The 48,027-nt window shown below is 61.3% G+C and carries 54 protein-coding genes and 4 tRNA genes (1 of these 58 running past the window's edge); 15 read left to right on the top strand and 43 right to left on the bottom strand.

Annotation, left to right across the window (positions count from 1 at the left end; translation table 11 throughout):
* Window positions 1-28: 28 nt before the first annotated feature.
* The 6 genes from KF821_07750 to KF821_07725 all read right to left on the bottom strand — a co-directional run bounded on the left by KF821_07750 (window position 29) and on the right by KF821_07725 (window position 4,096).
* Window positions 29-100: transfer RNA gene (locus tag KF821_07750), tRNA-Thr, on the bottom strand.
* A 291-nt stretch (window positions 101-391) separates the two neighbouring features.
* Window positions 392-474 (bottom strand) — tRNA-Tyr (locus KF821_07745).
* Window positions 475-527: 53 nt separating this feature from the next.
* Window positions 528-599 (bottom strand) — tRNA-Thr (locus tag KF821_07740).
* 145 nt (window positions 600-744) lie between these two features.
* Window positions 745-1,500, bottom strand: a complete 756-nt coding sequence (gene rlmB / locus KF821_07735) for a 23S rRNA (guanosine(2251)-2'-O)-methyltransferase RlmB (protein MBX3005702.1) — start codon at window positions 1,498-1,500, stop codon at window positions 745-747.
* 1 nt (window position 1,501) lies between these two features.
* Complete coding sequence (cysS, locus tag KF821_07730; protein ID MBX3005701.1) at window positions 1,502-2,995, bottom strand: cysteine--tRNA ligase; 1,494 nt, start codon at window positions 2,993-2,995, stop codon at window positions 1,502-1,504.
* 15 nt (window positions 2,996-3,010) lie between these two features.
* Window positions 3,011-4,096, bottom strand: a complete 1,086-nt coding sequence (locus KF821_07725) for a TRAM domain-containing protein (GenBank protein MBX3005700.1) — start codon at window positions 4,094-4,096, stop codon at window positions 3,011-3,013.
* 301 nt (window positions 4,097-4,397) lie between these two features.
* Here KF821_07725 and KF821_07720 point away from each other — a divergent pair, with 301 nt between their 5' ends.
* Together KF821_07720 and KF821_07715 are read left to right on the top strand one after the other, a co-directional pair.
* Window positions 4,398-5,225 (top strand): tetratricopeptide repeat protein, encoded by an 828-nt coding sequence (locus KF821_07720; protein MBX3005699.1) that lies wholly within the window; start codon window positions 4,398-4,400, stop codon window positions 5,223-5,225.
* 2 nt (window positions 5,226-5,227) lie between these two features.
* Window positions 5,228-6,445 carry a site-2 protease family protein gene (locus KF821_07715; protein ID MBX3005698.1) on the top strand — a complete coding sequence of 406 codons (1,218 nt, stop codon included), beginning with the start codon at window positions 5,228-5,230 and terminating at the stop codon, window positions 6,443-6,445.
* A gap of 2 nt (window positions 6,446-6,447) precedes the next feature.
* On the opposite strand, the gene KF821_07710 is transcribed toward KF821_07715, so the two are convergent.
* Window positions 6,448-7,365, bottom strand: coding sequence for a LysM peptidoglycan-binding domain-containing protein (locus KF821_07710; protein ID MBX3005697.1), 918 nt, complete (start codon window positions 7,363-7,365; stop codon window positions 6,448-6,450).
* Between the two features lie 63 nt (window positions 7,366-7,428).
* Here KF821_07710 and KF821_07705 point away from each other — a divergent pair, with 63 nt between their 5' ends.
* Both KF821_07705 and KF821_07700 read left to right on the top strand, forming a co-directional pair.
* Window positions 7,429-9,114, top strand: coding sequence for a tetratricopeptide repeat protein (locus tag KF821_07705; protein ID MBX3005696.1), 1,686 nt, complete (start codon window positions 7,429-7,431; stop codon window positions 9,112-9,114).
* Window positions 9,115-9,175: 61 nt separating this feature from the next.
* On the top strand, window positions 9,176-9,463 hold the full coding sequence (locus KF821_07700; protein ID MBX3005695.1) for a zinc ribbon domain-containing protein: 288 nt from the start codon (window positions 9,176-9,178) through the stop codon (window positions 9,461-9,463).
* A gap of 41 nt (window positions 9,464-9,504) precedes the next feature.
* On the opposite strand, the gene KF821_07695 is transcribed toward KF821_07700, so the two are convergent.
* The 21 genes from KF821_07695 to KF821_07595 form a co-directional block, all read right to left on the bottom strand.
* Entirely contained in the window at window positions 9,505-9,876 is a 372-nt protein-coding gene (locus KF821_07695; GenBank protein MBX3005694.1) for a DUF2089 domain-containing protein, read from the bottom strand.
* A 19-nt stretch (window positions 9,877-9,895) separates the two neighbouring features.
* Window positions 9,896-10,735, bottom strand: a complete 840-nt coding sequence (locus KF821_07690; GenBank protein ID MBX3005693.1) for an inositol monophosphatase — start codon at window positions 10,733-10,735, stop codon at window positions 9,896-9,898.
* A 10-nt stretch (window positions 10,736-10,745) separates the two neighbouring features.
* On the bottom strand, window positions 10,746-12,485 hold the full coding sequence (gene ptsP, locus KF821_07685) for a phosphoenolpyruvate--protein phosphotransferase (protein MBX3005692.1): 1,740 nt from the start codon (window positions 12,483-12,485) through the stop codon (window positions 10,746-10,748).
* A 30-nt stretch (window positions 12,486-12,515) separates the two neighbouring features.
* Window positions 12,516-13,928: a 2-oxo acid dehydrogenase subunit E2 gene (locus KF821_07680; GenBank protein ID MBX3005691.1), complete on the bottom strand. Its 1,413-nt coding sequence runs from the start codon at window positions 13,926-13,928 to the stop codon at window positions 12,516-12,518.
* Entirely contained in the window at window positions 13,928-14,932 is a 1,005-nt protein-coding gene (locus KF821_07675) for an alpha-ketoacid dehydrogenase subunit beta (protein ID MBX3005690.1), read from the bottom strand. The genes KF821_07680 and KF821_07675 overlap by 1 nt, the downstream gene beginning before the upstream one ends.
* The gene (locus KF821_07670; protein MBX3005689.1) at window positions 14,925-15,917 is read right to left on the bottom strand and encodes a thiamine pyrophosphate-dependent dehydrogenase E1 component subunit alpha; all 993 of its coding nucleotides are present in this window, start codon (window positions 15,915-15,917) and stop codon (window positions 14,925-14,927) included. Before KF821_07670 ends, KF821_07675 begins: the two co-directional genes overlap by 8 nt.
* Window positions 15,918-15,930: 13 nt before the next feature.
* Window positions 15,931-16,620 (bottom strand): class II aldolase/adducin family protein, encoded by a 690-nt coding sequence (locus KF821_07665; GenBank protein ID MBX3005688.1) that lies wholly within the window; start codon window positions 16,618-16,620, stop codon window positions 15,931-15,933.
* Between the two features lies 1 nt (window position 16,621).
* Window positions 16,622-17,932, bottom strand: a complete 1,311-nt coding sequence (locus tag KF821_07660; GenBank protein ID MBX3005687.1) for a hypothetical protein — start codon at window positions 17,930-17,932, stop codon at window positions 16,622-16,624.
* 4 nt (window positions 17,933-17,936) lie between these two features.
* A complete protein-coding gene (locus tag KF821_07655; protein ID MBX3005686.1) occupies window positions 17,937-18,302 on the bottom strand; it encodes a PTS glucitol/sorbitol transporter subunit IIA in 366 nt (121 codons plus the stop codon).
* 18 nt (window positions 18,303-18,320) lie between these two features.
* Window positions 18,321-18,701 (bottom strand): hypothetical protein, encoded by a 381-nt coding sequence (locus KF821_07650; GenBank protein ID MBX3005685.1) that lies wholly within the window; start codon window positions 18,699-18,701, stop codon window positions 18,321-18,323.
* An 88-nt stretch (window positions 18,702-18,789) separates the two neighbouring features.
* On the bottom strand, window positions 18,790-19,323 hold the full coding sequence (locus KF821_07645) for a PTS glucitol/sorbitol transporter subunit IIB (GenBank protein ID MBX3005684.1): 534 nt from the start codon (window positions 19,321-19,323) through the stop codon (window positions 18,790-18,792).
* Window positions 19,324-19,345: 22 nt separating this feature from the next.
* Complete coding sequence (locus tag KF821_07640; protein ID MBX3005683.1) at window positions 19,346-19,885, bottom strand: PTS glucitol/sorbitol transporter subunit IIC; 540 nt, start codon at window positions 19,883-19,885, stop codon at window positions 19,346-19,348.
* Window positions 19,886-19,980: 95 nt separating this feature from the next.
* Entirely contained in the window at window positions 19,981-20,403 is a 423-nt protein-coding gene (locus KF821_07635) for a hypothetical protein (GenBank protein ID MBX3005682.1), read from the bottom strand.
* Window positions 20,403-20,678 (bottom strand): HPr family phosphocarrier protein, encoded by a 276-nt coding sequence (locus KF821_07630; GenBank protein MBX3005681.1) that lies wholly within the window; start codon window positions 20,676-20,678, stop codon window positions 20,403-20,405. Before KF821_07630 ends, KF821_07635 begins: the two co-directional genes overlap by 1 nt.
* A gap of 21 nt (window positions 20,679-20,699) precedes the next feature.
* Window positions 20,700-21,668 (bottom strand): sugar-binding transcriptional regulator, encoded by a 969-nt coding sequence (locus KF821_07625; GenBank protein ID MBX3005680.1) that lies wholly within the window; start codon window positions 21,666-21,668, stop codon window positions 20,700-20,702.
* Between the two features lie 247 nt (window positions 21,669-21,915).
* A complete protein-coding gene (locus tag KF821_07620; protein MBX3005679.1) occupies window positions 21,916-23,175 on the bottom strand; it encodes an amino acid ABC transporter substrate-binding protein in 1,260 nt (419 codons plus the stop codon).
* On the bottom strand, window positions 23,172-24,116 hold the full coding sequence (locus tag KF821_07615) for a branched-chain amino acid ABC transporter permease (GenBank protein MBX3005678.1): 945 nt from the start codon (window positions 24,114-24,116) through the stop codon (window positions 23,172-23,174). Before KF821_07615 ends, KF821_07620 begins: the two co-directional genes overlap by 4 nt.
* Window positions 24,109-25,002 carry a branched-chain amino acid ABC transporter permease gene (locus KF821_07610; GenBank protein ID MBX3005677.1) on the bottom strand — a complete coding sequence of 298 codons (894 nt, stop codon included), beginning with the start codon at window positions 25,000-25,002 and terminating at the stop codon, window positions 24,109-24,111. The genes KF821_07615 and KF821_07610 overlap by 8 nt, the downstream gene beginning before the upstream one ends.
* Window positions 25,003-25,017: 15 nt before the next feature.
* Window positions 25,018-25,725 (bottom strand): ABC transporter ATP-binding protein, encoded by a 708-nt coding sequence (locus tag KF821_07605; GenBank protein MBX3005676.1) that lies wholly within the window; start codon window positions 25,723-25,725, stop codon window positions 25,018-25,020.
* A complete protein-coding gene (locus KF821_07600) occupies window positions 25,718-26,446 on the bottom strand; it encodes an ABC transporter ATP-binding protein (GenBank protein ID MBX3005675.1) in 729 nt (242 codons plus the stop codon). Before KF821_07600 ends, KF821_07605 begins: the two co-directional genes overlap by 8 nt.
* Window positions 26,447-26,689: 243 nt before the next feature.
* A tRNA-Asn gene (locus tag KF821_07595) sits at window positions 26,690-26,761 on the bottom strand.
* 121 nt (window positions 26,762-26,882) lie between these two features.
* Between KF821_07595 and KF821_07590 the strand changes: the two genes are divergently transcribed.
* The 4 genes from KF821_07590 (at window position 26,883) to KF821_07575 (ending at window position 29,915) form a co-directional block, all read left to right on the top strand.
* Window positions 26,883-27,716, top strand: coding sequence for a DUF4388 domain-containing protein (locus KF821_07590; protein MBX3005674.1), 834 nt, complete (start codon window positions 26,883-26,885; stop codon window positions 27,714-27,716).
* A 3-nt stretch (window positions 27,717-27,719) separates the two neighbouring features.
* Window positions 27,720-28,268: an ATP/GTP-binding protein gene (locus KF821_07585; GenBank protein ID MBX3005673.1), complete on the top strand. Its 549-nt coding sequence runs from the start codon at window positions 27,720-27,722 to the stop codon at window positions 28,266-28,268.
* Window positions 28,269-28,375: 107 nt separating this feature from the next.
* A complete protein-coding gene (locus tag KF821_07580; protein MBX3005672.1) occupies window positions 28,376-28,738 on the top strand; it encodes a response regulator in 363 nt (120 codons plus the stop codon).
* Window positions 28,739-28,805: 67 nt separating this feature from the next.
* On the top strand, window positions 28,806-29,915 hold the full coding sequence (locus KF821_07575; protein ID MBX3005671.1) for a hypothetical protein: 1,110 nt from the start codon (window positions 28,806-28,808) through the stop codon (window positions 29,913-29,915).
* Between the two features lie 29 nt (window positions 29,916-29,944).
* Here KF821_07575 and KF821_07570 read toward each other — a convergent pair whose 3' ends face one another.
* From KF821_07570 to KF821_07520, 11 genes are all read right to left on the bottom strand, one after another.
* Complete coding sequence (locus KF821_07570) at window positions 29,945-30,808, bottom strand: metal ABC transporter permease (protein ID MBX3005670.1); 864 nt, start codon at window positions 30,806-30,808, stop codon at window positions 29,945-29,947.
* Window positions 30,801-31,634, bottom strand: a complete 834-nt coding sequence (locus tag KF821_07565; protein MBX3005669.1) for a metal ABC transporter ATP-binding protein — start codon at window positions 31,632-31,634, stop codon at window positions 30,801-30,803. The genes KF821_07570 and KF821_07565 overlap by 8 nt, the downstream gene beginning before the upstream one ends.
* 62 nt (window positions 31,635-31,696) lie before the next feature.
* Window positions 31,697-32,152, bottom strand: a complete 456-nt coding sequence (locus tag KF821_07560) for a transcriptional repressor (GenBank protein ID MBX3005668.1) — start codon at window positions 32,150-32,152, stop codon at window positions 31,697-31,699.
* Window positions 32,153-32,168: 16 nt separating this feature from the next.
* Window positions 32,169-33,524 carry an Ig-like domain-containing protein gene (locus KF821_07555; GenBank protein MBX3005667.1) on the bottom strand — a complete coding sequence of 452 codons (1,356 nt, stop codon included), beginning with the start codon at window positions 33,522-33,524 and terminating at the stop codon, window positions 32,169-32,171.
* Window positions 33,521-34,258, bottom strand: coding sequence for a TIGR03943 family protein (locus tag KF821_07550; GenBank protein ID MBX3005666.1), 738 nt, complete (start codon window positions 34,256-34,258; stop codon window positions 33,521-33,523). Before KF821_07550 ends, KF821_07555 begins: the two co-directional genes overlap by 4 nt.
* A 2-nt stretch (window positions 34,259-34,260) precedes the next feature.
* A complete protein-coding gene (locus KF821_07545) occupies window positions 34,261-35,268 on the bottom strand; it encodes a permease (protein MBX3005665.1) in 1,008 nt (335 codons plus the stop codon).
* Between the two features lie 73 nt (window positions 35,269-35,341).
* A complete protein-coding gene (locus KF821_07540) occupies window positions 35,342-35,893 on the bottom strand; it encodes a hypothetical protein (GenBank protein ID MBX3005664.1) in 552 nt (183 codons plus the stop codon).
* On the bottom strand, window positions 35,890-36,207 hold the full coding sequence (locus KF821_07535; GenBank protein ID MBX3005663.1) for an RNHCP domain-containing protein: 318 nt from the start codon (window positions 36,205-36,207) through the stop codon (window positions 35,890-35,892). Before KF821_07535 ends, KF821_07540 begins: the two co-directional genes overlap by 4 nt.
* Window positions 36,200-37,267, bottom strand: coding sequence for an A/G-specific adenine glycosylase (gene mutY / locus KF821_07530; protein MBX3005662.1), 1,068 nt, complete (start codon window positions 37,265-37,267; stop codon window positions 36,200-36,202). Before mutY ends, KF821_07535 begins: the two co-directional genes overlap by 8 nt.
* 27 nt (window positions 37,268-37,294) lie before the next feature.
* A complete protein-coding gene (locus KF821_07525) occupies window positions 37,295-37,600 on the bottom strand; it encodes a hypothetical protein (GenBank protein MBX3005661.1) in 306 nt (101 codons plus the stop codon).
* A gap of 1 nt (window position 37,601) precedes the next feature.
* Window positions 37,602-38,228, bottom strand: a complete 627-nt coding sequence (locus KF821_07520; protein MBX3005660.1) for an MBL fold metallo-hydrolase — start codon at window positions 38,226-38,228, stop codon at window positions 37,602-37,604.
* Between the two features lie 109 nt (window positions 38,229-38,337).
* On the opposite strand from KF821_07520, the gene KF821_07515 reads away from it, so the two are divergent.
* From KF821_07515 to KF821_07490, 6 genes are read left to right on the top strand one after another with little or no spacing between them, the layout of a single operon-like run.
* Window positions 38,338-39,087 carry a hypothetical protein gene (locus KF821_07515; protein ID MBX3005659.1) on the top strand — a complete coding sequence of 250 codons (750 nt, stop codon included), beginning with the start codon at window positions 38,338-38,340 and terminating at the stop codon, window positions 39,085-39,087.
* Between the two features lie 5 nt (window positions 39,088-39,092).
* Window positions 39,093-40,115: a glycosyltransferase family 4 protein gene (locus KF821_07510; protein MBX3005658.1), complete on the top strand. Its 1,023-nt coding sequence runs from the start codon at window positions 39,093-39,095 to the stop codon at window positions 40,113-40,115.
* Window positions 40,108-40,251, top strand: a complete 144-nt coding sequence (locus tag KF821_07505) for a hypothetical protein (GenBank protein ID MBX3005657.1) — start codon at window positions 40,108-40,110, stop codon at window positions 40,249-40,251. The genes KF821_07510 and KF821_07505 overlap by 8 nt, the downstream gene beginning before the upstream one ends.
* Window positions 40,248-41,342, top strand: coding sequence for a glycosyltransferase family 4 protein (locus KF821_07500; GenBank protein ID MBX3005656.1), 1,095 nt, complete (start codon window positions 40,248-40,250; stop codon window positions 41,340-41,342). Before KF821_07505 ends, KF821_07500 begins: the two co-directional genes overlap by 4 nt.
* On the top strand, window positions 41,342-42,505 hold the full coding sequence (locus KF821_07495; GenBank protein MBX3005655.1) for a glycosyltransferase family 4 protein: 1,164 nt from the start codon (window positions 41,342-41,344) through the stop codon (window positions 42,503-42,505). The genes KF821_07500 and KF821_07495 overlap by 1 nt, the downstream gene beginning before the upstream one ends.
* 44 nt (window positions 42,506-42,549) lie before the next feature.
* The gene (locus KF821_07490) at window positions 42,550-43,053 is read left to right on the top strand and encodes a hypothetical protein (GenBank protein ID MBX3005654.1); all 504 of its coding nucleotides are present in this window, start codon (window positions 42,550-42,552) and stop codon (window positions 43,051-43,053) included.
* Between the two features lie 37 nt (window positions 43,054-43,090).
* Here the strand turns inward: KF821_07490 and KF821_07485 are convergent, their stop codons facing one another.
* Genes KF821_07485 through KF821_07475 form a run of 3 tightly spaced genes read right to left on the bottom strand, consistent with a single transcriptional unit; the run spans window position 43,091 to window position 46,321 of the window.
* Window positions 43,091-43,300, bottom strand: coding sequence for a ChaB family protein (locus KF821_07485; GenBank protein ID MBX3005653.1), 210 nt, complete (start codon window positions 43,298-43,300; stop codon window positions 43,091-43,093).
* Between the two features lie 60 nt (window positions 43,301-43,360).
* On the bottom strand, window positions 43,361-44,761 hold the full coding sequence (gene lpdA / locus KF821_07480; protein ID MBX3005652.1) for a dihydrolipoyl dehydrogenase: 1,401 nt from the start codon (window positions 44,759-44,761) through the stop codon (window positions 43,361-43,363).
* A gap of 21 nt (window positions 44,762-44,782) precedes the next feature.
* Complete coding sequence (locus KF821_07475; GenBank protein ID MBX3005651.1) at window positions 44,783-46,321, bottom strand: 2-oxo acid dehydrogenase subunit E2; 1,539 nt, start codon at window positions 46,319-46,321, stop codon at window positions 44,783-44,785.
* Between the two features lie 65 nt (window positions 46,322-46,386).
* Here KF821_07475 and KF821_07470 point away from each other — a divergent pair, with 65 nt between their 5' ends.
* Window positions 46,387-47,415 carry an aminotransferase class I/II-fold pyridoxal phosphate-dependent enzyme gene (locus KF821_07470; GenBank protein ID MBX3005650.1) on the top strand — a complete coding sequence of 343 codons (1,029 nt, stop codon included), beginning with the start codon at window positions 46,387-46,389 and terminating at the stop codon, window positions 47,413-47,415.
* Between the two features lie 237 nt (window positions 47,416-47,652).
* Here KF821_07470 and KF821_07465 read toward each other — a convergent pair whose 3' ends face one another.
* Window positions 47,653-48,027, bottom strand: partial view of a 4Fe-4S dicluster domain-containing protein gene (locus tag KF821_07465; protein MBX3005649.1) — the end only. The gene runs 1,629 nt beyond the window's last position; the window shows 375 of its 2,004 coding nt (coding positions 1,630-2,004); the start codon falls outside the window, past its right edge — the gene reads right to left on this strand; it ends in the stop codon at window positions 47,653-47,655.

The following is a 48,027-nucleotide window of genomic DNA, read 5'->3' as shown; positions in this document are numbered from 1 at the left end:
TATCCTGCAATTATTCTTTTTACTTCAGAGCCCTCAATGGGGATTGAACCCATGACCTCATTCTTACCAAGAATGCGCTCTACCACTGAGCTATGAGGGCTAGCGAGCGGCTGCGCCGCTCGCTTTTGGCAATTGCTTCGCAATTGCCACGCGCTACCGCGGGCTACTCAGTATTTTGAGCGGCTGCACGGTTCGCTTTGGCTTTGCTTTCGCAATTGCCACGCGCTACCGCGGGCTACTCAGTATTTTCGAGCGGCTGCGCCGCTCGCTTTTGGCAATTGCTTCGCAATTGCCACGCGCTACCGCAGGCTGCTCAGTATTTTTGAGCGGCTGCACGGTTCGCCTTGGCTTTGCTTTCGCAATTGCCACGCGCTACCGCGGGCTGCTCTTGTGGGCAGAGAGGGATTCGAACCCCCGAAGGCGTACGCCATCTGATTTACAGTCAGACCCCGTTGGCCACTTGGGTATCTGCCCATGTTTCCGTGCAACGCTAGCATCTTGCCAGCAGGGTGCTTGCGTTGCACGGAAGCCGACGACGGGAATCGAACCCATAACCTACCGCTTACAAGGCGGTTGCTCTGCCGTTGAGCTACGTCGGCGTGATATGTAGTTGTTAAACTCAACCGCGCGCAGGCGCGCAGAGCTTACCAAAAATCACCCTCAAAACCTGCCGAGAGCGCTTGGCAAGAGCGTAAGTTTATCCGCGTTGGCAATCAGAGTCAATGCCTGAGTGTATTTTGCTGGTTAGCCGGTGGCTCCAGCGGTAAAGCCGCGCGCCTGCCACACCAGGTACAACGCCACCGAGCCGGCTACGGCTGCATTCAGCGATTCCACCTGGCCCCGCATCGGCAATTGCAGCAACGCATCACAGGTTTCGCGCACCAAACGGCGCATGCCTTCCCCCTCGCTGCCCACCACCAACGCGATCGGCATATCCAGCTTAAGCCGCCCCAAGGGTTGGGCCTGCGCACCCCCATCCAGACCGATCACCCAGATGTTCTCCTGCTTAAGCTCATCAATGGCCTGTGCAAGATTGTGCTGGGCGATGAGCAAGTGCTCACTGGCCCCCGAGGATGCATTGACCACTGCCGGAGTAACGGTGGCAGTACGTCGCTGCGGAATGATGACGCCATGGACGCCCACGGCTTCGGCGCTGCGCAACAAGGTGCCTAGGTTTTGCGGGTCTTGCAGCGTATCAAGCAGCAAGAAAAAGGGGGGCTCCCCGGCTTGCTGTGGCCTCTGCAGCAATTGGCCAAGATGAGCGTAGGCATACTCCTCTACCTGCAGGGCCACCCCCTGATGATGACCTTCTACCAGGCCATCCAGCTCATGGCGGCGCAGTTTGCGCACCGGCAACTTGGCGACCCGCGCCAACTGCTCGATCTCGCCTAGGCGCGTGCTGGGCTGTAGACCCTCGGCCAAGGCCAGCGCATAAATGCGCCGGCGCCCTGCCCGTAGGGTTTCATAGACGGCATTGCGCCCATACAGCCATTCCTTCACACTACACCCAACGCCAGGCACTGCCGCCGACGCTATCCTCTACGATCACTCCCAGCGTCGCCAGGCGGTCGCGGATCGTATCGCTAAGCTGCCACTGTTTCTGGGCGCGCAGCTGGACGCGTGCCTCCAGCAGCGCAGCGATCAGATTGGCCGGCTGGGGCTCGGCGGCTTGCAACTCGGCTGCGATCGCTGGGTCTACCGCGGCGATCTCGCTTTGCAGCGCGGCCACCAATTCTACGAACGGTGCCGCATCCACTTCGCGCTGGGCGCGCGCCAGGCGCAAGCCCAGCACGCCGCTAAGCTCGCGCAGCACGGCCTGCGCCGGGGCAAGCTGGGCCTCATTGGCATCCGCGTCGCGCGTCTGGTTGATCACGCGCACCAGGTCGAACAAGACCGCCAGCGCCGCCGCGGAGTTAAAGTCATCATCCATAGCCGCCACAAACTTTTCGCTGGCGGCCTGCGCTTCGGCTTGCAGCGTGCTTTCGATCTCCGCCGCCGCACCGCGCGCGCCCGGCAGCGGCGGGTTGAGCCCGCTGCGCAGGCGCTCCAGGCCGCGGCCGGCACTTTCCACCACTTCATCGCTATAGGTGAGTGGACGGCGATAGCTGGTGTTCAAGATCATCATGCGCAGCACATCAGGCTCGTGCTCGCTGACAAAATCTTCGATGGTGATCAGGTTGCCCAGCGATTTAGACATCTTCTCGCCAGAGAGCTGCATCATGCCGTTGTGCATCCAATAGCGCGCAAACGGCTTGCCGCTCAAACTTTCGCTTTGGGCGATCTCGTTTTCGTGATGCGGAAAGATCAGGTCATTGCCGCCACCATGAATATCGATCTGCTCCCCCAAATGGTGGAAGACCATCGCCGAGCACTCGATATGCCAGCCTGGGCGCCCCGGCCCCCACGGGCTATCCCAGGCGGGCTCGCCGGGCTTGGCCGCCTTCCACAGTGCAAAATCCATGGGGTGCTCTTTGCGTTCATCTACATTGATGCGCGCACCGGCGTTCATATCTTCCAGCTTGCGATGCGAGAGCTTGCCGTACTCTTCGTCGCTGTCGACGCGATAGTACACGTCGCCTTCGGCGGGATACGCGTGGCCCGATGCGATCAGGCCGGCGACCATGTCAATGATCGCGGGGATCTCTTCCGTGGCACGCGGGTACACCGTGGCCGGCAGCACATTCAACTGGCGCAAGTGCTCGGCGTATTGTTCAATGTAACGCTCGGCCAGGTGCAAGGGGTCCTCCCCGGCATCATTGGCGCGGATGATGATCTTGTCGTCCACATCGGTATAGTTCATCGCATGGCGCACCTGGTAGCCGCGATACTCAAGGTAACGGCGCACGATGTCAAAGACCAAGCTCGACATGGCGTGCCCGATGTGCGCATTGGCGTACACGGTAGGCCCGCAGACGTACATGCTGACCTGGTTAGGCTGGAGGGTTTCAAACGTCTCGGTTTGGCGGGTGAGTGTGTTGTAGATGCGTAGGGTCATAACTGAGTTACCGGGTCACTTTTGTAATTTGCGGCGGTTGCTGCGCGCCGGAGCTTCGGGTTTGGCGAATACCATGCGGCCTGCAGCCGTCTGCAGCACCTTGGTCACCGAGGCCTGCACAGTGTTGCCCAGGTAGTCGCTGCCATCCTGGATCACCACCATCGTGCCGTCATCCAAATAGCCCACCCCTTGGCGCGGCTCGCGCCCGGCCTGGATCACCTTGACGGTCAACTCTTCGCCAGGCAGAAACACTGCCTTGACGGCATTGGCCAGCTCGTTGATGTTTAGGATCGTCACTCCCTGCAGCTCGGCCACACGGTTGAGGTTGAAATCATTGGTCAGCACGGGCACATGCATCTGGCGCGCCAGGATCACTAGCTTGTCATCTACATTGCGCGTGCCCTCTACATCTACATCACTAATGCGCACGCCCAGCTTGGCATCTTTCTGCAGAGCAGCCACAACCTCAAGGCCGCGGCGGCCACGCTGGCGGCGCAGCTTGTCGCCTGAATCGGCGATGTGCTGCAGCTCGTTGAGCACGAAGCGCGGGATCAGCAGCGCGCCGGGCACAAACCCGGTACGGGCAATATCCACGATGCGGCCGTCAATGATCACGCTGGTATCCATTAGGATGGTGGCCGCATTGGCGCCCTCGGCCCGCGGGCGGCTATCCGCCGTGCCGCGCCCTGAAAAATTCATGAACGAGAGAATATCGTTCTGGCGTGAGATAAACACGGTCACACCAAAATAGCTGATCAAGACCGCGAAAACGATCGGCAAGATCTGGCTAAAGGGCCGTGGCAACAGCGAGAGCGGGAAGGCCAGCAAGCCGGCGATCACCAGACTGATGATCAGCCCAAACAGGCCCGCCAGCAAGGCCCGCGACGAGATTTGCGCCAACACCCGGCGCACGGCCCGCAACGGATGCACGGTGATGTACGGCGTTAGCACCAACCCCACCAGCGCGCCGACCAAGCCAAAGATGCGCGCGAACCATTGCGGGTCCTCGCCCGACAGGTTGGCCAACTCCACGCCGCCATATACGCCCAAGGTGCCGAAGATCAGCATCCCTATCAAGCGCAGAACAAACTGGATACTCATGCAACTCCTATCCTTGCCTAACGCAAACAGCGCTCACCTGGAGCGCTCTTGCCAACCCATGGCAGCAGGGGTAGCCGCCGGCCGGTTTTCAGTTGCCGTTTCTCAATGCTGTTTCGGTAGAGCCAAAATGAGTGCAGGTTGCCGGCCCAGGGTTAACCCGAGGCAAATAAGTGCGAAGAATCAATCGAATGGATGAAACAGCACAGGTATATTAGCATGCCGCTCTGGGGGATGTCAAATTTTGCACTGGCGCGGCCATTTTCCACTAGGGCCACAGAATTTTGGTAGCATACGTACTTGCATGTCCACGCCTGAAGTCATTCAGATCACCGAAGCCAACTTTCCTCTCCAGGTACTGGAGCATTCGCGCCAGCAGGTAGTGGTGCTGAGCTTCTCGGCCGATTGGTGCATTCCCTGCCGCGGGCTGGATCATGCGCTGTGGCAACTGGCCAACGAAGCCGGCCACATCTTTCGCCTGGCGCGCCTGGATGTCGACGCCCAGCCGCGTCTGGCCAAACAACTCGGCGCAGCCAAAGTGCCGGCCGTCAAAGCCTTTCGCAACGGGCAAGTGGTCGCCGAGTTCCAGGGCCACCCTGGTGAAGCGCGCCTGCGCGAGTTCGTGGCGGCCCTCGGCCCCAGCACCCAGGACATAGAAGTAGGCCGCGCCGAGCACTTGCTCGCCCAGCACGAGTGGGACGCGGCCGAAGTAACCTTGCGCCAAGTGCTGGACACCAATCCTGACCATCCCGCTGCGCTGCTCGGGGTAGCCAAAAGCCAGATCGCCCGCGGTGACTTCGCCGGGGCCTTGCCGATCCTGCGCAACTTTCCCGTCAGCAAGCTGTATACCCAGGCCGAACAACTGGCCGCGCTGGCTCAAGCAATGGCGGATGCCGCCAACGGTGAGCTGAGCGAAGACGCACTGAGCCCCATATTCGCCAACAGCCTACGCCTGGTGGGCCGCGGCCAGATCGCCGCGGGCATGGATGGCCTGCTGGAGCTATTGCGCCAAAACAAACGCTACGCCGGCGGCCAAGCCCACAAGGCAGCCTTGGGCCTGCTCACCCTATGGAGCGAAGAGGACCCGGAGGGCCGCGCCTACCGCAAAGAACTGGCCGGCTTGCTTTTCTAACTATGCACACCCCCCATACCGATACCGACACGATCACCCCGCTGATCGCCCGCTATTTGGACATCGAGCAAGTCGTTCAGGGCGGCGGCAAGTTGCCCTATGTGATGCGCTATCACGGCCAGCTGCGCGTCGAGTCAGAACGTGCCCATCGCGAACTGAGCGCGGCGCTCAAGGCGCAAAAACTCAGCGTACATTTGCTGGCCGATGGCAAGCAGCATGCACTGGTGCTCACGCCCCTTCCGCCGCGGCCGCGCCGCTCCAACCCCTGGCTCAATCTGGCCTTCTTTCTGCTCACCCTGGCCAGCATGCTCTACACTGGCATGCTCTACGGGTTGGAGGAGCCGCTACCCACCACCCTGGCAAGCTGGTTCAGCCATCTGGGTGAAGGGCTGCCGTTTGCCGCCGCCTTGCTGAGCATCTTGCTGGCCCATGAATTTGGACACTACTTAGCGGCGCGCTATCACGGCAGCGAAGTGAGCCTGCCCTACTTCCTGCCGCTACCCGCCCCCTTCAGCCCCTTCGGCACGCTAGGTGCTTTCATTCAACTCAAAGAGGTACCGCGTAACAAAAAAGTGCTGTTCGATATTGGCGTGGCCGGGCCCTTGGCTGGCCTACTGGTGGCCATCCCGGTGCTACTGCTGGGCTTGCAGCTCTCCACCCTTGAACCGTTGCCGCGCTTCGTGGCCGCCGGGGATGCAATCAGCCTGGAAGGCAACTCGATCCTGTATCTACTTTCAAAATACGCGGTCTTTGGGCAGTGGCTGCCGGCTCCACAGAGCTACGCTGGCGTGCCGCCGTTGCTGTACTGGGCGCGCTATCTCTTCACCGGCGCCCCCAGCCCCCTGGGCGGCATGGATGTCTTTTTGCACCCCGTGGCCTGGGCTGGCTGGGCCGGCCTGCTGGTCACGTCGTTGAACCTGATCCCCGTAGGCCAATTGGATGGCGGGCATATCCTGTATGCCCTGTTGGGCAAACGCGTGCGCGCCCTGTGGCCGGTGATCGTGGCGCTCCTCGCCATTCTGGGGTTCTTTTATTCAGGCTGGTGGGTGTGGACCTTTTTGATTCTATTTTTGGGGCGTGCATCCGCCGAACCACTCGATCAAGTGACCCCACTCAACCCGGCGCGTAAAGCGGTTGCCATTCTGGCCATTCTGTTATTTTTCCTGGTGTTCACTCCGTTGCCACTCACGCTGATCACTGGGCCATTCGGTGGCCCCTAAGGCTACGGATGCGCCTCCGCCACCACCTGCACATCGCTGATCTGCGGGCCGAGGCTGTAGACCCAGAAATCAAACTCCGTCTGCCCTGCGCTCTCCCAGCGGCGCATGCCTACCGGTTCGCCGCCGGCATCGTAAGCCACCGCCAGCACCCACACGCTGCTGGCTGAACCCGCCAACTCCACGCGGCCGCGCACATGGGCGGCCTGGGCCGCCGGCGCGGTCGCCTCCCAACTGAAATTTACACTCTGCACGCGTACATACTGCGCCTGATCTTCTTGCACCGCAAAGGCGCTAGTGATTTCCGCTTGGGCGCTGGCCCAGCCTGCGGGGGCCACAGAGAAGGAAGCTATCAACGGCATAGCCGCGCCCACCGGCAGCAAATTCAATGGCGGCACTGCCTCTGCATCCGCCAGGGTGTTCCCACTGGCATCGCGCAGGCGCACATAGCCGGTCACGTTCTCCAGTGGCAACTGGCCATCATTCTGCACCAGCACCAGACAGCGCAACTCGCCCGCCTGGCTGGCAAAACAGCGCGGCGGGCGGGCGGCCACCGGCACCGGGGTGATTTGTGGCAGCGGGGTAGTGGCGGCCATTGCCCCGGAAGGAATCAGCAGTTCGGTGCCTGGGGCCAGCGCGCGGGCATCCACCCCAGGGTTGGCAGCCATCAACGCATCCAGCGTGATCTCAAGGCGGGCTGCAATCGTGAACAAGGTGTCGTTCGGCACCACCACATAGATTTGTGGTGTGGGCGTGGGCGGCACAAATTCCAGCGTAGCCGCGCCGCCCGCCGTGGCGCTGGGGGTAGCCAGCACAAATTCAGTAATTTCCAGTGAAGCCAATGGGGTGGGCTGCGGCTCAGGTGCGGCTTGGCACGCAGCCAGCCACAAACATAAGCTCAGGAGTGCACAACGTGAGAACACGCCGTGATTATATCCAAGCCCTTTTCTTGTCCAGGCGGAGTGCGTGTGCTAAACTCACGCGCAATGGCATTAACGAAGGAGCAAATGCTTCAGGAGGCCGTGCAGGCGGGCCAGACGGGCGACACCGCCCGGGCACGCGAGCTGCTGCTGGCACTGCTGCGCACCGACAATCGCGAGCCGCTCTATTGGTTGCTGATGAGCACCGCGGTGGAATCACGCCAGGAGCGCATCTACTGCTTGCAAAATGTGCTCTTCCTCGACCCTGACAACAGCGCTGCCCGGCATGATCTTGAGTTGCTCGGCGCCGAGATCCCCGAGCAAGGCGTGCCCGCCTTCATCCCCGAAGACCCTGGCGAATGGCAAACCAGCGAGATTGCGGCCCCCAAACTGCGCAAGCGCAAAAAACGCGCCATCGATCCGGCCTGGTCTGCCCGCTGGATCCTAGGCAGCCTGGCGGGCGGCATCGCGGTCATTTGGCTGGTGTTCTTCGCCACGCAGCAAGGGCTGCTGCCCAGTTTTATCAACACCGCCACCCCCAGCCTGGGCGGCACTCTCAATACCACTCCGCAAGCCACCGCCACGCGCCAGATCCAACTGGCCACGCGCGATCCTGAAGAACTGCTGCAGGCCACCTATACCGCCACGCCGCGCTACCTGGCCACCCCGCATGCTGACCCGGCCTTCAAGGAAGCCCTGGCCGCCTACGACGCGGGCAATGGGCCGCGCGCCATCGAGCTGTTTAGCGCCTATCTGGCGGCTAACCCACAAACCGCCGATGCTGCCTACTATCTGGGGCAGAGCTACTTGCAGGCGGGCCAGCCAGCTGCGGCCCTGCAAGCATACGAGCAAGCCATCGCCGCCGATAGCTCCTTTGCCTATGGGTACCTGGGCCGCGCCCGGGCGCTGATCGCCCAGGATGCCAATACGGCCAGCATCCTTACGGATCTAAACACCAGCCTGCTGCTGGATGACAAGCTGATCGAAGGTTACCTGGAACGAGCCGCCTTTAACCTCAAGCGCGCCAACCCCAACCGTGCTCTGGAGGATGCCTTGGCGGCCGAAGCCCTGGCACCCAACAACGCCCAAGTGTTGGAACAGATCGCCCAGGTGTACCTGGTGCGCGGGGAGTATCAAGAGGCATTGCAGGCCGCCGTGCAAGCCCAGCAGCAAGATCTGACCCTACTGTCAAGCTATCTTACGATCGCCAGTGCCCAGCAAGGCCTGGGCAATTACGAAGCCTCAGTGCAGACCCTGCAAACCTACCTCGGCTTCGCTGGTGAAGATGGGCGCGGCTGGGAACTGCTCGGGCTGGCGCACCAATTGAACGGCAACGAATCATTTGCTCGCGAAGCGTTTGAGCGCGCCCTGGAGCTGGATGCTAATTTGCCCTCGGCGTCGTACTATCGCGGCATCCAGGAACTCGAAGCGGGGCGCAGCGAACTGGCGTTGAGCGATTTCCGCGTAGCGGTAAGCGGGGCGCCCGATTGGTTCGAAGCGCGCATCTATCTCGGCCGCGCCCTGCTGGCCACCGGCAGCCCCAGCGCGGCCTTTTTCGAGATCAATGCGGCTGCCCCGCTGGCCAAAGCGGCCGCCCAACGCGCCCAGTTGTTTTACTGGCGTGCCACCGCGCTGGAAACCCTGGGCCAGCCCAACACGGCCAAGGCCGATTGGCAAAGCCTGCTGACCCTGCCCGCCGCCAGTATGCCCGCCGCCTGGCGCGACGAAGCCCAACAACACCTGCAACCGTAGCGCCTGCTTGCAAAGCCACTTTCGCAGGGCTATAATCTCGCCGTTAAGGTTCACTGAAACTATGCCGGTCTATACCTATCGTTGTGACAACTGCGGCCATGAATTTGACCGCCAACAAAGTTTTGATGACAGCCCACTCAAGGTATGCCCTGAATGCCGCAAACATGCGCTGCACAAGGTGTACCGCGCCGCGGGCGTGGTGTTCAAAGGCTCCGGCTTCTATGTGACCGATAAGAGCCACAAGGCGGCCAGCCCGGCCCCGAGCAACGGCAAAAAAGGCAAAGAGGCCAGCCCAGCCAGCGAGAGCAAAAGCGAAAAGCCGGCCAGCAAGCCCAGCACAGAAAGTTAAACAAAAAATGCTGCCCAAGGGCAGCATTTTGCTTTGTATTGCTATTCCAACATGCGCATCGCTTCTTCGGAAGTGATCTTGCCACTATCCAGATCTTCCAGTATCCTGCGGCGCTCTTCTTCCGTCAGTGGAACCGCGCTGTCTTTACCGGGCTCATATCCCAGGGCGCGGATGACTTCATGCAAACGGCTACGGATGGTGGGGTAAGAGAGCTTGAACTCATCCTCCATGCGCGTAATCTTGCCCTCATTGCGCACAAAGGCTTCTACAAAATGCAATTGCTCGGGGCTGAGCCGGGAAAATGGGCCGGCCTCAAAGCGGCCCTCAATGGCGGTTTCACAATCGCGGCATACCAGGCGGGTGAGGACCAGCTCACCTTGGCAAACCGGGCAGACGTGCGGTGCGCTATGCATGCAAAAATTATAAAGGAAACTACTCTGCGCCGCGCTGCTGGGCCGCTTCGGCCAGCACCGCCAGCATCTCAGCATGAATGTGAGCGTTGCTCACGCAGGCGGCCATTTTCTCCACCATCTCGATCGGCGCGCCATCCGGCTGGGTGAAGCGCCCGCCGGCTTCCTCCACCACCAGGCGTGCCGCGGCCATATCCCAGGCGAACAGCTTGAACTCCCAATAGCCATCCAGGCGCCCGGCGGCCACATAGCACATATCCAGGGCGGCTGAACCCGCCCGGCGCAAGCCTTGCGCCCGGCGCACGAACGCCCCCACCTCGGTGACGTTGTTGTGGCTGCTGGTATGCGAATCATACGGGAAGCCGGTAGCCAGCAAGCTGGTAGCCAGCACCTGCGCCTGGGTCACCTGCAACGGCTTGCGTTCGCTGCCCCGCGTTAGGTAGGCGCCCTGCCCGCGCAGTGCACTGAACAGCTCGTCACGCAGCGGGTCATACACCACGCCTACCAGCGGCGTTTGCCCCTGATACAGCGCGATCGACACAGCAAACATCGGAAAATGATGGGCATAGTTGGTGGTGCCATCCAGCGGATCGATGTACCAGGTGTAGCCGTCTTGCCCCTCACGGCGGCTACCCTCTTCGCCCACCAGGCCGTGGGTAGGGTATGCGGCCGTGATGCGCGCCACCACCAGTTGCTCAGAGGCGCGGTCGTACTCGGTGACCCAATCCACCGCTGAACTCTTGTGCATTACTTTGTTTTGCTTATCAAAGCCTTCGAGCAACAGGGCGCCAGCCTCGCGGGCGGCGCCTATCGCAAACTCGAGATAGTCTTCCATCACTTGCTGATCAAGATCTGCAGCCACGCTGGTTCCTTTATTGTTTGGCACTCACCACGGATTGCAAGTAGGTCTGCACCGCCTCACTCTTGGGCAGGCGCAAGGCCCGGCTGGCAATATCCTGTGCTTCCTCCAACGAGAAGCGCCGGATCAAATCTTTGACCACCGGCACGCTCACCGGCGACATACTGAACTCGTCCAGCCCCATGCCCAGCAACAACGGCACGGCCAGCGGGTTGCCGGCGAATTCGCCGCACACCCCCACCCATTTGCCCTGCGCATGCGCGGCATCGATGGTGAGCTTGATCAAACGCAGCACGCTGGGGTGAAAGGGGCTGGCAATGTTGACCACACGCTCGTTGGTACGGTCCACCGCCATGGTGTACTGGGTCAGGTCATTCGTGCCGATACTGAAGAAATCAACCAGTGGGGCAATGTGCTCGGCCACCAGTACTGCCGAGGGTACTTCGATCATGATGCCAAACTGCAGCGTCTGGCAGAACGGGGTACCTTCGCTGGCCAGCTCCTCTTGGGCGACGCGTAACAAGCCGCGCGCCTGCTCCACCTCGGTGAGGCGCGAGACCATCGGCACCATGATGCGCAGATCCGTATCCACGCCGGCGCGCAACAGGGCGCGGAACTGGGAAAGTAGCAGATCCGGGCGCTCACTCATCATGCGGATGGCACGCCAGCCCAAGAAGGGATTGGCTTCAGTTTTGAAGCCCAAATAATCAACCGATTTATCGCCGCCGATATCCAGCGTGCGCACTACCACCGGCTTGCCGCGCAGTACCTCAAAGATCGCGCCATAGGCGGCCGTCTGCTCATCTTCTGTGGGCATACTATGGCGGTCAAGGAACAGGAATTCGGTGCGAAACAGGCCCACGCCCTCCGCGCCGTACTCCAAGCCTTGCTGCGCATCTTGCACATTGCCGATATTGGCTACCACTTCCACCTGGTGACCATCGGTGGTGATGGCGGCCTCGTGGCTGCGGGTTTGTGCGGCGGCGCGCTGGGCCAGCCAGGCGGCCTGCTGGCTGTGCATCTCAGCCAGTTTGGCTTCGCTGGGGGCAAAGATCACTTCGCCATTGCGCCCATCCACGATGGCCAGCGCGGCGGCTTTGGCCTGAGCCAGCTCCAAGGGGGCACTGACCACCGCAGGAATGCCCATGCTATTGGCCAGGATGGCGGTGTGCGAGGTTGGCCCGCCCTGAATGGTGACCAGAGCCAGCAAACGGCTGCGGTCAAATTGCACGGTATCGGAAGGGGTCAGATCCTCGGCGAAAACGATCACGGGCTCATCCGGGAACCCTTTGAGCTGCGTATCTACGCCGAGGAGCAATTGGATCAAGCGGCGGCCAACATCACGCAGGTCCACGGCGCGCGCCTGGAAGTATTCGTCTTCCAAGGCGGCCAGTTCTGCCGCAGCATGCTCGATCGCATCCTCCACCGCGGCCTCAGCGCAGATCTGCTGGCTTTCGATGCGCTGGTGAATGGCTTTATCCAGCTCGGGGTCTTCCAGAAACATTTGGTGCGCTTCAAAGATCGCCGCTTCCTGCTCGCCGATCTCAGCCAGCGTTTTTTGCTGCAGTTCAGCCAGTTGCTGTTTGGCGGTCTGCTTGGCCGCCGCCAGCCGCGCCAACTCAGCCGCTACATCACTGATGCTGCGCCGCTCCACGCGCGCCGCGTGGGGTTGGTACACCCACGGTCTCCCTATTGCAATACCTGAAGCAGCAGGCACCCCCTTGATGGCCAGATTGTCCAGCATGGTTTCCATTCAAGTCGCCTAATGAGTTTAGATTGGCGCTTACAGTACCATCAAATGCGGCCGTTCACAAACTGTGCTGAGCTCATCGAGGAAGGCCGCGGCTACGGCGCCATCAATCACGCGATGGTCCACCGAGAGGGTCAGCGTGGCAACGGGCCGCACCTGCGGCTGTCCGCTTGCATCCGGCAGGACCCGCTGGCTGGCCCGCCCCACCGCCAGAATGCCTACCTGGGGCGGGTTGATGATGGCGGTGAAGCGATCGACGCGGAACATGCCGAGGTTGGAGATGGTAAAGGTTGCGCCTTGCAAATCTGCGGGCTTGAGCTTACCACTGCGAGCGCGCTGCGCCAAGTCATTCACTTCGCTGGCCAGGGTGCTGATGCTTTTGCTCTGCGCCTGATGAATGACCGGCACGATCAGGCCATCCTCCAGCGCCACCGCCAGACCGAGGTGAATATCGGCGTACTGCAAGATCTCCTGCGCGGCGAGGTGGCTATTGAGCCGGGGATGGCGCGTGAGCGCCCAGGCCACGGCCTTGGCCAGCACGGCGGTCAGGGTCACTTTCGGGCTGCCGCTGGCCGCCTGGCGGTTGGCCACCGCCACCATATCGTTGAGCGCGCTGATGTCCACATCCACCTGAAAATAAATGTGTGGCGCTTCCTGTGCGCTACGCTGTAAGTTGGCCGCAATCGTGCGGCGCATCTGGCTAAGCGGGATGTGCTGCACGCCCCCTGGCTGGTGGGTTTGCGCGCCTGGAGCCGCCTGTACCGCGCGAGGCGCGGCGGCCACATCGGCCGCCTGCACGCGCCCGCGTGGGCCACTGCCGCGTACGGCGTGCAAGGCAATGTTCCCCTGGCGTGCCGCTTGGCGTGCCGCGGGCGTGGCACGCACCTTGGCATCAGAGGCACTAGCCGGGGGCTGCGCAGCACCAAGGTATTGCTCCACATCCTTGCGGGTTATGCGCCCACCCACTCCGCTGCCGCGCACCGCCGCCAAGTCGATACCGTGCTCGCTGGCTACTTTGGCCGCCAGGTCCGACACGGCGGCCACGCGCCCCTCTGCGGCCGGCGGCGCATAGGCCGGCAGGGCCGCTGGGGGCGCTTGTTGGGGCTGCTCGATACCTGGTGCGGGGCGCGGCGCTGGCACTTCAGCAGCCTGCACGACCGCTGCAGGGCTGACGGGCGCTTTGGCGGGCGCCGCCGGTGCTTTTTCGCCGGGCGCCAGGATGTAGGCGATCACCGTGGTGACTGGCACGGTTTCGCCAGCGGCGTAGCCCAGCGCGCGGAACACGCCGCTGGCCGGGGCCTCGATCTCCATGTTGATCTTATCCGTGGTGACCTCAGCGATTGGGTCGCCTTGCTCCACTGCCTGGCCATCCTGCACCAGCCAGGAGACGATCTGGCTGCTCTCCTGATTGAAGCCGAAGACCGGCATGATGACTTCTTTGGCCATTAGTATTCCCCGCGCACAAGTTTGCGCGCCTCGGCCACGATGTTCTCCACCTGGGGTACGGCATGGTATTCGAGGTTGCGGTTATAGGGGATCGGGATATCCAACCCAGCCAGGCGGCGCACAGGGGCATCCAGGTAATCGAACGCTTCGCTCTCCACAATGCGTGCCGCCAATTCGGCGCCATAGCCGCTGGTCTTGACCGATTCGTGCACGATCAGCGCTTTGCCGGTCTTCATCACCGATTGGATCATTAGCGTGTCATCCAGCGGATTGAGGGTGCGCGGATCAACGATCTCGAGCTCAATGCCCTCTTTGGCCAGTTCCTCGGCGGCCTGCTTGGCGCGCTGCACCATGATCGAGGTAGCCACCACGGTGAGATGCTGGCCACTGCGCACAATGTTGGGCTGGCCCAGCGGAATGGTGTAGGGTTCTTCGGGTACCGGGCCGCTGATCTTGTAGAGCAGCTTGTGCTCTACAAAGATCACCGGGTTCTCATCGGCAATCGCCGCCAGCAGCAGGCCCTTGGCATCATACGGGGAGCTGGGCATGACGACTTTGAGGCCAGGCACATGCGTGAACCAGGTCTCCAGGCTCTCGGAGTGCTGGGCCGCCGCGCCAGTGCCAGAGCCGCCGGGGGTGCGTAGCACCATCGGCACGCTGGCTTTGCCGCCAAACATAAAGCGCACCTTGGCGGCCTGCAGCACCAACTGCTCCATGCCCAGGGTAATGAAATCCATAAACTGGATCTCGCCCACCGGGCGCATACCGGTGAGCGCCGAACCCACGCAGGCGCCCACGATGGCCGCCTCGGAGATCGGGGTATCGATCACGCGCTGATCACCAAACTGGGCGTGCATCCCGGCGGAGACGCCAAAGGCACCACCGTATACGCCAATATCTTCGCCGATAAGGAAGACGCGCTCATCCGCCTGCATCGCCTGGGTCAGCGCCTCGCGGACGGCTTCAACATAAGTGATCTCGCGGGTACCGTTGGCGCTAGGCATACACGCCCTCCATAATGTCAGCCGGGTCCGGCTCGGGGCTGGCCTCAGCAAAACTCACTGCCTCGGCAATTTCGGCTTCGGCTTTCTTGAACAAGGCCTCTTTGGCGCTTTCCTTCAGCCCCAAATTGCCGGCCAGGCGCTCGATCGGATCTTTATCCATCCAGGCCTTGACTTCTTCGCGGGTGCGATAGGCCTGGCGATCACTCTTCGAGTGGCCCATATAGCGATAGGTGTTGCATTCGATCAACGTAGGGCCATGGCCTGCCACCGCCTGTTGGCGTGCCCGCAGCACCGCGGCAAAGACGGCCTGCGGATCGTTGCCATCCACAGTTACCCCGTACATGCCGTATGCCGCCGCCCGCTCACTGATGCGCTCGACGCGCATGCTCTTTTCGACGGGCATGGACATGGCGTATTGGTTGTTCTCACACAGGAAAATGACTGGCAGGTTCCAAATGCTGGCCATATTGAGCGATTCATGGAAGGCGCCCTCATTCGAGGCGCCATCGCCAAAGACCACCATCACAACCTGTTCCGTGTTGCGCGATTTGATGCTCAGCCCCACGCCGACCGAGATCGGCAGGCCGCCGGCCACAATGCCGTTAGCGCCCAGGTTGTTGGCGTCTACATTGGCAATGTGCATCGAGCCACCGCGGCCGCGGCAGTAGCCAGTTTCCTTGCCCATGAATTCAGCCATCATCAAATCGGCCTGGCTGCCCCAGGCCAGGCAATGGCCGTGGCCGCGGTGCGTATTCAGCAAATAGTCTTGCTGGGTGAGCGCCGCGGAAGCGCCCACGGCGGTGGCCTCTTGCCCGATGGAGAGGTGCATCGTGCCGTGCACTTTGCCCAATGAATACAGCTCCAGGGCTTTTTCTTCGAAGCGCCGGATCACCATCATCGTGTACAGCATTTCGTGCAGCTGCGCGTCACTCAGCGTGCTTGCTGCGGCCACTGGGGACGTCTTAGAGTTTTTGGTCTTTGCCATGCTCTGTCAAACCTCAATCGATGCCGCGGGTCTGCAATAGGCTGATCTCAGACAGGCGGTTGACTAAATGCAGGTCACTAATGGCCTGCGCGGCGCTGCTGGCCAATACCAGTACGCCGGCTCCTTGAATAAAGAGAACCCGCGCTGCGCCGATGCTCGCGGGCGAGGGTGTACTGGCCGAAGCGCAATAGGCCAGCGTGCCCAAGTGGCTGGCACGCGGCAAAGGGCCCAGATCGGGCAGGCGGCCAGCGGCCAGCAGCGCCATGGCGGCCGCCGGCTGGCCCAGCAAGCTGGCGCCCGCAGCCGGGTGCTGCTGGTAGCCGAGCAGGTGCCAGGCCCAATGAGCCGGCAGTGCCGCGCCTTGCGGGCCGGCAGGGTTGCGTTCACCGGCCAGCAATAGCTCGGCATCCGCAAGTTGGTAAAACCAGCTCTCGGCGGCCGTCACCAGAAACTTGCCTTGCTCCAGCCGCTGGCTGATTTCACCCAAGCGGCCCGCCACCAGGCCCAATTCGGCCGCCTGGCGGGCATGCGTACTCAGTGCCTGCAACTGGGCCGGGCTGGCGAAGACTTCGCGCAGCTCGGCGCCCAGGCGCCCGGCCAACTGGCCATCCGTGTGCGGCTTACGCCCCCACAAGTGGCCATAGGTAGCCGATAACCGCTCGACGATGCCCGTCGCCTGGGCGACAGATGCCGGTTTGCGCATATTAGCCCTGTTGGGCCGCCACCAATTCATCCTGAGCGCGGCGCAGCTTGACGATCAGTTGGCTTTCATCCAACTGCACATCCTCATAGCGCAAGGCCTGGCCCATCGGCACATCGTTCACCAGGGTGGCGCCCACCGCCAAACCCAGCGGCAGCAAGTTTTGCTGGCGCGCCACACTGGCTTTCTCGATCATGCCGTAGACGGTAAAACCACCCAGCGCATCAATGCGCTCGCCGGCTTTGAGATCGCGCTTGGCTGCCGTGATCGTCTCAGCGGTGGGCGGCTGCAGCGTCACCAGGGTCGAGAGCCCCTCCAACGCGGCGTGGGCGATCGAGATCGGCGTCTCCAGGTTAGCCAGGTGATAAGGGCGGTACAGGCTCCAATAGCCGTTGCCGCCGCTGCTCACGCCGAGATAGTTCAAATCGCGGATCACTTTCTCACGATCGGTGGTGATGATCACGAACACGCCGGGCGCCGGGCCAACGGCATAGTCCACCACGCCGCTGCCCTCCAGCAAGCCACCATCCGCCTTGGGCACAAAGACTTTGGCCAGGTCCTTGACGGTAACATCCGGCCCGTGGGCACCGCGCACCTCGGGTACAAAACCGATACCGTTGGCAATGCTGGTCATCTCCACCATCGTCTTGGTGCCATCTTCGAACGAGGCGAGCATCTTGGGGCTCATCTTGCGGCTGCGCGCCTTCTCCGCCACGCTGTCCGGATTGGAAGCACGGTTGAGCGGGTTGTTCTTGCCTTTGCCTACGGCAACGATGCGAAAACCCAGCGCATCGGCAAAATCGTAAATTTCCTTGATCGCCCCCGGCTCATCGCCGGCGGCCAGGGTGTAGACCACCCCGGCGGCCTTGGCCTGCTGCCCGAGGTAATAGCCAATCGTGGCATCGGCCTCCACATTCATATTGACGATGTGTTTGCCGGCTTGGATGGCGCCCAGGCACACTTCGGCGCCAATTTCAGGAATGCCGGTCGATTCAACGATGACATCCAGGTTGGCAATTTTCAGCAACTCCGCGGTAGATTGCAGCGCGGCGCGCTTGCCGGCAGCGATGAGGGCATCCGCTTCGGCGGCGCTAGCGGCCTCAGCGATGAGCTGCGGATCGACTTCGGCTTCGTGGAAGGCGTCATAGGCGCGGCGTGGTAGCACGTCGGTCACGGCAACGGCCTTCATGCCGTCCATTAATTCCATTTGACCAATCAGGCCAGTCCCCATCTGGCCGGCTCCCACCAAGCCCACCCGAATTGGGTGGCCCTGGCGGGCTTCAAACTCTCGCAAACGCTCGCGCAATGTTTTCATTTTTCTACTCAGGATCCTCAATCCGCAACTGGGTGCCCACCTCAATAGTGGGCAGCGCCTTCATTTCCACACATACATCCCCTGGCATTTCAGGCTCAGGCTGGCCGTTGACTTTGACCACCAGATGGCCCAGGCTGGCCAGGTTGGCATTCGCCACCTCGCCCACCGCCAACACTTGAAAGGCCTCGTCATTCAAGAACAGGCGGTCGCCCGCCATCACTTGCCCCTCTAGCTGCTGGCCATCGTGCAAAATGGCAAATTCGGCCAGCTCTTCGGGCGCCTGCCCGCCAAAGAACACCAACACATTTTCTGCAATAAATTCGGCAACATATGGGCCGATGTGAGTAACGCGTGCCTGATACTTAACCATGCTGCCTAGCTCTGCGAATTAGTCTTCGATCAGTTCGACCTGGTCCGCGGTGACGCCAGAAACGAACACGTTCTCTTTGATGAAGCGGAACAGCGGGCCAGACGGCTTGGTGGCATACACATCCACGGTGAGCACACCCTTCATTGGGTATACGCCCACCCGCGCCGTACCGCCACAGTCGATGATGGCGACGGCGATCTCGTCAAAGCCGGCCTTGGAGCGAAAGCCATCAAAAGCGGTGCCACCGGTTAGATCGGCAATGTGTTGGGCCAGGGGGTGGATGCCGCCGCCGGTGACGCAATAGATCAGATCCTTACCCGGCTTGGGCTCGATCACCAGGGGCCCGCCCCAGCCGCGTGGCCCGGCGGAAATTTTGACCTTTTTGTATTGCTTGCTCATCGTCTTAATCCTCTCTTGTCCGAAGTTCCGTTTGTAGATGGGTTGAGGCCGGGAGGGGAAAGATTCCCCTCCCGGCTCAAAGCAGTGCTTAGTAGGGAAGCAGGGGCATGAACAGGAAGGCGATCAACACCGCCACAGGGCCGGTGATGAGGCGGGAGAACAACACCGCCGGAACGCCTACTTCCACCGTCTCGGGCTCGGCTTCACCCAGCGCCAGACCGACGGGGATGAAGTCACAACCCACCTGCGGGTTGATGGCGAACAGCGCCGGCAGCGCGTACGCCGGGGGGATGCTGCCATTGGCCAGCAGGGTGCTGCCCAACAGGGTGCCGATGATCTGGGCGATCACCGCGCCGGGGCCCAACAGGGGCGAGAGCACCGGAATGGCGATGATCACGGAGAGGATCAGCAGGCCCACCAGGCTGCCCGCCAGCGGGGCGAGCATGTTGGCGATCCAGTCACCCACGCCAGTGGCGAGGATGATACCGATCACCAGGCTGATGAAAGCCATGAAGGGCAGAATGTTTACAACGACCTGATCAACGGCATCGCGGCCGGCCTGGTACAAAGCACCGACCACACCACCAACGCCACGGCCAACTTTTACAAGGAATGCATTCATTGTTTAGTTTCTCCTTCTTCTCTTACTTCGCAGCCGTGCGGCGCGCCCACATGATGGCGGTAATGCGCTCAGTCACAATGCCACGGATGAAGATGACGATCAGGCCGACAACCAGGTACCACAGCGCCAGAGGCACGGTGGAGAGGCCCAGCGATTCAATGCCCGCGGCGATACCCAGCCAGACGAACAATTCACCCGGATTGATGTGGGGGAAGATACCCAGCGGCGGGTGAACGTAAGACACGGCGGCATCGTAAAACGCCGGCTTGAAGCGCTCGGGGAGGAAGCGCCCCATGGTGTAAGCCATAGGGTTGGTCAGGAAGAACACGGCCAGGAAGGGGAGCAAGATGTAGCGCACGGGGTAGTAGATAATCCCGTCGCGGGCGGCCCATTCACCCACCTTGTCAATCTTCTCGGGGCCGATCAGGGCCACGAGGGCGTTGACACCGGTAAGCAAAACAATCAGCAGCGGAATAATGCCGCCGACCAATGAAAGGAACACAGCCCCGCCCTGTTGGAACAAACCAATGAACCATTCTGCTGCATGTACTAAAGCATCCATAGTCTGAGACTCTCCTCTAATAAGTCGATTAGGGGTGTAGGTGAGACATTTCGGCAATCGCTGGGTGGGTTCCTCCTATTACTTGTGCTTGGGATTTATTTACCGGGGTCTGCTTCGGGGAGGGTCTGCTTTTCAGCATCAAGCAGATACGCCGCGGCATCGCGGAAGGCATCAGAAAGTTTTTGAGAGACCGGTAAGGGCTTGGTCTCATCCACTATGTCATGTAGGGATAAACCGATCAGTTCGGGCACGGGCTTCAAGCCAGAGAAGTTTGACCAGCCGGACATTTTCTCGGCATGGATGACCTGCTTGGCATTATTCACGGTGAGCACTCCATAGACGCGGCCGCGGTATTGGCCGCCGCCTTTGCCCACCGCAGTCAGCCCCGCCTGGCGCACCACTTTGAGGCGTGCGTAGAATTTGCGCATCTGGATGTAGGTGAAGGCAAATTGCAAGCCCCACATCAGCAAAAGGGCTACGCCAAGAACGGCGATATTTTCAGAAAGGAAATCCAGCATCAGTGCTCTCCAAAGTTTTCGTGGATCAAGGTCTGCAAGGCCTGCAGCACTTCTTGCGCTTGCGGGCCATCGGCCTGGATTTCAACTACGTGATCTTTGAGGACAGCCAGCAGGAGTAGCTTCACCGGGCTGGCCCCCGGCACGGGCCCTTTGCCGCGAGTGAGGTTGGTCACCTGCACCTCGGCATCATAGGCTCTAACGGTCTTGACGAATTGGGCTAACGGTCTTGCATGCAGGCCGGCTTCATGTTGGATGGTGGTTCTGAGAATGCCCATAGTCCGTCTTTCGCTGATGGTCTAGTTGGAGTGCAACTCCAGCACCTTCTCCGCCGCCTTGTCGTCCGTAATAAGCACGTCGATCAGGCGGCCGCGCAAGGCGCCAAGGATGGCCGGTGCCTTGGCTTCGCCACCGGCGATGCCCACCACCGTCCCCTTGGCATCGCGCAGCTCCTGCAACGAGATGCCCACGACGCGCTGGTTGAAATCGAAGCCGGAGAAATTCCCGTTCTGGTCATACACCCGGGCGCAGATATCGCCCACGGCGCCTGTAGCCTGAATGATCGCATCCATCTCGGCGGCGGGCAGGCTGCCGGCGCGCACCAGGGCAGAATAGCCGGGTGTGGTGGAGCCGATGCCCACCAGGTAGTAATCCGCGCGCAGGCCGAGCGCCAGCACTTCTTGAATATGGCGCTCATTGAGCAAGGTATCCCGTGCATGCTGGTCTTGTACGATCACTGGAGCGTTGAGGGTGAAATACTTGCCTGAGAAGACCGCGGCGATGTTGCGCGCCAGCTCTGGCCCATCCACCGCAGGGTCACCGTAACCGATGGAGCCGATGATCTGCACGATGCGTAATTCGGGGTAGTTGCGTTTGCGCAGCGCCTGGGCGACTTCAAAAATGGCCGTGCCCCAGGAGATGCCCAGGGTGCTGTTGGGCGCCAAATGCTCGCTGAGGTAGTAGGCGCCCAGGCGGCCCAGGGTGCGCAGGCTCTGGCTTTCGGTATACAGGCTGGTTTGCAGGACGTGGGCGCTGTGCAGGCCGAAAGTTTTGGCCAGGCGCTCTTCGAGAATGGAGTCGCGCCGCACGGGATGATTGATGCGGATTTGGACCAGGCCAGTTTCACGCGATTCGGTGATCAGGCGCGAAACCTTGGAGCGAGAGAACCCAAAACGGTGCGCGATTTCAGCTTGGCTCATGTTTTGCATGTAATACAGCTCTGCAATTTGTGCCAGCAGAGCCATGCGCTCATAATCTTGCATCGTCACACGGCCCTCGCTTGCAAAAACGCGCCGGGTAAAAGACCCCAGGCGCCCCCTTGCATATACGGCTTCGTCTGCACAGAATTGCATGCGTTGCACATATACCTAAAGATAGTAACACTAATTTTCCTCTAAAGTTTCCGCCAGAAAAATTACTCATGTGCATGTGTTTTTTGTCACGATAGCGATGGAGACAAAAAAAGACGGGCTGCTAAGCAGCCCGTCTTAGGAAGCAACTTTTAGGGTTGAGCGCTCAACGCTGGTCAAACGGCGGAGCCGGGAAGACAAAATCTGCCGTGGAAAACTCAGCCGGCCAGATCACCTGCTGTGTGCCATTGACGATCTGCACTAAGGGGTTGGCGACGCTGCTGGTGCCATCGGCGAAGAAAGTGATATGGCCCGTGACGGTATCGAGATCCGTGGCGGCGATGGCATCACGGATGGCCTGACGGTCCAGTGCGCCGGCACGCTCGATCGCATCCGCCATGATCTGGATGACTGCATAGGCGTTGCCCACTTGCGCCAGCGCCGGGCTGCCATATTCCGCCTGATAGCGTGCGTTGATCGCCGCCACACCCGCATAGTTCATCGAACTGTGCCATCCCGGAGCCAGCACAACATAATCACCGGCGCGCCCCAAATTCTCGATCCACACCGGCGTATTGTCGGGGGCGCGCACCACCAGGGCAAATTCGGGCGTATAGCCCAGCTCTGCCATCTGGCGGAACAATGTAAACCCATCCGGGGGTACGGGTAGCGAGAGCACCGCATTAGCACCGGCTTGTTGCACGCGCAAAATGATATCGGTGAAATCTGCCGTGCCGACTGCATAGCTTTCGGTGGCCACGATCTCGTATCCATAGGTCGGTGCGGCTTCGGCCCACATGCCGCCCAGCTCAATGCCCCAGTCGGTTTGCTCATGGATGATGGCAACTTTGGTGGGGCGTTGGCCCTCAGGCAAAAGGCCATTGAGCATTTCAAAGACATCGGTAGCCATTTGTGGAGATTTCCAGAATGGCGAGAACAAATACTGATAGCCCTGCTGGTGAATATCATATTGAGCGAAGGCGATACCGAGATAGGGCACTTGATTCTTTTCTGCAATCGCCGCGGCAGCGGAATGCAAGCTGCTACCAAACCCGCCCAGATACACGGCGACATTGTCGGCGGCGTAGAGCGCCTCCAAATTGCTAACGACGTTCTCCGGCTTCGATCCATCATCCTTGACGATCAGCCGGATCGGAAGGTGGGCGTCGTATTCGGCGACATAGATGCCGCCTGCCTGGTTGATCGCATCGACCGCATATTGGTAGCCGATCAGCACCTGGGCACCCCCGGCGGCGAAGGCGCCAGTGAGCGGGATCGTGGCGCCGATGTTAATGGCGGCTGGCACTGCGCCCTGCCACACGGAAGCGGGCGCGGTAGCCTGTGCCGTTACAGGTGCCGGGGCGCAAGCCAATAGCAGTTGGCCCAGCACAACCACGGCGGCAATTATCTTCAGTAGGTTTTTCATCGCTTCTCCTGAGCGGCCCCCTGCGCCCGCTTGGATTTTACGCTATGCCAGAATTCAACAAAGCCGCCGGGCATCAGCAGTACCACCAAGATAAACACGCTGCCAAAAAGGATCAGATGAAAATCCACCCAATGGGCTGCCAACACATCGCGCAGGAAGACAAAGAAAGCGGTACCGAGCACCGGGCCGACCAAGCTACCAATGCCACCGATAAAGGTGACCAGCACCGCATCAAAGGTCCAGGCCGGCTCAAAGGTCAGGCTGTAGTAATAACTGGGATGATAAAAGGCGAACACGCCCCCGGCCAGGCCAGCCCAGAAAGCGCTGATCACGAACGCGCTAAGTTTGTGCGCGAAGATATTAACGCCGATCGCTTCGGCCGCGTGCTCATCTTCGCGCACGACGCGCATTCCCAAGCCGAGCTTGGAATGCCGCAGCAGATTGGCTGCTACCAGCGCCGCCAAAAATACGCCCAGGGCCAGCCAATAGCGCTCACTCAGCGCATACTGCGCAAGCACCGCCCCCGGCAGGCGCGTAACCTTGGGCAGCAGCGAACTGACGGTGGCGCGTAATGCCTGCGCGATCGCCAGCGTGGCAATGGAAAAGTAGATGCCGCGCAAGCGCAGCGCCGGCGCGCCGATACATAGCGCAAACAAGGCCGCAGCCAAACCACCGGCAGCCAAGCTGGCCCACAAACCCCAGCCCTGGGCTAACCATAACTGGCGGGTGGCCAGCGCACCGATGCCAAAGAGGGCCGCGTGCCCCAGGTTGATCTGGCCGGCAAACCCCGCCAGAATATTCCAGCTGATTGCCAACGTAGCCAGGATCAACGCGTGCACCAGCGTAGTGATCAGGCTGTCATTGGCGCCATACCACGGCAGGGCCAGCGCGGCAGCCAACAGCAATCCCAGGCCCAGGGTGCGCGTAGCGGGCTTAGCCAAGTTTGGCACCAAATAATCCTTGCGGGCGCAGGCTTAGCACCACAAGAAACAAGAGGATGCCAATCGCCTCGCGATACTGGCCGCCATTAGGAATGAGATATGTGCCAACACTTTCCGCCACACCCAGCAGGATGCCAGCAAAAAACGTACCGCGCATACTGCCCAACCCCGCCAGCACCACTACGATCAACGCTTTCAGTGTCCACGCTAGGCCGACTGAAGGGCTGACGCTGTAGCCCAGGCTGACCAGCATGCCAGCCACGCCGGCGAGTGCCGAGCCGATGGCTACTGTCCATAGATATACGCGCTGGATATTGATGCCGGTTAGTGCGGCATGGCGCCAGTCTTCGGCAGTGGCGCGAATGGAGTTGCCAAAATCGGTGCGCTCCAAAAGCCACTCCATGCCAAAAGCACACAGCATAGAGATCAAGAAGCCCGCCGCGCGAGCAACCGGAATGCGCACCCCGGCGAGCGTCAGCGCATTAAGTGAATAGGCAGTCGTGATGGCGCGATCATCCGCCCCCCACATAAAGATAACCACATTGTGCAGTATCAGCGTTAATCCAAAGCCGATCAACAGCGAGTTCTTGATGCGTGGCTGCTCCTCCGCACGCACGATCCATTGAAACAACCCAAGATGCAAGCCGAGGCCCAGCGCGAACATTAATGGCACGATGAGCAGCAATGCTACGAAGGGGTCAAGCCCGTAAAGAGAAAAGCCCCAGAAGGCAGCATAGCCCCCCAGCATGATCAGTTCTCCATGGGCCACATTGAGGATCTTAAGCACGCCAAACATCAACGAAAGGCCCAAAGCGGCCAAGCCATATAGGCCGCCGAGCAGCACCCCGGAAACGGCAACTTGTGCAAGTGCATCGAGATGGATCATGGCAACTCGCCCAGCCTAGAGGCTGAGGTAGGCTTCCTTGATATTCTCGTCAGCGAGCAGAGTGGCCGCGGCGGCAGCTTTACGAATGCGCCCGAACTCGATGACATAGCCGTAATCTGCGATCTCCAGGCTGTGCTGTACATTTTGCTCCACCAGCAGAATGGCTACGCCTTGCTGGCGAATGTGTTGGATCACGCCAAAGATTTGCTCTACCACCAACGGGGCCAAGCCCAGCGAAGGCTCATCCAACACCAGCAAACGCGGCCGCGCCATAAGCGCCTTGCCGATCGCCAGCATCTGGCGTTCGCCGCCGCTCAGGGTGCCCGCTTGCTGCGTTTGGCGTTCGGCCAGCCGCGGAAACATAGCGAACACTGTTTGCAAGCTGGCAGATCGTTGGGCGCGCGCTTGCGCCGATGGCATTGCCCCCAGGCGCAGGTTATCCAGCACGCTCAGGCGCGCGAAGGTGGCCCCCGACTCGGGCACCATCGCCAATCCAGACTGCACGATTGCATGGGTGGGTTTGTTGCGAATCGAGACCCCATCAAAGTTGATCTCGCCAGCTTTCACCGGCAATAGCCCCAGGATGGCGCGCAACGATGTGCTCTTGCCGGCGCCATTAGGGCCGATCAAGGCCACTATTTTGCCGGCGGGCACCTCCAGGCTTACATCCCACACCACCTGGATGTCGCCATAAGCGACTTGCAGATTAGCGACGCTAAGCATGCCTGCTCCCCAGGTATGCATCGATCACTGCCGGATCGTTGACTATCTGCGCAACGCGGCCCTCGGCCAGTTTCCTGCCGGCATTGAGTACGATCACACGCTCACACACACTGGTGATGGCCTTGACGATGTGCTCGACGAGGATGATCGCAATGCCACTTTCGCGCACAGAGCGGATCAAATTCAGGGCACGCGGAATCTCCGCGGTGCTCAACCCCGCCATAAACTCATCCAGCAGCAATAGCTTGGGCTGCCCGGCCAGAGCGCGGGCGATCTCGAGCCATTTGCGCTCCACAACGGAGAGTTGGGCAGCGCGCAGATCCATTTTGTCCACCAGCCCCACGCGCGCTAGCACCTGGTGCGCTTGGGCCTGCAAGTCACCATGGATGTGCGCATGGCCGGCGCCAAACAGCAGGCCTGCCTCTACGTTCTCACGCACGGTAAGCTGCAAAAATGGGCGCACCAGCTGAAAGGTGCGCGCCATGCCAAGCCGCGCTACCGCATGCGCAGGCAAACCGGTGATGTCGTGCCCATTGAAAAAGATGGCCCCCGAACTGGGCGGAGTGACGCCGGCTAGTAAATTAAACAAAGTCGATTTTCCCGACCCATTGGGGCCGATCAAGCCAACGATCTCCGCGCCCGCTAGCATAAAACTGACCGCGTCCACGGCGCGCAAACCGTCAAAATCTTTGCTGAGCTGGTGCACTTCAAGCATGGGCATTACTGCCAATGGATCGGGCGTAGGGAGGATGGGGCGCATTCGTATACCGAGCCTGCCAAACTATACGGCATCTGCTGCCGGCTCGCTTCCGGTAGCACGCGCCGCAGGAGCGGCGCCCCAGGCGCCGAAGCGACAGAGTGAATACTTCCATTGTTGGGGAGATTAGATGGGACGAAGCAGGCCAGTCAATCTAGACGGGGAAGGGTGCCTACCCGGCGGCATGGTAGGCTTACATTACTTTAGCTCCTCGGGTAGGACTCGAACCTACAACCTAGCGGTTAACAGCCGCCCGCTCTGCCATTGAGCTACCGAGGAAGGATGCCTAATCTACAGGGCAAGGGGCGATTATAGTCAGGGGCTAGAAGCGTGTCAAGAAACCAGCGCAGCTGAGTGGGCAGATGCAAACATGTATAATCGCTAGGCGCGCGGAGACGCTATGGCCTTAAAAGGAAATCTGCAGGATTTTTCGGTTACCCAGTTGCTCAATTTAATTAACCTGGCTGGCAAAAGCGGGGCGCTGCTGGTGCAGGGCCCCAACGAGGGCGCCCGGCTATTTTTCCGCGCCGGCAAACTGGCCTTTGCCCAACTCACCAGCGAGGGCGGCCAACGCCAGGCCAGCCTGCCCAACATCCTGCATCGCGCCGAAAAGATCAACAATGCCCAACTGAACACCTTGCAAGCACGCGCCGCAGCGATGAGCGACAAAGAGCTGGGCTTACTGCTGATCAATTCCGGCTACGTCACCCAGCAAGACATTCTGGAAAGTTTGCAGGGCTATTTCGTGCACGTCATCCAGCAGTTGTTCACTTGGGTGGAGGGGCGCTTCGCTTTCGACACCGAGCAAGACGTGCCCGAAAGCAAGATCCCGGTGCGCATGGCACTGGAAGACATCATCATGGAAGGCTCACGCCAAGTGGGCGAATGGGAAAAGCTCAGCAATGAGATTCCCAACCTGGACATGGCGCTGGCCTTCACCGATCGCCCCGGGGTCAATCTCAAAAAAGTAAACCTCAATGTCGAAGAATGGCGCGTGGTCTCTTACATCAATCCCAAGAACAGCATCCGCCAGATCGCCAAAGCCACCAAGATGAGCGAAGTAGAAATTCGTCGCATCGTGTATGGCCTGCTGCAGGCCGGGCTGATCAAGCTGATTCGCCCCGCGGGGGCCGCCACGCAGTTGGATGGCTTGCAGAGCGCCTTCCCCGGCAAGGATCGCCAGGAGCAAAAGAGCCTGGTCAATCGCCTGATGGCGCGTATCCGTTCAATCTAGCGCATGGAAAACGACGCACGCACTCTGACAGTCAAGATGGTGGTCACCGGCCCCTTCAATGCCGGTAAAACCGAGTTCATCCAAACTGTCAGCGAGATCGATGTAGTCTCCACCGAACGCAAGATCAGCTCGGATGCCGAGCGTGTGAAGGAAACCACCACCGTGGCGATGGACTTTGGCCGCATCACGGTGGATGACAGCCTGGTGCTGTATCTGTTCGGCACCCCCGGCCAAAAGCGCTTTGACTTCATGTGGGAGATCCTCTCCGAAGGCATGCTGGGCTTCATTGTCATGGTGGATAGCACCCGCCCCGAAACCTTCCAGGAAGCCCGCAACATCATGGAGGCCTTCCGCGCTTTCTCGCCCACCCCTTATGTCGTCGCCGCCAGCAAGCAAGACCTGCCCGATGCCTGGGAGGTGGAGGATCTGCGCGTGGCCCTGCGCGTAGACGAGGATGTGCCCATCCTGCCCTGTGTTTCCACCGATAAAGAAGCTGTTAAGACCGTGCTGCTGCAATTGCTGGAAAACATTCTGGCCGAACTGGAAGCCTAACGGGCAAGTTTAACAAAAGCTTAGCGCTGGTTAAGTCTCCCGCGGCCAGACGCCTAATCCACCAAAACTCCTAGAATAAAACCATCGCCAGCACGTTTTGGGCAGCAATGCCTAAAGTGCTGGTGGTTGATGATCAAGCGGAACTGCGCGAGATGATGCAGGCTGGCCTGCTGCTCTCCGGCTACCAGGTGCGCACCGCCGCCGAGGGCGCGGGGGCCCTGAACGCCGCAGCTCACTTTGCTCCTGATCTGATCGTGCTCGATTTCAATCTCCCCGGCCTGCATGGGCCAGCCCTGTGCGCCCGCCTGCGGCAGCAGGCTGAGCAGGCCAGCATCTTGCTCATCTCTGGCTGCGCCAGCCCGGCAGAGGTGCACGCCAGCCTGCAGGCCGGGGCACGCGAGTATCTGCGCAAACCGTTTGAGCTCGAACGCCTACTCACGCGCATCGGCGCCCTATTAAGCGAAATCTAAGCCCTGTGCAGGGCACTTCTGCGCCCGCTCTGCTAGAATCCTCAAAATGGTTCATTTTAGGAGTGCTATGAAAAACAAACTATGTATTCTGGCGATGATGGCATCGCTTCTACTGGCAGCTTGCAGTTTCCCTGGCAGCAATACACCCTCCTCTTCAATGGTGTTGACCGCGGCCGCCTCCACCGTTAGCGCCCAGTTGACCGAGGCCGCCTTGCTGGTGCCTACGGCCACTTTCACTCCTGAACCCACCGCCACGCAACCCGCCACCGAGACCCCAGTGGTCACCCAAACCATTGCGGCCACCAGCGCCAGCAGTGGCGGCAGTGGTGGCTCCGGTGTCAATCCCGCCTGCGATGCGATGGCGTTTGTCAGCGATGTTACCGTGCCTGACGGTACCGACTTCGCCCCCGGCGCAACCTTCACCAAGACCTGGCGCATTCGCAATTCTGGCACTTGCTCGTGGACAACGTCCTACGCGGTGGTGTTCAGCAGCGGCGCGGCGATGAACGGCCCGGCCAGCCAGGCGCTCACCGCCACGATTGCTCCCAACAGCACGCTGGATGTTTCGGTCAACCTCACCGCGCCCAGCACCGCTGGCTCACACACCGGGTATTGGATGCTGCGCAATGCAGCCGGCCAAACCTTCGGCAGCTTCTATGTAGTTATCGATGTAACTGGCGCCGGCAGCGCGGGAGGCGGTGAAACCTTCATCGCCTCACAGGTGGGCCAGGTGAACGCCTCAGGTACGCCCGGCGGCGCTCCGCACGCGGGGGCCGACGCGCAGGGCGGCATTCAGGCCTTCGCCTTGTTCGATCTTTCTGCCATTCCGGCGGGTTCCAAGATCGATCAGGTGCGCGTAGATTTTAGCAAGTACGACACCATCGCGAACCCGTTCGTGATGGGCTGCCTGCGTGCCATCCCCGGCAGCTACTTCCCGCTGGACGGCAGCGAATACGACGCCTCGGCTAGCGGCCAGGACATCGAGTGGTGCAGCAGTGGCGCGCTGTCCACGGTGAGCGCCAGTGACAGCGTCAAGGCGCGCGTGCAAGCCGCTGTAGATTCGCCCAGCAAGATCCTGGAATACCGCCTGGCCTTCAGTGGCGCCCCCAGTGGCAATGCCCTGGTGCGCATGCTTAACAATGGCTTCAAACTGATCATCACCTACACCAAGCCTTAACTTGTGCAGCCAAAAACAAAAAAGCCCCGCTAGCTAGCGGGGCTTTTTGTTTGGCGCAAGGGCAAGGCTGCGCGTAGCGCGCGGGCCGCATACACAGCCACAAATAGCAATGTTGATACAAGCACGATGGCGGCGCCGGAGGCAATGTTCAAATAATACGAAGCATACAGCCCCACCACGCCGCTGATCGCCGCCAAGCCGGCCGCCAGTGCCATCATGCGCTTCAAGCGCTTGGTGAGCAGGAAGGCGGTGGCCGCCGGGGTGAGCAACATCGCCACCACCAGCGCCACGCCCACCGTCTGCAGCGAAATCACGATCGCGATCGCCACCATCACATGCAGCAAAATATCCAGGGCGCGCACCGGCAGGCGCAAGGTTACTGCCAGCACGGGATCAAAGGCGATCACGGTCAATTCTTTGTAAAAGAGCGCCACGGCGAGCAGTACCGCCACACCCATACCCACAATCAGCCACATATCTTGATTGGCCACACCGAGGATGTTGCCAAACAGCATATGGGTCAGATCGACGGCGTAGCTGCGCATACTTGAGATCAATGCGATGCCCAGGGCAAACATGCCCGCGAAGACGATGCCAATCGCGGTATCCTGGCGCAGCTTGGTGCTACGGCTGAGCGCACCCATCGTGACCGAAGCTACGATCGCGGTGGCCAGCGCCCACACGAAGGTGACCGCGCGATCGCCATTGGAGAGCAGGTAGCCGGCGGCCAGACCGGGCAAGATGGCATGGCCCAGCGCCTCCCCCAAAAAAGCCATGCCGCGCAGGATCATATAGCTGCCCACTACGGCGCACACTACCCCCACCAGCACCGCCGCCAACACTCCGCGCTGCATGAAGGCGAAGCCGAGGGGCTCCAACAGCCACTCAGTCATGCTGCCCCTCCCCTGCGTGGTGAGGGTGCCCGCCACCGATCTCCACCAGCACGCGCCCCTCGCGGGTATCGATCCACTGCACCTGGCCTCCATACGCGGCGGCCAGGTTCGCAGGGGTGAGCACCGCGCTGGCGGAGCCATAGGCCACGCAGCGCCGGTTGATCAGCAGCACGCTATCGAACTGCTGGCCAGCCAGCTCTAGATCATGGGTAGCAAACAGTACGGTGACGCCGTGCTGCTTGAGGTCATTCAAGATTGCCAGAATCTGCTCTTGTGCCGGCAGGTCCAGCCCGGCAAAAGGTTCGTCCAGCAATAACAGGTCTGCCCGTTGGGTGAGCGCGCGGGCGATGAACAGGCGCTGGCGTTGCCCCCCGGAAAGCTCACCGATCTGGCGGCGCGCCAGATCCAGCATGCCGACGCGCTGCAAGCTACTGCGCACCAGCTCGCGATCGGCGGCTTTGGGGCGGCGCAGCAAGCCGAGTTGGCCTACCCGCCCCATCATCGCCACGTCCCACACGCTCACCGGGAAGCTCAGGTCTACCTGGTTGGCCTGCGGCACGTAGGCCAGGCACAGGTGCTCGCCAGGTGCGTGGCCATGTACGCGCACCTGGCCCTGCGTGGGCGCTATGAGGCCGCTGACCAAGTTAAAGAAGGTGGATTTACCGGCGCCATTGGGGCCAACGATCGCCACGCGCAACCCAGGCTCCACAGTGAGCGTAAAGTCTTGCAGCGCCAGATTGCGCCCATAGGCCACGCTGACTTTATCCAGCGCTACCGCTGCGACGCCTGGGGAGTGATGGTGAGTTAATGGGGAATTCGGTTGCATGCCGCCTGCCAGACGCTAGCGCGTCTATTGAAAGTGATTTTCAATTATACCCGCAGGCGGGGTTATTGGCATTGGGCGCACAACCCAAAAAATTGCAGCCAGTGATCCTGAATGGTGAAGCCGCTTTCGCCTTCCAGCCGGCGACTGAGCTCTGAGAGGTCATCACCGCGGAAATACTCTACGCGGCCGCATTGCTGGCACAGCAGCAAGTGTTCGTGGCCATGCAGGGCAGGGATGTAGGCGTGGCACCCATCCGGGCGGTGCACGCGCTGCACTAGGCCAAGCTCTTCCAGCTTCTCGAGCGTGCGGTAAACCGTCACCAGGCCGAGTTGCTTGTGCAAGACGCGCCCGTGCTCGTAAATCTCGGCCGGCGAGAGCGAGGTACCGGCTTCTGCCAGCACATCCACCACGGCACGGCGCGAACCGGTGATGCGGTAGCCCAATTCGGCCAGCCGCGCCAGCCAACCGCTGGTGCGCTGCTTGATCTCTGCTTCGCTACTGATATGGGCACGGCTCATTGCAATGATTATACGCTCAGGGCAGCCAGAGTGGCTGGCTGGCCTCAGTCACCAGCAGCCGCTGGCTGCTGGTGGCGCGCTCCCACAGCCACACACTCGGCTGGCTATCGGCGCGGCCCAGTTGCAGGCGGTGGTACAACAACGCCTGCGAATCACTGCCCCATTGGTAACGGCTATATAGATAGCCGGCTTCTTCAACCGCCACCATTGCAAAGCTGCCATCCGGTGGCAGCACCCAGAGTTGTTCGGCGGTCAGGTTCTGAGCGCGCATCTTCATCGCCACCCACTGCCCATCCGGAGAGACCACTGGGCCGCTGAATTCGGCATCCTCGGGCTGCGGATCAAAGAACGGCAGAATATCCTGTGTGGCCAGGCTGGCACGAAAGATCTGGGAGCGCACCTGCTCGCCCGCGCGGCGCATATCCGCAAAGAGCATGTACTCGGCCTCCGGCGCCCAACTGCCCACCTCCCCGGCCTGTGAGGGCAACGCCAGCTCCTCACCGCTGGAACTATTGAGGATCACTATGCGTCCTGCCACCCCATCGTAGTAAGCCAGCCAGCGCCCATCCGGTGACCAGTGCGGGCCATAGCCGATCTTCTGGGTATCGGCGTGCAAGCGCAAATTTTCCCCCGAGCGCAAATTGAGCAACCAGATGCGCGGCGGCCCATAGGGCTCCGCCGGGGAAAGCGGCGCCAACACGCGGTTGTAGGCTATTTGGTCATTGGGTGCCACGTCGGGGGCAAAGCAACGGTCAGCGCCACAGTCCAACAAGCGGCGCGCGTCTCCGCCGCCGCGCCCCACGATCCACAGATCGATCCCCGCCTGATCGTTAACCACAGAGAAGATCAATTGCTCTCCATCTGGGGTGACGGTGAAATCAAACACACCATCCCCAGGGGAGAGTTGGCGCGCGGCGGCATCCAGCGCACTGGCAGCCCACAGCGTATAACCCGAATCGGCCAGGCGCAGGAAAGCCACACCCGGTGTGCGTACTGAGAAAGCCAACTCCACTGGGCGCAAGAGGCGCTGGCCGCGCTGATCGCGCACGCCGGCCGCCAATTGCACCTGGTACTCGGCGCCGATCTGCCAGGGGGTGCGGGGAATGAAGCGAAGCGTATCCCCCTCCCAGATAAATTCGCCGGGCGTGGCGGGCTGGATGGAAAAGCCACTTTCCACGCTGGCGGTATCCATTGCCTGGGCAAACTCGATCACCACCGGGGCACGCGCCGCCACCTGGCTACCCGGCGCCGGGCTGCTGCGTAGCACGCGCGCCCCGACGTGATCGCCGCGCCACAAGACAAGCGCGATCGCGCCCACCAACAGCAGGGCGCTGAAAGCTACCGCACGTTCAAACGGGCGCCAAGATTTCATGGGAACAAATAGGGTTGTGGCGGAATGGGAACGGCTTTGATGCTGGTGGCTTCAATCAGTGGTATGGCTACGCCTTCCAGGCTGCCGACTGCGACCGTGCCAGCCACATGCACCCATTGGTTAGCGGCCCACTGAGCGGCATCGTCACTTTGCACGATCACGCCCACTGCGAACGCATCCGCCACACAACAACTCACCGCAAAACGCCCCACCAAAAATTGCCCGGCGGGCAAACGCTCATCCTGATACACAAAACCCACAACATCGGCTTGTTCACCCACATAGGTTTGCGGGTCGCTGGCATAGTTGAAGGCGCGCACCCAATCCAGCACACTGCGCTGGTCTGAGGGTTGGTCAAGCTGAATTGTGTTTTGGCCGCCCACACTCATCAACGCCCGCGTGGTCAAACCGCGCGTATCCAGGGCGCTGCCATCCAAGGGGCGTGCCGGCACCAGAAAGCCCAGCAATAGGGGGGCGCCTAGCACAAACAGCGCCCAGCGTGTGCCGCGCGGGGTGTGCTCGTGGGCGTGGGAGTGACTAGCTGCGGCGGTGCTGCCACGCGGCCAGGCGACCAGGCCCAGCAGCAGCAAGCCTACCCCGCCCAGCACCACCAGCCAAGTGAAACGGGCGTTGATGTAAAAGTAGAGCGTGCCGGATACTACTTTGTAGAGCAAGTACACACCCAGGCCGAACAAGATCATGCTGTGAGCACGTTTGTATTGCCAGTCGCTCATTTTCAAATCCCAACATTCAGGTTGATAAAGACCGCGGCCAGAATGATCATTAGCAATGGCAAGATCACCATGTAGCCTACCGTGCGCCGGCGAAAGACCTGCAAGTACAGCAATACGCTTTTGATGTCCACCATGGGGCCGAAGACAAGAAAAGCAAGGATCGAGCCAGAGGTAAAGGTGCCGACGAAAGCCAGCGAAACAAATGCATCCACGGTGGAGCAGATCGAGAGCAGCACCGCCAGGGCGATCATCACCAGCACCGAGAGCAGCGGCCCACTGCCTAACGCCAGCAGGGTGGCTTGCGGCACCACGGTTTGCAGCGCCGCCGCCAACATGGCGCCGATGATCAGATAACGCCCCATCTCGAAGAATTCTTCGCCGGCAATGCCCAGCGCCTCCCGCCAGCGCACCGCCAGCGACGGGGCAATCACCGGCGCCGCCCACGCCGCGCCCTGCAGCGGCCCGATACTGGCGGGCCGCAATAGCTGCAGCGGCTGCTCCTCGACCGCAAAGATCAAGCCGGTAGCCACCGCGATCGTCAAGCTCAGGCCGAGGCGCAGCCACAATACCGGCCCCCAGCCGTAGGCTGCATAGGTACTGGCCAGCACGATCGGGTTGAGCACTGGCGAAGCCAGCAGAAACGCCACGCCCATCGCCGGCGCCATGCCCTTACGAAATAAGCGCCGGGTCAGTGGCACCACACCGCATTCGCACACCGGGAACACAAAACCCAGCAAGCCGCCAGCCAGTGCACCCAGAAAGCGATTGCGCGGCATCAGCCGTTGCAGGGTTTCCTTCTTGAAGAAAACTTCAACCACCCCAGAGGCCAGCGTGCCGAGCAACAAAAAAGGGGCTGCTTCAATAAAGATTCCGAGGAAGATCGTAGTGAATGTAAAAAATTGAGCCGGTAGCTCAAAACCACGCGCCACCCAGTTCTGCAACACCAACACAGTCACCACCCCCAACACCGCCAAACCAAGAATGCCGAGGGTATTGAAAACGCGTTTCATTTGTAGAAATTCTATCCCACCTCAGTATCTAAGAGCCAAAGTGCAACCTGAATGCCACTGACTTGAGTTTGTCTTATAACCTCAAGTCCCGCACGCGATGGTCCGCAGGACTCTTAAACGTTCCTCCCAACAAGGGCCAGAGCGCATCAATGGTTGGCTTGATCGGGCCTTCAAAACCAAAGGCGATGCCAGAAGCATTCATGCCGATTCGGATTTCACAACCACAGGGCTGGCTTGGCTCGCCGAACAAGTTTGCTTCCACAAGCTCTAACAACGGCTTACTAGTGCGAATTGAACGAAGGGGTGGATTTTTTAGAACTACTCGCAAGCCGCCTATGGGCGAAGGCGGAGGGGACCCATTCGTGATCTCAACTCCTGGCTTGTCTCCCAATTCAACAGTAGCCCAAATTGACTCGCGCTCAGACAGCTTGCTACCAATGGCATCAAGCACAGGGCTCACTAGATTATCCAAATCAAAGAAATGTCCCCTGCGCTTCCATGCGCCAACAACAAAACGCAATCGAAGGTCAGGCCAAGGTTGGATGCCTCTGTTTGCCAAAATGGCGCGCCATCTCTTCTCGCCGGCAGACAGTAAGGTCTGCGGTTCACCCTCTACAAACATCAAAGCCCCAGCTTGCGGTTGGCGCTGGCTCGCATTGCGGCTAACAGGTGTTCAAAATCATCCCCTGGGGCCGTCTGGTTCCACTTTTCCGCACCACACACAACACAGCGATGCAGGATGCGGTAGCCACGGGAGCGGCTCTCCACTTCCACCGGCTGCATCATGCCACCGCAGCCCGCCGCCCGGTCACCGGGCGCCACATCGACATGCTGGCTCCACAGGCAGGCGGGGCAATGGTTGGTGTACCCATCCCCGCTGACGGCGCGCCCACATTGCTGGCACACAAAGTCTTCGATGCGCCGAGTAAAGCTAGCCATCCTTGCGCTCCAGCAAGCTCAAAGCCACGCCGCGGTCTAACTTGCCCATCGGCACGCGGCCCAGGCTGCGCGGCGCCAGCCACTTGTGCGGGCGTTGAATACGAAGAGGGGTTTCCTCATGCACGGGGCAATCATATACGCTCAGTTGAGCGTGAAAATGGCTATAGGTGTGCTCAAAATTGCCGCGCAGTGTGCCAATTTTTAGTGCGGAACCAAGCTCCGCCTTCAGGCCGGTGCGCAGATATGATTTCGCTTTTGCTTGCTCTTCCAGCGCTACCGAGGGAAACTCCCACATCCCTGCCAGCAACCCACGCGCGGGGCGCTGCAAGAGCAACACTTTGCCGGCTTGCCACACCACCGCCGCGGCCGCAAAACGCACAGGCAGCGCCGCGGCCTGCCGCTTTACCGGGCGCAGCAGTTGCGTGCTGCGCTGCTTGGCCAGGCAGTGCGCCGCCAGCGGGCAGGTATCACACTTGGGGCGCGGGCTGCACAGCGTAGCCCCCAGTTCCATCAGGGCCTGGTTGTACTCAGCGGCCCGGCCGCGCGGCAGGTGCTCGGCAGCCAGCGCCCACAGGTGCTGCTGGCCGGCGGCCGAGTGCACTGGCACACTTACATCAAACACGCGTGAAAGGACGCGGATGGCATTGCCATCCACCGCGGGCACATCCTCCCCAAACGCCATCGAGGCGATGGCGCCTGCAGTATACGCGCCGATACCGGGCAGTTGGCGCAACTCCGCGGCACGCCGCGGCAGTTGCCCGCCGTTGGCGGCGCGCAGCTGGCGGGCGGCCTTGTGCAGATTGCGGGCGCGGCTGTAATACCCCAGGCCCTCCCAGGCACTCAGCACTTGCTGCTCACTGGCCGCCGCCAACGCCGCCACGCTGGGAAACTGCTGCATCCAGCGTTGATAGTACGGCAGCATCGTCTCCAGGCGTGTTTGCTGGGCCATGATCTCAGCCACCCACACCGCATACGGCTGCGGCTGGTCGCGCCAGGGCAAGCTGCGCTTGCGGGCGTGGTACCAGCGTAGCAGAGGTGTAGCAAGCTTGCTTTTCTTCATGGAAGGGTGGCCGCTTGGCCACAAGGCTTAAAGCTGGAAGCCGCCGCGCGCGGGCACCAGTTTGTAATCAAAGTTATCCACCAGCTCTTGCATCTGCACGCCCAAATCTTGCCAGGCACTGCTGCCCAGCACACGGCGGGCATTATCCATGCTGGGGATGACCGCCTCGGCCAGCAGGCGGGGCTGCTCACCGTAGACGGTGAGCCAGGCTTCGCTCAGCGCCACGCCCAAGCCCTCAAGCGCGGGCACAAACTTGCGGATGTGAAACTCAAAGTAATCTTCTTCACGCCCGGGCTGAATATCCCAGGTCATCAATAATTTAATGCCAGACATGTTAGCTGGCCACATCCAGCACAACCACTTTGGTTTCGCTGGGCACGCTCGAAGAGGTGATCTTCAGTGAAGGCTCGGCCTTCTCTTTGCTCAAGCCCATCTCTTGCAGAAACTGCTTAAGCGGGTTGAGCTTCAGGTTACTACCATCCACCTTGTAGTGCATTGGCACGACGATGCCCGGTTCGATCATGGCGATCACCTCAGCTGCCTTGGCCGCCGAGAGTGCATTCCCGCCGCCCACCGGCACCAGCAAGACGTGCACGCTGCCCAACGCTTCCACCTGGGCGCGGCTGGGCACGCTGCGCATATCGCCCAGGTGGCAAACGGTTACACCGCCGTAATCAAAGGTGAACACCAGGTTCGTGTCTTTGCCTTCTTTGATGGCAACCCCAGTAACAAATACGCCGCCGATCTCATACTCCCCCGCCCCACGGATTTCCCACGAAGCCCCCTTGGCGCCTTTAACAAAGTTATGCCCCGGGGCATCGTGGCTCACCGAAACGATATCCGCCTTGAGTTTCAGCGCCTTAAACCCTGCACTGGCATGATCATAGGGGTCAGTCACTACGGTGGGCATACTGCGCTCCGTAATGCGAAAGCAAGAGTTTCCGTACCAGGTGATTTCCATTCAATGCTCTTTCAGGGGGTGATGTGCTGCTAAAACGTTGTAACCAAACGATTATAACATTTTGAACCAACTCCTACAGGCGCAGCGACACGAACCGTATAATAGCGTAATGCTGCCAGAGATGACGCTGCGCACGGCCGGCGCCGGGCGCGCCGTGCAAGACGGCGCGGTGTGGCGCTTTTCACTCGGCGCCGGGCGCGGCTACCAACTGGCGCAATGCGATGAGTACGCTCACGTAGCGCGCCACCGCTTCCCGCGGCATGCGCCGTTTCAGCTGCGCCTTCAGGCACGCGCCTCGCACCCTCAGCTCCCGGGCACCTGGGGCTTCGGGGTGTGGAACGATCCCTTCGGGTTTGGCGTAGGCCAGGGCGGCGGCGTGCAGTTGCCCGCATTGCCCAACGCCGCCTGGTTTATGTTTGCCTCAGGGCGCAATCACCTCAGCCTGGATGATGCCCTGCCCGGTAACGGCGGCCAAGCCGCCGTGTACCGTTCGCCGCGCACCCCCAGCCTGCTACTCACCCCTGGCCTCCTGGCCGCACCGCTCTTGGCCTGGCCAGCGGGCGCCCGCAGCCTGCGTCGTGCCGCCAGCCAATGGGTGCGCCAGGCCGCCGTGGCGCTGACAAGCGATGTGACCGCATGGCACACGTACGAGCTGCTTTGGCAGGCAGGCTTTGTGGAGTTCAAAGTGGACGGAAACTTAGTCTTGCATAGCCCAATTGCACCGCAGCCGCCGCTCAGCGTACTGCTATGGCTGGATAATCAGTATGCCGCCTGGTTGCCGAGTGGCCGCCTGCAGTACGGCGTAGAAACGCCCCAGCCCGGCAGCTGGGTCGAATTCCGTGATTTGCAAGTAGAGTAGAGCGCGTGAAACGCATCGGCATCATCCCTAAAGTGTCTGGCATCGGCGGCATGGTTTCCTTCCAGGCCAAGTTCATCCGTGGCCTTGAGCAGCGCCAGATTCAACATACCTTCGCCCCAGACGAGAGCATTGACAGCTTGCTGGTCATCGGCGGCACGCGGCATTTCAATACACTGCGCCAGGCGCGCCAACGCAACCTCCCCGTGATCCAACGGCTGGATGGTATCAATTGGCTGCACCGTCGCCTGCCCACTGGCCCGCTACACTGGCTGCGGGCCGAGCGCGGCAACCGCGTGCTGGCCCACATCCGCAGCCGCCTGGCCACTGGCATCATCTACCAAAGCCACTTTGTGCACGCGTGGTGGCAACGCCAATTTGGGCCCGGGCCTGACGCGCGCATCATCCACAACGGGGTTGACCTCAACACGTTCACCCCGCACGGGCCTGAAACTCCGCCGGGCAGCTACTTTCGCATCCTGGTGGTGGAAGGCAGCCTGCGCGGCGGCTACGAATCCGGGCTCGAGAGCGCGGTCCAGTTGGCGCGCAGGCTGGAGCACGAATACAGGCTGGATGTAGAGCTCGCCGTGGCCGGCCTGGTAAGCGAAATGCAGCGCGCCCATTACGCGGCGCGCACGCAGCGGCCCATCACCTGGCTTGGAGTGGTGGCGAATGAGCAGGTACCCGCGCTCAATCGCAGTGCCCACTTGCTGTACTCCACCGACATCAACGCCGCCTGCCCGAACTCAGTCATCGAGGCCCTGGCCTGCGGCTTGCCGGTGCTAGCGTACGACACCGGCGCGCTGAATGAGCTGGTGCCAGCCGCAGCCGGCCGCCTGGTGCCCTACGGCGGCGACCCGTGGAAGCTGGATGCGCCTGATGCGGCTGGCCTGGCCGCCGCGGCCAACGAGCTGCTGACCGCGCCCGCCGCGCAACAGGCCGCGATGCGCCAGGCGGCTCGCGCTCATGCCGAAGCACACCTGAGCCTGGACCAGATGGTGGATGCATACATCGAGGCCTTGCATGGCTAACCCATTGCTGGGGTTCGCGGCGGCGGCGCGCCTGCTGCCTGCGCCGGTCAAGCGCGGGCTGGGGGATGCAAGGTTGCTGCTGGATCTGCAAAGCGAGAAAGACTATTGGCTGGGCATCTATGCGAGGCCCGCATGAAATCGTTTGCTGGCCGGTTCGGCATCATGCAACGCGTCTTGCCGAGCTATCGCGCGCCTTTCTTTGATCTGCTGGCCCAACATACGGCTACCCTCAGCGTCTTTGCCGGGCAGCCGCGACGCAGTGAAGCCATCCGCTCCGCTACGCATCTAGACATCGCTCACTGGCAGCACGCCACCAACCTGCATTTTTTCCGCGGCGCGTTATATCTGTGCTACCAGCGCGACGTTACTGCCTGGCTGGAGCAATTCAATCCGGATGTGTTGATCGTCGAAGCCAATCCGCGCTACCTGAGCACGCCACAGGCGCTGCGCTGGATGAAAGCCCGGGGCCGTCGTGTGCTCGCTTGGGGGCTGGGTGCGCCGCCGCTAGGTGGCCCGCTGGCGGCGCTACGCCATGCCCGCCGTCTTCAGTTCCTGCGGCAGTTTGACGGCCTGATCGCCTACAGCCAGCACGGCGCCGCCCAGTACCGCGCCTTGGGCCTGCCCGCCGAGCGTATTTTCGTGGCCCCCAACGCGGTGGCGCCGCGCCCGCGCGCGCCACTGGCCAGCCGTCCCACCCGCGGCCCGCTCACCGTGCTGTATGTGGGCCGCCTGCAGGCCCGCAAACGGCTCCACGCGCTGCTGCGCGCCTGTGCCAAACTACCCAGCGGGCAACAACCGCGCCTGGTGCTAGTGGGCGATGGGCCGGAGCGGGCCAAGCTCGAACGCCTGGCACAGCGTATCTATCCGCGCACTGAATTCACCGGGCACTTGCAGGGGGAAGCCCTGGCACACCAGTTTGACCGGGCCGAGTTGTTCGTCTTGCCCGGTACCGGCGGGCTGGCTGTGCAACAAGCGATGGCCCACGGTCTAGCCGTGATCGTAGGCGAGGGCGATGGCAGCCAGGCCGATCTGGTGCAAGCGGCCAACGGCTGGCAACTGCCCCCGGGCGATGATGAAGTCCTGTTCGCCACGCTGGCCAGCGCCCTGCAAGACCGGGCCGCATTGCATGCGATGGGCGCCACGAACTACTCCCTGTTGCAAACCCGCTACAACCTGGAAACCATGGCCGCCGCATTTATTGAGGCCATCCACACGGTGAGCCGCTGATGCGCATTCTTTTTGTAGCCGATGGCCGCTCCCCTATTACGCAGCAGTGGCTGCACTATTTCATCGAACACAAACACGAGGTGCATCTTGCCAGCACCTTCGCCTGCGAGCCGCAAGCCGGCCTGGCCTCATGGCAACACACGCCGGTAGCCTACAGTGGCGCTGTCAGCGCTGAAGCCAGTACTGCCGCCAGCGGCTTACGCGCCCTGCTGCCTACCGGGCTACGCACGCGTTTGCGCAACCTAGCCGGCCCGCTCACCCTGCCGCGGGCGGCAATCGCGCTCGAAGCGGCCATCAGCCGCATCCAGCCCCAACTGATGCATGCGCTGCGCATCCCTTACGAAGGCATGTTGGCCGCGGCCGCGCTCAGCGGCCGCCGGCGGCCGCTGCTGCTTTCTGTATGGGGCAATGATTTCACGCTGCATGCGCGCAGCACGCCCCTGATGGCCAGCGCTACGCGCCGCGCCCTGCGCCGCGCCGATGGCCTGCTGGCCGATACGCAGCGCGATCTGCGCCTGGCACACCACTGGAGTCTGCTTGCCAACACGCCAACCTTGGCCGTGCCCGGCAACGGCGGCGTGCGCAGCGAGCTCTTTCACCCTGCCCGGCACCTTGTAAACACGCCACATATCATCAACCCGCGTGGCCTACGCGCTTACGTGCGCAATGATGTTTTCTTCAAGGCCATCGCCATCGTGGCAAAACAAGTACCCGCCCTGCGCGTGGAGTGCCCAGCCATGCAAGGCGAGCCGCAGGCCGAGGCCTGGGTGCGCCAGCACAGCCTGCAGTCGCACGTTACGCTGCTGCCCAAGCTGGTTCCCGCAGAGCTTGCCCAGGCCTATCGCCGCGCCCAGCTGATGGTCTCGCCCAGCACGCACGACGGCACGCCCAACACCCTGCTCGAAGCGATGGCCTGCGGCCTACTGCCCGTCGCGGGCGACCTGGACTCGATCCGCGAGTGGATCACGCCGGGCGAGAACGGCCTGCTGGCCGACCCCAACCATGCCGAGGTTCTGGCGGCCGCCATCCTGCGCGGGCTGCAAGACCTAAGCTTGCGCCGCCAAGCCGCCGCACAGAATGCAGCTCTAATCGCCGAGCGCGCCGACTATTCCACGGGCATGCGGCGCGCCGAAGCGTTTTACCAAGCCATCCTGAGCCGCTAACGCATGTTGATTACGAGCCCGTCCCCGCCGAGCTGCGCACTGTCATGCTGGACGAGTTGCAATACGATGCAGAACATCATTCGCTGTACATCAACCCCCTGCTAAAGCCCGATAGCACCGCAACCTATTTGCCGCTCCTGCTCGCCGCGCTGGAGGCAGGCACTTCGCAAAGTTTTGGCGAAGCGCTGGCGACCGCAGACCTGCTGCTAGCCGAACATCGCTACCTAAGGCAGGGCCGCCAGGTCACGGCCCGGCTACCCGCCAACTACGCTCACACCGTAGCGGCGGGCGAGTTCAATCGCTACTACATGCGCGCCGTGTGCCGTGCCGCCATCCAGCAAGCCGCTCCCGCCGTGGAGCTCTATCGCGCCAAAGCCGTCAGCACGCCGCGGCATTCGGCCGACGAGCGCATTGGGCGGCGTGTGGCGCCCACTGCGCTGTTGGCTGATCTGCGCCAGACGAACTTCGAGCAGCCCAGCCAATATGGCCTGGGCGCACCCAATTCAGGGCTGAGCATACGCCGCGCGGGCGCAACCCCGCCGAAGTAGCTAACCAAAATGAGCCCCGCATATGCGGGGCTCATTTTTAACGGGTCTTCTTCCAGTCACCACTGGCTTCGTCTTTCTCGTAGCCAGCTTTCTTGACTGCACTCCATGCCACGCGGCGAGCACGGTCCTCATCCTTGTCGTACTCCTCGAAGGCATTGTTGAATGCCGCCAAGTAAATCTCTTGGGCGTGCGTAGGTAGATTGTCCTTCACGCCCTTAGGCAAATCAGCCAGAGTTTCATAAGGCATAGGCACCTCCACCTCGGCTAACGAGGCTTTGGGTGCAAGTGGTCTGGCCGCTAGCTTAGTCTACGAGTGAATCGCCTGGCCCTCGGCGGCGTGCGCCATCTCCATCAGCACTTCGCTCAGGCTGGGGTGGGCATGCACGTTGCGCGCCACCTCGGCGGCAGTCAGCTCGGCCATCTGAGCGATGGTCAGCTCCGGCAGCAGCTCGGTGACCTCAGGGCCGATCATGTGCGCGCCGAGGATTTCGCCATAGCGCTCATCGGTGATCAGTTTGACCCAGCCGCTGTAGTCGCCCAGGCCCAGCGCCTTGCCGTTGGCCTGGAAGTTGAAGCGGCCCACTTTCACCTGGTGGCCGGCTTCTTTGGCTTGTGCTTCGCTCAGGCCAAACGAAGCCACCTGCGGGTGGCAGTAAGTGGCGCGCGGCATCATGCGGTAATCCAGCTTGATGGTTTCCACGCCGGCAATGTTCTCCGCACACACAATCCCCATCGCCGAGCCGACATGCGCCAGCATGAGCTTGGCGGTCACGTCGCCCACCGCCCAGATGCCCGGCACGTTGGTGGCCATGCGCTCGTCGATCTCAATCTCGCCTCGCTGGCCGAGCTTGACGCCGGCCGCCTCGAGGCCGATGTCTTTCGTATTCGGGCGGAAGCCGATCGCCATCAAGACTTGCTCAGCTTCAATGGTCTTTTGGCCGTCCTTGCCAGACACGCTGACTTTGGCGCCGCCCTTGCCCTTCTCTACCTTCTCGAGCTTGGTGCCGGTGAGCACAGTGATGCCGTTCTTGCCCATCTGCTTGGCCAGTTCTTTGCTCACTTCTTCGTCTTCCAGCGGAGCGATGCGATCGAGCATCTCAACCAGGGTGACCTCGACCCCGTAGGAGCTCCACACCGTGGCAAACTCCAGGCCGATGGCGCCACCGCCGACGATCACCGCGGATTTGGGCAGCGTCTCCTGCAGGATGGCTTCTTTGTATGTGAGCACCTGCTTGCCGTCCACATCCACACCGGGCACCGCGATCGGGCTGGCGCCGGTGGCAATGATGATGTGTTTGGCCTTGTGCTCGCTAGCCTTGCCGCCATCATTGGGGGTTACCGACACGGTGTCTTTGGCCGTCAGCTTAGCGCTGCCCCAAATCACATCGATCTTGTTCTTCTTCATCAGGAACTCAACGCCCTTGACCAGGCGTTCAGAGACCTGGCGGCTGCGCTTGACCGCCGCGCCGTAATCCAGCTTGAGGTTATCGAAGCTGAAACCAAATTCTTCGCCGCGATGCAGCAAGGTGTGTGCCACCTCGGCGTTCTTCAGCAGCGCTTTGGATGGAATGCAGCCAATGTTCAAGCACACGCCGCCCAAGAAAGCGCGGTCGATAATGCCAACCTTGTTGCCCAGTTGTGCCGCACGAATGGCAGCTACATAGCCGCCCGGGCCAGCACCAATAACCAACACATCATAATTTGCCATGCGTCTACTCCACTTGTGGGCCTACGCCCAATGCTCCAGGGTGAATTTGATCGTGCCGAGGAAATAATCAGCCACCGCACCATCCAGGATGCGATGATCGAACGTGAGGGTGGTATACGCCATCGGCCGGATGGCGATGGCATCGTCGATCACTACAGCGCGCTTTTGAATGGCACCCGTGCCAATGATGGCGCACTGCGGCTGGTTGATGATCGGGGTAGCAAACAGCGAGCCGCTGGTGCCGTGATTGGTGAGCGTGATCGTGCCGCCTTGTACTTCATCCGTCTTGAGTTGCTTGCCGCGCGCCCGGCCGGAGAGATCGTTGACCGCCCGCGCCATCTCCAGCAAAGTCAGGCTGCCCGCGTTCTTGACCACGGGCACGATCAGCCCGTCGGGCTCCAGCGCTGTGGCAATGCCAATGTTGATCGCGCCGTGCACTGCTACGCCCTCGTCGCTCCATGAGGAGTTCACGATGGGGTAGGCATTGCAAGCCGCCACGATGGCGTTCACAAAATAGGCAGTGAAGGTGAGATTGACGCCCTGCTGAGCAAAGGCCGCCTTGTTGGCAGCGCGGTGCGCGCCGACGCGACTCATGTCAACTTCCATCACCGTGGTGACGTGCGGCGAGGTGTGCTTGCTGCGCACCATGTGCTCCGCAATGGCGCGGCGCACCGGGTTGAGCTTCATCACTGTGCCGGGAATGGCTTCGGGGAACGCAGGCGGGAACTGCGGCTTGGGTGCAGCAGCTTGCGCCGCAGGCGCAGCGAATTGCAGCGGGGCATAGGCTGACCCATTGGCCAGCGCGGCTTCAACATCCGCCTTAGTCACGCGCCCACCCTCGCCCGTACCGCGAATGCGGCTAACGTCAAGATTGTGCTCGTTAGCCAGCTTGCGCACCACCGGCGAGAGGAAGGTGGCCATATTGTGCCCATCAAAACTGGGCAAGCTCACGGGGCCGCTGAGGGCAGCTGCGTTACCGGCCACAAAGCGCGCGGTGCCCGCCTGGGCCGCGGCCAGCACATCCTCTTTGGTGATGCGGCCGCCAGGGCCACTGCCGTGTACCGCCGCCAGGTTTACGCCGTGCTCGGCGGCCACCTTGGCCGCCAGGGCCGAGACGGGGCCGCCTGCCGGCGTGGCCGCTGGCTGGCTGGCGGCAGGTATCGGCTGCGGGGTAGCCGGTTGCGCGGCGGGAATAGGCTTAACAGCAATCGGGGCGGCCGGAACGGGTACGGTGGCCACAGGCTGCTGCGTCACCTCGGGCGCGGCCGCCTTGGGGGCTGCTGCCGGAGCCGCGGCGCCTTCATCCTCAGGCAGGGCTTCGCCAGGTTCACCGATCCAAACGAGCGTAGCGTTGACCGGCACCACCGCGCCTTCGGCCTGCAGAATCCTTAAAATCGTGCCGCTGGCCGGGCTGGGGATCTCGGTATCGACCTTATCCGTGTTGACCTCAACCAAGGGGTCATATTCCTTGACCTGCTCGCCTTCTTGTTTGAGCCATTTGGTGACGGTGGCGTCAGTAACGCCTTCGCCCATCTGTGGGAGGGTAACTTTTACGGCCATGGGTTAATTCTAACTGAGGAACATGGCCGCTTGCAGCACAACCGCTTGGCAGCCATAATCAGCCCATGAAGTATCAATTCTTTAACGACTACGCAGAAGGTGCTCACCCCAAGATCCTTGCCCGCCTGGCCGCCAGTAACGCAGACCAGATGACCGGCTATGGTGAAGACGAACTCTCGCGGCAGGCACAAGCCTTGATCCAGGAGGCGGCCGGCAACGTCGCTGCCGCGGTGCACTTTGTTTCCGGCGGCACGCAAGCCAACCTGGTGTGCCTGGCAGCCATGTTGCGGCCGCACGAAGCCGTGATCGCCGCCAGCAGTGGGCACATTTTTGTGCATGAGGCCGGCGCCATCGAGGCCACCGGCCATAAGATCGAAACTGTGGCCAGCGTCGACGGCAAGTTGCGCCCCCAGTTGCTGGCCGGGTTCTTCGGCCCTGGCCGTGACGAGCATATGACCAAGCCCAAGGTAGTGTTCATCTCGCACGCCAGCGAAGTCGGCACGATCTACTCCAAGGCTGAACTCGAAGCACTCTACGCGTTCTGCCAGCAGCACAATTTGTATCTTTATCTGGATGGGGCCCGCCTTGGTACGGCGTTGACCGCCCGGGATAGCGACTTGAGCCTGGCGGATATCGCCACCTTGACGGATATGTTCTACATAGGCGGCACCAAAAACGGAGCGCTACTGGGGGAAGCGATCGTGATCCCCAACCCCGCGCTGCAGCCCGAATTCCGCTGGCACATCAAGCAGCGCGGCGCCATGCTGGCCAAGGGACGCGTCATCGGTGCGCAGTTCCTGGAGCTCTTCGCCGACGAGTTGTATTTTGAGCTGGCCCAGCACGCCAACCGCATGGCCGAGCAGCTAGCAGGCGGGCTACAGGAGCTGGGGTTTAAGTTTCTAACCGCACCGCAATCCAATCAGCTCTTCCCGATCCTGCCCGATGAGCTCATCGCCCAGTTGCAGCAAGACTATGGCTTTTACGTGTGGGCACCAGCAGGCGAGGGCTCTTCGGCGATACGGCTAGTGACATCATGGGCTACGCCCGAGCACGCCGTGCAGGCATTTCTGGAGGATCTGGGCGGGGTGGCGTAGTATCGGTGTGCATCCCGAGCGCAGCGAGGGATCCTCATTTGGCATGACTGAAAAATACGCGCTGCGTAGAAGATATGCCCATAAGGATCCTTCGCTGGCGTGGCTTCGGCGTCCGGGTGGCAACTCCACTACCCGCTCAAGATGACAAGGGTAAATTAAACAGCGTAGCATCGGCTACGCTGTTTTTATTTATTGTTTGCCTTTGCTGAACGCTACAAGCTGACAGCTAACAGCTGCTTATTCCAAATTCTCGAAGACGATCTCCACCACGTCACGCACACGCATTTGCGGCGCATCGGTCTTGGCGGCATCCGAGAGCATGATCATGCAGTACGGGCAGCCCACCGCCAACGTCTCGACGCCGACCTCCTGCGCCTGGCGGATGCGCTCGCTATTAACGCGGCTGGTGCCATGCTCTTCTTCCTTCCACATCTGGGCACCGCCGGCGCCGCAACAGAAGGATTGCTTCTTGGTACGCGCCATCTCGACCACATCGGCGTTGACGGCGTTGAGCACGTTGCGTGGCTCGATAACCACATCATTTTGCCGGCCCAGGTAGCACGGGTCGTGCATGGCGGTCTGCGTATCGGCGCCGGCCTTCACCTTGAGGCG

It is taken from the genome of Anaerolineales bacterium (assembly GCA_019637755.1).
GTDB lineage: Bacteria > Chloroflexota > Anaerolineae > Anaerolineales > UBA11579 > JAMCZK01.
This window is presented reverse-complemented; position numbering and strand designations above follow the sequence as displayed.

What these genes read in the sequence shown, in the direction of transcription:
- cysS (MBX3005701.1), bottom strand. Translation starts at nt 2,995, where the DNA reads ATGACCCTACGCATCTACAACACACTCACCCGCCAAACCGAGACGTTT.
- KF821_07725 (MBX3005700.1), bottom strand. Translation starts at nt 4,096, where the DNA reads ATGAGTATCCAGTTTGTTCTGCGCTTGATAGGGATGCTGATCTTCGGC.
- KF821_07720 (MBX3005699.1), top strand. Translation starts at nt 4,398, where the DNA reads ATGTCCACGCCTGAAGTCATTCAGATCACCGAAGCCAACTTTCCTCTC.
- KF821_07715 (MBX3005698.1), top strand. Translation starts at nt 5,228, where the DNA reads ATGCACACCCCCCATACCGATACCGACACGATCACCCCGCTGATCGCC.
- KF821_07705 (MBX3005696.1), top strand. Translation starts at nt 7,429, where the DNA reads ATGGCATTAACGAAGGAGCAAATGCTTCAGGAGGCCGTGCAGGCGGGC.
- KF821_07700 (MBX3005695.1), top strand. Translation starts at nt 9,176, where the DNA reads ATGCCGGTCTATACCTATCGTTGTGACAACTGCGGCCATGAATTTGAC.
- KF821_07695 (MBX3005694.1), bottom strand. Translation starts at nt 9,876, where the DNA reads ATGCATAGCGCACCGCACGTCTGCCCGGTTTGCCAAGGTGAGCTGGTC.
- ptsP (MBX3005692.1), bottom strand. Translation starts at nt 12,485, where the DNA reads ATGGAAACCATGCTGGACAATCTGGCCATCAAGGGGGTGCCTGCTGCT.
- KF821_07680 (MBX3005691.1), bottom strand. Translation starts at nt 13,928, where the DNA reads ATGGCCAAAGAAGTCATCATGCCGGTCTTCGGCTTCAATCAGGAGAGC.
- KF821_07675 (MBX3005690.1), bottom strand. Translation starts at nt 14,932, where the DNA reads ATGCCTAGCGCCAACGGTACCCGCGAGATCACTTATGTTGAAGCCGTC.
- KF821_07670 (MBX3005689.1), bottom strand. Translation starts at nt 15,917, where the DNA reads ATGGCAAAGACCAAAAACTCTAAGACGTCCCCAGTGGCCGCAGCAAGC.
- KF821_07665 (MBX3005688.1), bottom strand. Translation starts at nt 16,620, where the DNA reads ATGCGCAAACCGGCATCTGTCGCCCAGGCGACGGGCATCGTCGAGCGG.
- KF821_07660 (MBX3005687.1), bottom strand. Translation starts at nt 17,932, where the DNA reads ATGAAAACATTGCGCGAGCGTTTGCGAGAGTTTGAAGCCCGCCAGGGC.
- KF821_07655 (MBX3005686.1), bottom strand. Translation starts at nt 18,302, where the DNA reads ATGGTTAAGTATCAGGCACGCGTTACTCACATCGGCCCATATGTTGCC.
- KF821_07650 (MBX3005685.1), bottom strand. Translation starts at nt 18,701, where the DNA reads ATGAGCAAGCAATACAAAAAGGTCAAAATTTCCGCCGGGCCACGCGGC.
- KF821_07645 (MBX3005684.1), bottom strand. Translation starts at nt 19,323, where the DNA reads ATGAATGCATTCCTTGTAAAAGTTGGCCGTGGCGTTGGTGGTGTGGTC.
- KF821_07640 (MBX3005683.1), bottom strand. Translation starts at nt 19,885, where the DNA reads ATGGATGCTTTAGTACATGCAGCAGAATGGTTCATTGGTTTGTTCCAA.
- KF821_07635 (MBX3005682.1), bottom strand. Translation starts at nt 20,403, where the DNA reads ATGCTGGATTTCCTTTCTGAAAATATCGCCGTTCTTGGCGTAGCCCTT.
- KF821_07630 (MBX3005681.1), bottom strand. Translation starts at nt 20,678, where the DNA reads ATGGGCATTCTCAGAACCACCATCCAACATGAAGCCGGCCTGCATGCA.
- KF821_07620 (MBX3005679.1), bottom strand. Translation starts at nt 23,175, where the DNA reads ATGAAAAACCTACTGAAGATAATTGCCGCCGTGGTTGTGCTGGGCCAA.
- KF821_07610 (MBX3005677.1), bottom strand. Translation starts at nt 25,002, where the DNA reads ATGATCCATCTCGATGCACTTGCACAAGTTGCCGTTTCCGGGGTGCTG.
- KF821_07605 (MBX3005676.1), bottom strand. Translation starts at nt 25,725, where the DNA reads ATGCTTAGCGTCGCTAATCTGCAAGTCGCTTATGGCGACATCCAGGTG.
- KF821_07600 (MBX3005675.1), bottom strand. Translation starts at nt 26,446, where the DNA reads ATGCCCATGCTTGAAGTGCACCAGCTCAGCAAAGATTTTGACGGTTTG.
- KF821_07590 (MBX3005674.1), top strand. Translation starts at nt 26,883, where the DNA reads ATGGCCTTAAAAGGAAATCTGCAGGATTTTTCGGTTACCCAGTTGCTC.
- KF821_07585 (MBX3005673.1), top strand. Translation starts at nt 27,720, where the DNA reads ATGGAAAACGACGCACGCACTCTGACAGTCAAGATGGTGGTCACCGGC.
- KF821_07580 (MBX3005672.1), top strand. Translation starts at nt 28,376, where the DNA reads ATGCCTAAAGTGCTGGTGGTTGATGATCAAGCGGAACTGCGCGAGATG.
- KF821_07575 (MBX3005671.1), top strand. Translation starts at nt 28,806, where the DNA reads ATGAAAAACAAACTATGTATTCTGGCGATGATGGCATCGCTTCTACTG.
- KF821_07570 (MBX3005670.1), bottom strand. Translation starts at nt 30,808, where the DNA reads ATGACTGAGTGGCTGTTGGAGCCCCTCGGCTTCGCCTTCATGCAGCGC.
- KF821_07565 (MBX3005669.1), bottom strand. Translation starts at nt 31,634, where the DNA reads ATGCAACCGAATTCCCCATTAACTCACCATCACTCCCCAGGCGTCGCA.
- KF821_07560 (MBX3005668.1), bottom strand. Translation starts at nt 32,152, where the DNA reads ATGAGCCGTGCCCATATCAGTAGCGAAGCAGAGATCAAGCAGCGCACC.
- KF821_07555 (MBX3005667.1), bottom strand. Translation starts at nt 33,524, where the DNA reads ATGAAATCTTGGCGCCCGTTTGAACGTGCGGTAGCTTTCAGCGCCCTG.
- KF821_07550 (MBX3005666.1), bottom strand. Translation starts at nt 34,258, where the DNA reads ATGAGCGACTGGCAATACAAACGTGCTCACAGCATGATCTTGTTCGGC.
- KF821_07545 (MBX3005665.1), bottom strand. Translation starts at nt 35,268, where the DNA reads ATGAAACGCGTTTTCAATACCCTCGGCATTCTTGGTTTGGCGGTGTTG.
- KF821_07535 (MBX3005663.1), bottom strand. Translation starts at nt 36,207, where the DNA reads ATGGCTAGCTTTACTCGGCGCATCGAAGACTTTGTGTGCCAGCAATGT.
- mutY (MBX3005662.1), bottom strand. Translation starts at nt 37,267, where the DNA reads ATGAAGAAAAGCAAGCTTGCTACACCTCTGCTACGCTGGTACCACGCC.
- KF821_07525 (MBX3005661.1), bottom strand. Translation starts at nt 37,600, where the DNA reads ATGTCTGGCATTAAATTATTGATGACCTGGGATATTCAGCCCGGGCGT.
- KF821_07520 (MBX3005660.1), bottom strand. Translation starts at nt 38,228, where the DNA reads ATGGAAATCACCTGGTACGGAAACTCTTGCTTTCGCATTACGGAGCGC.
- KF821_07515 (MBX3005659.1), top strand. Translation starts at nt 38,338, where the DNA reads ATGCTGCCAGAGATGACGCTGCGCACGGCCGGCGCCGGGCGCGCCGTG.
- KF821_07505 (MBX3005657.1), top strand. Translation starts at nt 40,108, where the DNA reads ATGGCTAACCCATTGCTGGGGTTCGCGGCGGCGGCGCGCCTGCTGCCT.
- KF821_07500 (MBX3005656.1), top strand. Translation starts at nt 40,248, where the DNA reads ATGAAATCGTTTGCTGGCCGGTTCGGCATCATGCAACGCGTCTTGCCG.
- KF821_07495 (MBX3005655.1), top strand. Translation starts at nt 41,342, where the DNA reads ATGCGCATTCTTTTTGTAGCCGATGGCCGCTCCCCTATTACGCAGCAG.
- KF821_07490 (MBX3005654.1), top strand. Translation starts at nt 42,550, where the DNA reads ATGCTGGACGAGTTGCAATACGATGCAGAACATCATTCGCTGTACATC.
- KF821_07485 (MBX3005653.1), bottom strand. Translation starts at nt 43,300, where the DNA reads ATGCCTTATGAAACTCTGGCTGATTTGCCTAAGGGCGTGAAGGACAAT.
- lpdA (MBX3005652.1), bottom strand. Translation starts at nt 44,761, where the DNA reads ATGGCAAATTATGATGTGTTGGTTATTGGTGCTGGCCCGGGCGGCTAT.
- KF821_07475 (MBX3005651.1), bottom strand. Translation starts at nt 46,321, where the DNA reads ATGGCCGTAAAAGTTACCCTCCCACAGATGGGCGAAGGCGTTACTGAC.
- KF821_07470 (MBX3005650.1), top strand. Translation starts at nt 46,387, where the DNA reads ATGAAGTATCAATTCTTTAACGACTACGCAGAAGGTGCTCACCCCAAG.